This is a genomic window from Actinoplanes nipponensis (assembly GCF_016862275.1).
GTDB lineage: Bacteria > Actinomycetota > Actinomycetes > Mycobacteriales > Micromonosporaceae > Actinoplanes > Actinoplanes nipponensis.
The window spans coordinates 228,763-285,065 of the sequence record NZ_BOMQ01000063.1 but is presented as its reverse complement, the minus strand read 5'-3'; the positions used below and the strand labels follow the sequence as shown (position 1 = coordinate 285,065).

Genomic DNA, 56,303 nt, shown 5'->3' with positions numbered 1-56,303 from the left:
GGGTGCTGTTCCAGTTCGGCCAGCTCGTGCCGGAGCTGACGGCCGCCGAGAACGTCGCTCTTCCGTTGCTTCTCGCCGGTTCGGGGCGGCGAGAAGCGCGGAAGAGCGCAACGCTGTGGCTCGGCCGGTTCGGCGTCGGGGACCTGGCCGACCAGCTGCCCGGCGCGATGTCCGGCGGCCAGCAGCAGCGCTGCGCGGTGGCCCGGGCGCTGGTCACCGAGCCCCGGGTGCTGTTCGCCGACGAGCCGACCGGCGCGCTGGACGTGCTGACCGGCGAGCAGGTGCTGACCGAGATCGTGCACGTGGCCCGGGAGCAGGGCACCTCGGTCGTGCTGGTCACCCACGAGCCGCGGATCGCCGCGTACGCCGACCGCGAGGTCGCGCTCCGCGACGGCGTGCTCGACCCGACCGGTCTCGGCCTGGGCCTGGGCGCATGAAACCGGCCACGCTGGTGCGGCTGGCGGCCGGCGGCGGCCGGACCGACGCGCTGCGCATGGCGTTCACCGCGGCGAGTGCGGTGCTGGCCGCGGTCGTGCTGCTCGCCGCGGCGACGGTGGGGGCGGTGCCGGAACTCGGTGACCCCGGGGACGGCTCGGCGGCCTGGAACACCCGGTACAGCAGCCCGCTCATCGCCGAGCCCGGGCTGCGCCCCGGCGTGGTGATGACGCTGCTGCTGCTCGCCGTACCGGTGCTGTTCCTGGCCGGGCAGAGCATCCGCTTCGGCAGCCCAGCCCGGGACCGCCGCCTGGCCGCCCTGCGCCTGGCCGGCGCGACACCCGGGCAGGCGGTCCTGCTGGCCGCCGCCGAGACGGCGACCGCGGCCCTGCTCGGCTCGCTGCTCGGCACCGGTGTCTTCCTGGCCCTGCGCGTGCTGCTCGACCACCCGGAGGCGGACGGCCGGCGGCCGCTGCCCACCGACGTGCTGCCCGGTATCGCGGCCTTCGTCCTGGTCCTGCTGCTGGTGCCGGTGCTCGCCGGGCTGATTGGCGCCTTCCTGCTCCGCCGGGTGATCATCACGCCGCTCGGCGTGGTGCGGCGCACCCGGTCCCGCAAACCCCGGCTCTGGCCCGGGGTGCTGATCCTCGCCGGGGTGTTCGTGCCGTTCGTCATCCGGCCGTTGGGGGAGTTCCTGGCCCACGCGGGCGGATCGACCGGCCGGGACCTGTCGATCGCCGGGGCGTTCGTCGTGGTGCTGCTCGCGGTCGTCGGAGTGGTGGTCGGCACCGGCTGGATCAGCTACACCGGCGGCCGGCTGCTGCACCGCTTCGGCCGCCGCCCGGCCGTCCTGCTCGCGGGCCGGCACCTGATGGCCGACCCGTGGAACGGCAGCCGCACGCTCTCCGCCCTGCTGGCCGCGCTGGTGATCGGGGCCGGGGTGCTCGGCTACCGCGCCTACATGGTCACCCAGTTCGCCGCCTCCGACGCCGCGGACAGGCTGAGCGCCGACGGCGGCGAAGGCTACGGCGCCGAGAACAGCTTCTACCTCAACTCCGTCGACCTGGTCCGCGTCGCCGTGGCCGTCGGCGTGGTGGTGGCCGCCGCCGGCATCATGGTGGCCCTCGCCGAGGGCATCGTGACCCGCCGCCGCACCTACGCCGCGCTGGTGGCGGCCGGGGTGCCGCGCCGCGTGCTGGGCGAATCGCTGGCCTGGCAGACGCTGACCCCGCTGGTGCCGGCCGTCCTGGTGGCGCTCACCGTGGGGCTGAGCCTGGTCCGCGGGGTCGCCCAGGAGGCGACCGCCGGGGGCGGCGGGACCTGCGACGGCACCGAGGCGCAGTGCGCTGACCTCACCTCGCCGTACTGGCACCTCAGTCCCGAGGTCACCCTGGCCGTGCCGGTGCCGCTGGGCCAGCTGGCCGTGCTCGGCGGCGCCGCCCTGCTCGTCATGCTGCTGGTGGTCGGCGTGGGCCTGATCTTCCTGCGCCGCAGCACCGACCTCGACGAGCTGCGGATCGCCTGAGGCCCGGGGCCCGGCCGCAGCGGCCGGGCCCCCGGAGCCTAGCGAGCCTCGGCGAGGCCCGCCGTGTCCAGGATCCAGGCGGTCACGAAGGCCTCCTCCTTCCAGGCGTCGTAACGGCCGCTGGGGCCGCCGTGCCCGGCGCCCATCTCGGTCTTCAACAGGTACGCGCCCTCGGGCGCCACCGAGCGCAGCCGGGCGATCCACTTGGCCGGCTCGTGATACAGCACCCGGGTGTCGTTCAGGCTGGTCACGGCGAGGATCTTCGGGTACGCCAGCTTCCCGACGTTCTCGTACGGGCTGTACGACTTCATGTACGCGTACACGTCGGCGTCCTCCAGCGGGTTGCCCCACTCCTCCCACTCCGTCACGGTCAACGGCAGCGACGGGTCCAGGATGGAGGTCAGCGGGTCCACGAACGGCACCTGGGCGACGATGCCCGCGAAGGCCTCCGGCGCCAGGTTGGCCACCGCGCCCATCAGCAGGCCGCCCGCCGAGCCGCCGCGCGCCACCAGCCGCTCCGGCGTGGTCCACGACGCCGCCACGAGCGCCCGGGCGCACGCCACGAAGTCGGTGAAGGTGTTCTTCTTGGTCAGCATCTTGCCGTCCTCGTACCAGCGCCGGCCCATCTCGCCGCCGCCGCGGACGTGCGCGATGGCGTAGACGACGCCGCGGTCCAGCAGCGAGAGGCGGGCGATGGAGAAGTACGGGTCCATGCTGATCTCGTACGAGCCGTAGCCGTAGAGCAGCAGCGGCGCGGTGCCGTTGCGCGGCGTGCCCTTGCGGGCCACCAGCGAGATCGGCACCCGGGTGCCGTCGTCGGCGACCGCCCACTCGCGGAACTGCTCGTAGTCGGCCGGGTCGTACCCGCCGAGCACCGGCTTCTGCTTACGCAGCACCATCGAGCGGGTGATCAGGTCGACGTCGTAGACCGAGTCCGGCGTGACCATCGAGGTGTAGCTGATCCGCACGATGTTCGTGTCGTACTCGGGGTTGCCGGCCAGCCCGACGCTGTACAGCGGCTCGGGGAACTCCATGTCGTAGCTGTCCGTGCTGCCGTCGGCGATCACCCGCAGCCCGGTCAGCCCGTCGCGGCGCAGCGAGACGACCAGGTGCCGCTGGAACGCGTCGACCGACTCCAGCCGGGTGCCGCTCTGGTGCGGGATCAGCTCCACCCAGTCGCCCGGGTTGTCCACCGAGGTGTACGCCAGCGCGAAGTCCTCGGCGTTCTCGTTGTGCAGGATCAGGAACCGGTGACCGTGGTGCTCGACGGAGTACTCCAGGCCCTGGACCCGTTCCCGGATCACTGCGGGCTCGGCCGTCGGCGCCGCCGCGTCGATGACCCGGACCTCGCTGGTCACCTTGCTGTTGGCGTCGATGACGATGAACTTCTCGCTGCGGGTCAGCTCCACGCCGACCCAGAAGCGCTCGTCCGCCTCCTCGTAGACGACGACGTCGTCCGTGGCGGGCTGCCCGACGATGTGCCGCCAGACCTTGTTGGGCCGCCAGGCGTCGTCGACGGTGATGTAGAACAGGGTGGAGCCGTCGGCCGACCACGCGCTGCCGTAGAACGTGTCCGGGACCTCGTCGCTGAGCACCTCGCCGATGCGCAGATCCTTGACCTTCAGCACGAAACGCTCGTCGCCGTCGAAGTCGACGGAGTAGGCCAGCCGGTCGCCGGCCGGGCTCACGTCGAAGGTGCCGAGCGCGAAGAACTCCTTGCCCTCGGCGAGCTGGTTGCCGTCGAGCAGCACCTCCTCGCCCGGCAGCGGGGCGCCGTCACCGGTGGCGGGCGGGTCGACCTCGCCGGGCGCGGCGGCGACGCGGCACTGGATGCCGTACTGCTTGCCCTCGACCGTGCGGGTGTAGTACCAGAAGCCGCCCTTGCGGCTGGGCACCGACAGGTCCGTCTCCTGGGTGCGGCCCTTGATCTCCTGGAAGACCGTGTCCTGCAGGTCGGTGAGGTGCGCCGTCGCCGCCTTGGTCCAGGCGTTCTCCGCCTCCAGGTAGGCGATCGTGTCCGGGTTCTCCTTCTCGGCGAGCCAGGAGAACTCGTCCGTGACGGTGTCGCCGTGGAAGGTGCGCTCGGCGGGCACCTGGCGGACCGCGGGCGGGGTCGTGGGCATGTCGGTGGTCACGCTGAACCACGTTACCGGCCGGGCGGGCGCGGTCGCGGCCACACGCACCTCTCCCCTCGCCATTCGAACATGTGTACGATAGGCCAGAATGGACGATCTTCGAGCTGTGCGATCTTCGGGGAGGGCTGATGGTGACCGCGCTTCCCGGGCGTGAGCCGCTGCTGCGCGCACTGATCGACATCTGTGGCCCCGACTTCGCCCGCGAGGCGGTCGCGGCGGACATGGTGGCGGGCCACCTGGCCAGCTTCGTGGCGGCGCCGGCGACGACCCGCGCGGTGATGGACACGCTACGCCTGGCGGCGGAGCGCGGCCTGGCGGTGCTGCCGCGCGGCGCCGGTTCCAAAATCGACTGGGGCAGCCCGCCGCCGGGCATCGACCTTCTGCTCGACACGGCCCGCCTGGACGGCATCTGGGACCACGACCCGCAGCAGCGCACGGCCCAGATCGGCACGGGCACGCCGGTGCGGGCGGTGCAGGCGGCCCTGGCGCTGCGCGGCCAGCGCCTGGCGGTCGACCCGCCGTCGCCGGCGGCGACGATCGGCGGCATGCTCGCGGTCAACGAGTCGGGCCCGCTGCGCCACCGGTACGGCAGCCCCGCCGCGCAGGTCGAGCGGATCAGTTACGTGGGCGTCGACGGCGTGCCGGCCGAGTCCAACGGCGAGAACGGCAACCCCGGCATCGCCGAGGTGACCGGCGTGATCGTGTCGGCCGGCTTCCGCCTCCAGCCGTTGCCGGCGGCGCGCCGCTGGGTGCTGGCGCCGGCCACGACCCCGCTCCAGGTGCGCGACCTGGTCGAGGCGACGCTGGCCCAACGGGTGACGCCGAGCGCGATCGAGGTCGACCTGCCGGCTCCGTCCGGGCCCGCGGCGGGCGGGGCGCTGGCCGTGCTGCTGGAGGGCGACACGGCGGACGCGATAGGGCAGGCGGCGCAGGTGGCGACCGCCCTGGGCGACGAAGCGACGGTGACGCCGACGGCCCCCCGATGGTGGGGAAGGTACCCCTTCGACCGCGACGACGTGGCGCTGCGCATAGCGGTCCCGATCGCCGACCTGCACGCAGCGGTGTACGCACTGCAGGACGCGGCCGGGATGGCAGTCCCGGTGCGCGGATCGGCGGGGCTGGGCACGGTGCACGCGGTGCTGCCGGGCACGCTGCCACCGGCCCGGGTCGAAGGAATCCTGGACGCGGTGCGAGGGGTGCTGCTGGCCCGGGGCGGCCGATGCGTGGTGATCGCCGCCCCGCCGCCGATCAGCACGACGGTGGACATGGCGGGGCGGCGCGATCTGTTCTGAAATGTGCCTCGTTCTGGTTGTTCTCGGCCAGGCCCGGCTTCGGGCCTGGCCGAGTCGCTGCGGGACTGGCGTGGATGGGAGACCTCTTCCTTTCTTTTGTGGTGGCGGGCGGCGTTGCCGCATGCTTTCGGCGCTCGCCGGTAAATTGCGGGCCGTGGTCTCCTGAAAGCATTCTTCGTGGAGTGGCGTGTTTCGGCGGATGGCTTTCGCCGAGCTTTTCGTCCAGCGGGCGGTTTTGCTCTGCGGGCGACCTTTTGCCGGGTCTTCGCCGGCCGGCCGTGGCTCGGTGGTCCCTCGGCGGCGGTGGCTTGCGGTGGCACTTCGGCAACTGAGGCTTACGGTGGCACTTTGGTGGCCTTGGCTTGCGGTGGCACTTCGGTGGCCTTGGCTCGGTGGAGGCACTTCGGTGGCCTTGGCTCGGTGGAGGGGAGATGCGGCTTTCGGCGTGCCGGGGCGATGCTTCGCCGACCGTGATGGGTGGGATGCCGCGTTGCCCGTGACCCTGTGCGGGTAGGGGCGAAGCGCAGTTTCGCCCAGCCTTCGGCCCGAGCCGTCGCCGCGCCTGGCCTCGACCTGAGTGGCCTGTTCGCGAGCACCCTCGCCTTGCCGGCTGCCGGCTGCCGGCTGCCGGCTGTGGAGGACTGCTTCCCGTGCTCGCTTCGGTAGCGGTTCGCGTGTCCCTTGCGCGGTGTCTCGCGTGCGGCTCGTTAGTGACTTGCTTGTCCTGGACGGTGGTGGCCTGCTGCGGTCGGGCCGATAGTGGCTCGCGTGTTTTATGCGGTGGTGATTCTTGCGCCTGCGCCGGCACTGCCTCTGGAGTCCGGAGCGGAAGTGGTCGGTGCGGTCGGCAGACTCCCATGGCGGCGGCTGGTCGTGGGCCATGCAGGCGGCGGAGACGCCGGGCGTGCCGCTGTTGTAGGCCCCAAGCGCGATGGCGCTCATGCTCGCGACGGAATTCCTCACGCTCGGGAGAATGGCCACGGGACGCGCTGCGATCGCGCATCTGCGCCAGTTCGGACGTCGTGAACAATTGGAGCTGCCGCACCGGTAAATTATCTCGCATCCGGTCCGGGAAATGCCATCCCCAAGAGCAATTGATCATGCCAACCATGGAGGTGCTTCGAACCGCCGAAAGGCCGCACCCACCCGGTCGGCACACCGGGCGCATAATGCTCGTTGTGGACGATCTCACGGACTTTCTGGGGCAGATGGAAATCCTGGTACGGGAAGAGGCGCCCCTGCACGAGATCCCGCACGGCTCCCGTGACGGCCTGGGACCACTCGCAGTGGAGCACGGCCCCTGGCCCGCCTCGACGTGCGCGGCGGTTCTGAAGCGCTGGTACGAGGCCGGATGGATCGGTCTCTACTTCCGTGACCCGCCGCCCGGGTGGAACGTCGCCGCGGCGGAATGGCAGGGTCGCCTGGTAGACGGCGAGGATCTGGCCGACCGAGACGCCCGTTGCCTTCTCGAGGAGCCGGAACGCTGGGTCCTTGCACACGCGGACGGCCACGTCCAGCCCTACAGAACCGTGCAGGGTGAGATCGCGCCGGTTGAACAGTGGTTCGAGCATGTCATGGCGCTGGCCCGGGGCCTGCCGCTCAAGCCGCCGGGCGCCGGCTCACCGTCGCCTCAGCGGTAAGCCGGCTGCCGCGACAACGCGTCCGCGGCCAGGTGCCGGCCCAGCTTCGCCAGCGACCCCACCGCATAAGTGAGATAGGCGAACTGCCCCATCTGTGCGACATGCGTCAGCGCGAGTTGCTGCGACGTCAGCCGGCGCGGCAGCAGCGGTGTGCCCGCGCCGAGCATGACCGGAGCCATCGCCAGAATGATCTCGTCGAGCAGCCCCGCGTCCGCGAACTCGCTGACCAGATCGCCCCCGCCGGCGAGCCAGACGTTGCGGCCCTGGGCGGCCACCAGCATCGCCTCGTGGACGCGCTGCACGTCGCCGCTGACCATGAAGACGTTGGCGTCCGGCACCGGCGGGAGCTCGCGGTGGGTGAAGACCCAGCACGGGACGTCGCCGTACATTTCGTGCCAGTTCTCCGGCTCTTCGAGGACGTTGTCGTTCTTCAATACCCATTCGTAGGTGGACGCGCCCATCGCGAAGGCGCCCACACCGGAGAAGAATGCGCCGAACGGGTTGTCCGTGCCCTCATCGACCTCGAACAGCCATTCGAGGGAATTGTCCAGATCGGCCGTGTAGCCGTCAATGCTGGTCGCGGTGTAGTACTGCGTCTTTGCCACGAACAACACGATGCCACGGCTGGGGTGGCAAAAAGTCGGATTTAGCCCACGTGGGCGGGCGTTGGCCGCCAGGCCATGGACATGCCGGCCAGTATGTTGCGGGGTCGGTAGGGCTGTGTGTGGTCGGTAGGGCTGCTGGGTCGGCAAAGCTGCCGAGCCGCCAAGGCTGTGGGGCGGCCGAACCGCCGGGCGACCGGACCGCTCGCTGCCACGCTCGCCACCGGCGACCTGGCCACTCCGGCCGCCGCCGCTCGGCTGGACCGCCGGGGCCGGAGAGACACGGGACTGCGAGGGCGCTCGGACTGCCGGCTCGGGCTCCGGTCTGGCAGTCCGGATCCGGGGGCGGCTGCCGGATCGCCGGGCTGCCGCGCCGCTGGAGGGACACCGGGCTGCGGGGCTGCCGGGCCCGCGGGCAGCTGCCGGATCGCAGGCTGCCGAGCCGCCGTGGCCGGAGGACCACCGGGCTGCCGGGCCCGGGGGCGGCTGCCGGATCGCCGGGCTGCCGAGCCGCCGGGGCCGGAGGAACACCGGGCTGCCGGGCCCGGGGGCGGCTGCCGGGGCCGGAGGAACACCGGGCTGCCGGGCCCGGGGGCGGCTGCCGGATCGCCGGGCTGCCGAGCCGTCGGGGCCGGAGGACACCGGACGACTGCCACGGACTGCCGCGGGCTGCCGCGCCGTCGAGGCCGGAGGGACGCCGGATTCCGGGCTGCCGCGGCCGGAGGGACGCCGGATTCCGGGCTGCCGCGCCGCCGAGGCCGGAGGGACGCCGGATTCCGGGCTGCCACGCCGCCGAGGCCGGAGCGGCACCAGACTGCCGGGCTGCCGCGCCACCGGGACCGGACCGACACCAGACTTACCGGACCAGGACCAGGACCGAGCCCTGACCGGGCCCGGCTGCCGGGCACGCAACGCTGCCGGGCTGTCGGGTAGTCGGGTAGTCGGCTCGCCAAGGCTTCCGGGCAGGCAAGGCCGCCGGACTGCTGGGTCGCCAAGGCCAACAAGGCCGCCAGGCCGTGAGGCCGCTGAGGGACGCGGCGGCGCGAAGGCACGGAGGTGCGGAGGCGCACGGCCCAGCATCCCCGCCGGAACCCGCTGCCTTTCAGGCATGGGCACTCTGCTGCCGCCCACCTGCCAGACCCCCGCCCACCTGCGTCGAGGCTGCCGCGCGTCTCGACCGCCGGACGGCAAGGACTGTCGTGGCCTCGACCCGCCGGTCTCAACCCGCCGGGCATCCGATTTGCCGGGCCTCGACCCGCCAGCCTCGGGCTGCCGGCCGTCAAGCTCGCACCCGTCCAGCCCACCAACCCATCACCCCACCGGCGCCCCCACCCGATAACTCAGATAAGCGAACTGCCCCCGCTGCTCCACCCCCACCAACCGCACCCGAGAAGACGTCATCCGCCGCGGCAGCAACGGCGCACCGCCCCCCAACGTCACCGGCGCCACGCCCACGATCAGCTCGTCCAGCAGTCCGGCATCCGCGAACGCCCCGGCCAGCTCGCCCCCGCCGACGATCCAGATGTTCTTCTCCCCGGCCGCTTCGGCCATCGCCGCGTGGACCGGGCGCACGTCGCCCTGCACGAAGGTCAGGTTCGCCCCCGGGATCGGCGGCAGTGACCGGTGGCTGAACACCCAGGCCGGGGTGTCGCCGTAGTAGTCGGCCCATTTGATGGGGTTCTCCAGGAGCGCGTCGTGCTCCAGCACCCACTCGTAGGTGGTGGCGCCCATCGCGAAGGCGCCCACGCCGGCGAAGAACGTCCCGAACGGGTTGTCTCCGCCCTCGTCGACCTCGAACAGCCAGTCGAGGGAATTGTCGGCATCGGCGATGAAGCCGTCGATGCTGGTCGCGGTGTAGAACTGTGTCTTCGGCACGGCGTTCAGCTTGCCGCAGCGGTACGACAGAAATCAGGCGTCGTTGCGGAGCACCAGGATGGCGATGTCGTCGCGGGGTTCCTCGACCGAGAAGTTGATCGTGGTCGAGCGCAGCCGGGCCGCCATCACGTCCGCCGGGTAGCCGGCCAGCGGGGTTGCCGCGTCGGACAGGCGGGCCGTGCCGAACAGTTCGCGGCCGCGGCGCCGTTCCGTCACGCCGTCGGTGTAGAAGATCAGCGAGTCGCCCGGCTGCAGCATGACGGTCACGTCCGGCGAGGTGATGGTTTCCAGCAGGCCGAGGGCCGTGCCGCCCTCGCCCACGAACGAGGTCTTGCCGTCCGCGCGGACCAGCACCGACCGGTCGTGCCCGGCCAGGTGCAGGCAGACCCGCAGGTCCTGGCCGGCCCGGGTGACCGAGGCCATCGCCAGCGTGCAGTAGCGGCCGCCGCCGCGCTGGACCAGCGTGCGGTTCACCCGGCAGAGGATCTCGGTCATCGGCTTGCCGTCGTCCACCAGGATCCGGATCACGTCGCGGACCAGGCCGGTGACCGTGGCCGCCTGGACGCCCTTGCCGGACACGTCGCCGACCACGACCAGCCAGCTGTCGTCGCCGGCCGGGACCACGTCGTAGAAGTCGCCGCCGACCTCCGAGCCGGTCGGCACGTACTCGGCGGCGAAGCCGACGCCCGGCACGTGCGGCAGCGCCGGTGGCAGCAGCGAGGCCTGCAGCGTGCGGGCCACCTGGCGGCGTTCGTCGTGGATCCGGGCGTTGTCGATGGCCAGCGCCGCCCGGCGGGCCACGTCCTCCAGGACGGCGACCTCTTCGCCGTCGTGCCGGTGGCGCTGGTGCCGGCCCACCGCCAGGGTGCCGAGCCGCTGGCCGCGGGCCACCAGCGGCACCGCGAAGCCCTCCGGCGGGGTGCCGAACATGACCTGCTGGCCCAGCCGGGACGCTTCCTCCAGGCGGGCCAGGACGGAATCCGGCCCGGTCTCGGCCAGCGTGGCGTGCAGCATCGGTACGGCCGCCTCGTCGGCGTGGGTGGCCGCGGCGAGCTGCAGCCGGCCCCAGGCGTCCGTGGTGTGCACCGCGCACCACTGGCCGAGCCGGGGCACCACCAGCTGCGGGATCAGCGCCATCGTCAGGTTGACGTCGAGGGACTGGGCCAGCAGCTCGCTGGCCTCGGCCAGGAACGTCAGCCAGGTCTGCCGGCGCAGGTCGGTACGGCGCAGCCGGTCGTTCTCCAGGTGCAGCGAGAAGCGCTCGGCGACGATCGTGGCCAGCGGCTGGGCGTACCCGGCCGGGGACGCGTCCAGCTCCAGCTCGCCCGAGTACGGCCGTTGCACCGACAGGGGCACCCGGATCGTCTCGGCGTCGTCGCGCGGGGCCCGCCCGTGTCGGGCCAGCAGCTGGCGGCCGCCGCCGTCACCGCGGTCCAGCCGGACCACGCCGCCGGTCGCGCCGGTCAGCCGGGCCAGCCGGGACAGCAGCTCGGTGGCGAAGTCGGCCAGGGTGTCGTCGGTGTGCCGTTCGGGGCCGATCTGCAGCAGCGTGGTCAGTTCGCCGACGGTCGGGGCAGCCTCACCGTCCGTGACCGCCGCGGCGTCCGCGCCGGCCGTCTCCTTGCTCTCCAGCCGGAACCAGACGCCCTTGCCGACGCCCTCGTGCACGGTGCCCCAGCGGCTGGCGAAGTGGTCGACCAGCAGCAGCCCACGGCCGCGTTCGGCCACCTCGCCGATGTCCGACTGCTCGTTGCGGGGCCCGACGGCCAGCTGCTCGACCGGTCCCGGGGCGAAGTCGGTCACGGTGACGGTCAGGCCGGCCGGGTCGGCGTCGACCTCGATGTCCACTTCCGTGCCGGCGTGCACGACCGCGTTCGTCGACAGTTCCGTGGTCAGCAGCAGGGCCTCGTTGACGAGCGTGTCCAGCCCGGCCTGTTCGAGCACCGAGCGGACCAGGGCCCGGGCCGCGGCGGGCGTGCGCCGGTCGTTGGGCAGCCGGACCCGGCGTACGAGAGCTGCCGCGACACGTCCTGCCTCCACCGACACGACAGCATCCTCTCCCGCCGACCGGCGATGCACAAAGCCGGACCTCGCGCCGGGCCGTCCCGGCGGGGGATGATGGAGCGCCCCAACCGTTGGACAGCGAGTGAGGACAGCATGACTGCGACCCAACAGGTCAATGTCGGCGTGCCCGACGAGACCGCCGTGCTCGTCGAGCTCGCGGAGGCTCTGCGCCGGGTCAGCCGCGGCGACTTCAAGGTGCGGCTGACCCGGCGCAGCGGCGTCGCGGGCGAGGCCGCGGACGCGTTCAACGAGGTGGTGGCGCTCCAGGAGCGGCAGAACAGGGAGGTCCGGCGGATCAGCCGGATCGTCGGCCGCGACGGCCGCCTGACCGAGCGCCTGGACGAGGAGGGGCTCGACGGCGCCTGGGCGGACAGCGCCCGTTCGGTCAACTCGCTGATCGACGATCTGGGCCGGCCCACGACGGAGATCTCCCGGGTCATCGTCGCCGTCGCGGACGGTGACCTTTCGCAGCACATGGCGCTCGAGATGGACGGGCGACCCCTGCGGGGTGAATTCCTGCGCATCGGCCGGGTCGTCAACACGATGGTGGACCAGCTGTCGTCGTTCGCCGACGAGGTGACCCGGGTGGCCCGCGAGGTCGGCACCCAGGGCGAGCTGGGCGGCCAGGCCGACGTGCGCGGCGTGGCCGGCACCTGGAAGGACCTGACCGACTCGGTCAACACGATGGCGTCGAACCTGACCCACCAGGTGCGCTCGATCTCCCAGGTGGCGACCGCGATGGCCCGCGGCGACCTGTCGCAGAAGATCACTGTGTCGGCCCGCGGCGAGGTGGCCGAGCTGGCCGACACCATGAACGGCGTGACCGACACCCTGCGGCTCTTCGCCGAGCAGGTGACGCGGGTGGCCCGCGAGGTGGGCACCGAGGGCAAGCTGGGCGGCCAGGCCGACGTACCGAATGTCGCCGGCACCTGGAAGGACCTCACCGACTCGGTGAACTCGATGGCCTCCAACCTGACCAGCCAGGTCCGCAACATCGCCCAGGTCTCCACCGCGGTCGCCAAGGGCGACCTGTCGCAGAAGATCACGGTGGCCGCGCAGGGCGAGATCCTCGAGCTCAAGGACACCGTCAACACGATGGTGGACCAGCTGTCGTCGTTCGCCGACGAGGTCACGCGCGTGGCCCGCGAGGTCGGCACGGAGGGCCGGCTGGGCGGTCAGGCCCAGGTCCGCGGCGTCTCCGGTACGTGGCGGGACCTCACCGAGAACGTCAACCAGCTCGCCGCCAACCTCACCGACCAGGTCCGCAACATCTCCCAGGTGTCCACCGCGGTCGCCAAGGGCGACCTGTCGCAGAAGATCACGGTCGACGCCCGCGGCGAGATCGCCGAGCTGAAGAACACCATGAACACGATGGTGGACCAGCTGTCGTCGTTCGCCGACGAGGTCACGCGCGTGGCCCGCGAGGTGGGCTCGGAGGGCAAGCTCGGCGGTCAGGCCGAGGTCAAGGGCGTCAGCGGTACGTGGCGAGACCTCACCGACAACGTGAACTACATGGCCTCGAACCTGACCAGCCAGGTCCGCAACATCGCCTCGGTCACCACGGCCGTGGCCAAGGGCGACCTGTCGCAGAAGATCACCGTTGACGCCCGCGGCGAGATCCTGGAGCTGAAGTCGACCGTCAACACGATGGTGGACCAGCTGTCCTCGTTCGCCGATGAGGTGACCCGAGTCGCCCGTGAGGTGGGCTCGGAGGGCAAGCTCGGCGGTCAGGCCCAGGTGCGGGGCGTCGCCGGCACGTGGCGCGACCTGACCGACAACGTGAACTCGATGGCCTCGAACCTGACGGCCCAGGTCCGCAACATCGCCCAGGTCTCCACCGCGGTCGCCCGCGGCGACCTGTCGCAGAAGATCACCGTCGACGCCCAGGGCGAGATCCTGGAGCTGAAGTCGACCGTCAACACCATGGTCGACCAGCTGTCCTCGTTCGCCGACGAGGTCACCCGAGTCGCCCGCGAGGTGGGCTCGGAGGGCAAGCTCGGCGGTCAGGCCCAGGTGCGGGGCGTGGCCGGTACGTGGCGCGACCTGACCGACAACGTGAACTACATGGCCTCGAACCTGACCGCCCAGGTCCGCAACATCGCCTCGGTCACCACGGCTGTGGCCAAGGGCGACCTGTCGCAGAAGATCACGGTCGACGCCCGCGGCGAGATCCTCGAGCTCAAGGACACCGTCAACACGATGGTCGACCAGCTCTCCTCGTTCGCCAACGAGGTCACCCGGGTCGGCCGCGAGGTCGGCATCGAGGGCAAGCTGGGCGGTCAGGCCGAGGTCAAGGGCGTCTCCGGTACGTGGCGGGACCTCACCGACAACGTCAACCAGCTCGCCTCCACGCTGACCACCCAGCTGCGCGCCATCGCCGAGGTGTCCACGTCGGTGACCCGCGGTGACCTGACCCAGAGCGTGGCCGTCGAGGCCCAGGGCGAGGTCGCCGAGCTCAAGGACAACATCAACCAGATGATCGTGACGCTGCGGGAGACCACCAAGGCGAACGCTGAGCAGGGCTGGCTGGACTCCAACCTGGCCCGCATCGGCGGGCTCCTGCAGGGTCAGCGGGACCTGGGCGAGGTCTGCCGCATGATCATGACCGAGGTGACGCCGCTGGTGGACGCCCAGCTCGGCGCGTTCTTCATGGTCGACCACGAGGAGGCCGTGATGCGGCTGCGGCTGGCCGCCTCGTACGGCTACGTCGCCCGCAACAACGAGGTGACCTTCGGGCCCGGTGAGGGACTCGTGGGCCAGGCGGCCGTCTCCCGCCGTACGATCCGGGTCCGGGCGACCCACGACGGCGTCCTGACGATGCGCTCGGGTCTCATGTCGATGCCGCCGAACGACCTGGTCGTGCTGCCGGTGCTGTTCGAGGGCGAGATGCTCGGCGTGATCGAGTTCGCCTCGGTGGCCGCGTTCTCCGGGCTGCACCTGACCTTCCTCGAGCGCCTGGTGGCGGCCATCGGCGTCGCGCTCAACACCATCCAGGCCAACCGCCGGACGGAGGAACTGCTCGCCCAGTCGCAGCGGCTGGCCCGGGAGATGCAGGACCAGTCGGCCGAGCTGCAGCGCACCAACGCCGAGCTGGAGGACAAGGCCCAGCTGCTCAGCGAGCAGAAGGGCAACATCGAGACGAAGAACCGGGAGATCGAGCTGGCCCGCCTCGGCCTGGAGGAGAAGGCGCAGCAGCTGTCCCGGGCGTCGGCGTACAAGACCGAGTTCCTGGCCAACATGAGCCACGAGCTGCGTACCCCGCTGAACTCGCTGCTGCTGCTGGCCCGGCTGCTGGCCGACAACCCGGAGCACAACCTCACCGAGAAGCAGATCGAGTTCGCCCGCACGATCCACAGCGCCGGCTCCGACCTGCTGTCGCTGATCGACGACATCCTCGACCTCAGCAAGATCGAGGCGGGCCGGATGGACGTCGAGCCGGACCAGGTCGACTTCGACGGGGTCCGCAGCTACGTCGAGCAGGCGTTCATCCCGCAGGCCGAGGACAAGGGCCTGGAGCTGCGGGTGGAGATCTCACCCGACCTGCCCGACTCGATCGTCACCGACGCCCAGCGGCTCCAGCAGATCCTGCGCAACCTGCTCTCCAACGCGGTCAAGTTCACCGACACCGGTTCGGTGACGCTGAGCATCTTCCCGGCGCCGGCCGACCTCGAGTTCGACATCCCCGGGCTGGCCACGGCCCGGCAGGTGGTCGCGTTCGCGGTGCGGGACACCGGGATCGGCATCTCCGACGAGAAGCTCAGCCTCATCTTCGAGGCGTTCCAGCAGGCCGACGGCACGACCAGCCGCAAGTACGGCGGCACCGGCCTGGGCCTGTCGATCAGCCGCGAGTTCGCGGCGCTGCTCGGCGGCACCATCGTGGTGGCCTCGTCGCCCGGCGAGGGCTCGACCTTCACGCTCTACATGCCGGACGCGCTGGTCGGCGACGCCATCCCGGCGCCGGCCCTGCCGCTCCTGCCGTCCTCGGCCGGGGCCGGCGAGCCCCGCCGGTCGCTGTCGTCGCTGGACCTGCCGCTGATCACACCCCGCCCGGAGCTGGAGACGCACACGGTCAGCCCGGCCAGCCGCCAGCTCGACGGCGCCACGGTGCTGATCGTCGACGACGACGTGCGCAACGTCTTCGCGCTGACCAGCGCCCTGGAGATGCACGGCCTGAACGTGCTCTACTCCGACAACGGCGTCGACGGGGTCCGGCTGCTGGCCGAGCATCCCGAGGTCGACATCGTGCTGATGGACGCGATGATGCCGGAGCAGGACGGCTACGAGACCACCCGCGGAATCCGCCGCAACCAGCGCTTCGCGGACCTACCGGTAGTCTTCCTGACAGCGAAGGCGATGCCCGGCGACCGGGAATCGGCGCTGGCGGCGGGGGCGAGCGACTACATCACCAAGCCGGTCGACCTGGACGAGCTCATCGAGCTGATGGCCCGCTGGGTGAACGCGTCCGACAATGCCGGGATGGAGAACGAAGATGGCCTTTAGTCCGGTCAAGGGTGGCGGCGGGGTGGTTGGACGGGTGGCCTGTAGTCCGGTCAAGGGCGGCGGGAAGGTTGGACGGGATGGCTGAGCGGGCCAAGGCCCTGCTGGTCGACGACCGGCGCGACAACCTGCTGGCCCTGGAGGCGATCCTGCAGGGCCTGCCGGTGCAGGCGGTCGCGGTGGAGAGCGGCGAGGCGGCCCTCAAGCAGCTGCTCACCGACGACTTCGCGGTGATCCTGCTGGACGCGCAGATGCCCAACATGGACGGCTTCGAGACGGCCGGCCACATCAAGCGCCGGGAACGCACCCGGCATGTGCCCATCCTGTTCCTGACCGCGGCCGACCGCGACGCCCAGCTGGCCCTGCGCGGCTACGCGGTCGGCGCGGTGGACTACCTGACGAAGCCGTTCGACCCGTGGGTGCTGCGGGCCAAGGTCTCCATCTTCGTCGAGCTGTGGACCAAGACCCAGCAGCTCAAGGCCCAGGCCGAGGCCGGCCGGGAGCGCGACGCGCAGTGGCAGCGCCTGACCGAGCTGGTCGACGAGGCGGCCCGGGCGCTGCGTACGGGCGGCGAGGAGGCCGCCGGCGAGGCGCTGGAACTGCTGGAGAAGGCCCGCTGGGGCAACTAGGGCGTGTATCGAAGTCGGTGGCGCCGGTTTGGGTTCACGGCGTGGCGTTGCCGGTAGAGCTGGGGGCTGAAGGCGGGTGGGCGTCCTGGTCGGTCTTGCTCGGGATGCAGGCTCTGATCCCACGCCGGCGTAGGTAGCTGCGGTTCGGTCCAGCCACCGCGCGAGCGTCCCAGTGCATGATCGGCCGGCTCGGGTCGGACACCGCCGGCGGGCTCACGCCGCACACCGCGACGGGCGCCGGCTGCGTGCTGGTGAGCTCTGGCGATGGTCGAGTCCACGCTGACATCCCAGGTGATCACCCCGGCAGCATTCGCGCGAGCCGGCAATCCGATCACGATCTGCGCCCAGATCCCGGCACGCTGCCAGCGCCGAAACAGCGCTTCGCGACGGCCGTCCTGACCGTATCGGCGCCGGCAGCAACGCCGCCAGCAGCGCCCACTCTTCGTCTATCGATGACCGACACACCTAATTCGAGACGCGCCCCTGGGTCACATCTGCCATGTGTCGTGCGGCAGTGATGCGTTCGTTGAGCTCGAGGCCGACCCGCCGGAATTTGCGTTGCACCCGGACGCCGAACTTCCGGGGTTTACCGCACATCTGGGCCGCGTCGGGCCAGTCGACGGCGAAGCCCGCGTAGGCCAGTGCAACCTGACGTTCCGCAGGTTTCAGCCAGTCCAAGACCCGCCGAACCAGTGGAACAAAGTCGGCATGAGCTCCGCTGTCGAGCGGGGGCCTGCTGGACACCAAGTCACGCAGCGTCATCTCGCGCCCACCTGCGCCGACGTTGACGGGTTGGTCCAGAGAGGCGACGAGGGCGCCCCGCAGCTGCGTCTCCGTCAGCGGACGAAGGCAGCGTCGCTGCCGGGCGGTGGCCTGCCGTAGCTGTCGGACCGCGTCGACGTCGCTGTTCGGCAGGTCGTCCAGCTTGGCATGCAGCAGCGCAGCCTGGGCGGCGTCGATGAGGTCGGCGGTGACCCGACGGAACCCGAGCACGTCACGGACAAACCCGTCAGTCATGGCATAGCTGATTCGCGGCTCGTCGTTGACCAGGGATCGCCGCACCTCATGCGCGGCGTGCGTGACGCGCTCCGCGGCCGCTGCGGCGCTGCGGCGGGTTGATTCGTTGAAGCCTTGCCGCGACGCCGCGCCGGCCGGCATCAGGGTCGGATCAGCGAGTTCGGACCAGTGGTCCAGCGATGCCAGGAGCGCTTCGGAGAAGACGCCCGCGAGGCCGTGCCGCTGGTCCTTCCGCCAACTCGCCCGGGCGATGTCGACGGTGTCGGCGCGGACCAGCAGGTCGAGAACGTCTCCTTGGTCGGTCAGGACCGATCGGGCACCAGCGTCGAGGAGCGCCTTGGACAGGCCGGTCGCCTCTGGACAGGGGTGCGTACCGTCGGCCATCGACGTGGCGCATGCCGACAGAACGACCAGGGAGGCGCCGTGAATGGCGTTGGTGAGGTAGTCGGGCGACAGGGGCTCACCCGCCGTCAACAGCAATTCCGAGGCGTTCGTGAGGTGGCTGCTCCCGTGGCAGGAAATATGGAGCAGCAACGGCTCGTCTTCTTCGTCCGCAGCGTCCAGCGTCATTTGCCGATCACCTTGTCGAACAGCAGCACCGCGGCGCCGGCCGCGCTGGTACCCATGATGACAGCCGCAGCGGCGCCCTGACCCGCCAGGTGGGCCAAGCCGCCCGCCGCCACACCGGTGGTCGTGGTCAAAGTGAGCACCAAGGCGTCGCGAACGGAAAGCGCCAGATGCGGCCGCAGGTTGTCAGGGTTACCGTCTGGCGGTGGTGCCGTGTTACGGCGGTCGAACTCTGTCATGATCCGGCTCCTGACGGCGTGGGAAACAGTCCTCTACTGTTCAGCCGCCTCGACATGGGCACGCTGCAAAAAATCTTGATCGGTATGACGGTCCCACCGGGCGAGCTGTTGGGGAGTGCCGTCCAGGATGGATCCGTGTTGCCACGATCACGATGGGTCACCGTGGCGCAGTTCGGCGATCACCGGGGCGAACTGGCGCATGAACATGGCGTTGACTCCTATGTAGCCGATGCCCAGCTCGTCCCGGCGGCGGCGCAGCGTGCCGGCCATCGCGGCGGCGTCGCCCAGCAGGAACGCGACCCCGCCGGCCGCCGCCATCTTCCGCGCGTCGCCACCGACCATCCGGTCCAGCCACTCCGGCACCGCGTCGGCGGTCTCCGCCACCGCCGACACGTTCAGGTGCACCTCGGACGGGTCGCCGAAGCTGCGCAGCTCGGCGACCATGGCCGCCAGCTCGTGCTCCGTCGACTGCGGCGGCAGGCCGAGCGCCACGATGTCCGCCTGCTCGGCGGCCAGCCGCAGCATCCGGGGCCGGCTCGCCGCCACCAGGATCGGCGGGCTGTCCGGCAGCTCCCGGACGGCCCGGATCGTCTCCGCCACCCGGCGCAGCCGCTCGCCCGGCGTCCCGAACCGGGCGCCCAGCTTCTCCGCGTCCCGCTCCGCGCCCGGCCGTCCGCCCCCGATGCCCACCTCCAGGCGGCCGGAACTGAGCAGTTGCAGGGTGCGCGCCTCCCAGGCGACCACGCCCGGTGCGCGGTTGGGTGCGCTGAGCACATAGGTGCCGACCCGCAGCCGGTCGGTGGCGGCCGCCGCAGCGGCCAGCGCCGGGAACGGCGACAGGGTCTGCACCGTGTCGGGCACGAGCAGGGTGTCGAAGCCGAGCTCTTCCGCTTGTCGCGCGGTGGCGAGCCACTCGGCCCCGGTCCGCGCCGTCGCCGCCACCACGCCGAATCGAAAGGTCATGCCCTCAGCCTGGCCTCGCCCCGGGGCGGTGTCGTCATCCCTGGGGCGGCCCCGGTCGTACCGCGGTGGGCGTATCCCGGGGCTCGACAGGAAGCTGTCAGGTGGAGCTGGAGATCATCAGGGCGCTGCGGAGCCCGGTGATGTCCAGCACGCGCAGCAGGAAGTCGCCGACGTTGGCCAGGGCCAGCACCGCGCGGGCATGCTGGGCCTTACGGCTGAGCACCACCAGGGTGCCCAGGCCCTGCGAATCGCAGAAGGTCACGCCGGACATGTCGAGCACGATCCGGGAGGGTGGTTCCAGGAGAGTCTCGTTCACCATGGCCGACAATTCGGCGACCGTGAGCACGTCGATCTCCCCGGCGAGGTGGAAGACAACCTCGTCGGGGGCTCGCTCAACCGCGATGGACAGCTCCGGGCGCTCCACCCGGTCAGCCTATCGCGGGTGGCGGAATCCAGCCTGTTGGGCATGGTTCATCCGCCCGCTCCACCCACCGATCGTGACCTGTACAACCCGCCCCCGGGGCTGCTACGCGGCCGCGGCCCGGCGCTGACAGAATGGGATTCACCGTGACCACCGCAAACCGTGCCGCGGGCAGTCCGTACCCGGACGAGGCCCCGGTCTCCCAGGCCCTGTTCGACCGCGCCCAGGCCATCGTGCCGGGCGGGGTCAATTCACCCGTGCGTGCGTTCAAGTCCGTGGGCGGTACGCCCCGGTTCATGGCGCGCGGCGAGGGCCCGTGGATGGTCGACGCCGACGGCCGCCGCTACGTGGACCTGGTCTGCTCGTGGGGCCCGCTGATCCACGGGCACGCGCACCCGGCGATCGTGGCCGCCGTGCAGGCCGCCGCCGCGCTCGGCACCAGCTTCGGCACGCCGACCGAGGGCGAGGTGGAGCTGGCCGAGGAGATCGTCCGGCGCACCCCGGTCGAGCAGGTACGCCTGGTCAGCTCCGGCACCGAGGCGACGATGACCGCGATCCGGCTGGCCCGCGGCTTCACCGGGCGCAGCAAGATCGTCAAGTTCGCCGGCTGCTACCACGGCCACGTCGACGCGCTGCTGGCCGCGGCCGGCTCGGGCGTCGCCACGCTGGGCCTGCCCGATTCGCCCGGGGTGACCGGTGCGGCGGCCAGCGAGACCATCGTGCTGCCGTACAACGACGTCGCCGCGGTCGAGGCCGTGTTCCGGGACAACGACGACATCGCCGCGATCATCACCGAGGCCGCGGCCGGCAACATGGGCGTGATCGCGCCGCGCGCGGGCTTCAACCGCCGGCTGGCCGAGCTGGCCCACGCCGCCGGCGCGCTGCTGATCGTCGACGAGGTGATGACCGGTTTCCGGGTGTCCCCGGGCGGCTGGGCCGGGCTGGAGCCGGTCGACGCCGACCTGTTCACGTACGGCAAGGTCATGGGCGGCGGCCTGCCCGCCGCGGCCTTCGGCGGGCGCACCGAGATCATGAGCCGGCTGGCCCCGGCCGGGCCGGTCTACCAGGCCGGCACGCTCTCCGGCAACCCGCTGGCCTGCGCGGCCGGGCTGACCAGCCTGCGGCTGGCCGACGACGCCGTCTACAAGCGCCTCGACGAGCTGTCCGCCACCGTGGGCGCGCTCGCCTCGGAGGCCCTGACCACCGCGGGCGTCCCGCACCGGCTGTCCTACGCGGGCAACATGTTCTCCGTCTTCTTCACCGAGGCCGAGGTCGTCGACTACGACTCGGCGAAGACCCAGGACGCGGCCGCGTTCAAGGCGTTCTTCCACGCGATGCTCTCCCGCGGGGTCTACCTGCCGCCGAGCGCGTTCGAGTCGTGGTTCGTGTCGGCGGCGCTCGACGACGCCGCGTTGGAGCAGATCGGCGCGGCGCTGCCGGCGGCAGCGCGCGCGGCGGCGGCAGCGGGGGGAGCACGTTGAGCGAGCCGACCAGGACCACGGTGCACGTGCTGCGGCACGGCGAGGTCCACAACCCGGGCAAGATCCTGTACGGCCGCCTGCCCGACTTCCACCTCTCGGAGCTGGGCCGGCAGATGGCCAAGGCGGCCACCGAGGCGCTCGCCGACCGCGACGTGACGCACGTGGTGGCCAGCCCGCTGGAACGCGCCCAGGAGACGGCCGAGCCGTTCGCGGCCCACTTCAAGCTGGAGACCGCCACCGACACCCGGCTGATCGAGAGCGCGAACTTCTTCGAGGGCAAGAAGGTGTCGGTCGGCGACGGCGCGTTCAGCAACCCACGCAACTGGTGGGTGCTGCGCGACCCGATCACCCCGTCCTGGGGCGAGGCGTACCTGCAGATCGCGCAGCGGATGTTCGCCGCGGTCCAGGCCGCCCGGGTCGCCGCCGAGGGCCACGAGGCGGTCTGCGTCTCGCACCAGCTGCCGATCTGGACCCTGCGCCGGTACGTCGAGCGCAAGCGCCTCTGGCACGACCCGCGCCGCCGCCAGTGCGGCCTGGCCAGCCTGACCTCGTTCGTCTTCTCCGACGCGAAGGTGGTCGGCATCGAGTACGCCGAGCCGGCCGCCGCCCTGGTGGCCATGTCGCCCGGCGCCCGGACCGCCAAGGGGGCCTGACGTGCGCCGGCTCGCCGCAGTGGTGCTCACCGCCGCCGTCGCGGCCGGTGCCCTGGCCGGCTGCGGCAGCGAGAGCTGGGAGAAGAAGTGCTCGACCAACGCCGACCGGGTCATCGAGTGCTCCCCGGACCAGCGCCCGGAGGCCCGGGCGGTCACCGGTGAGCTGCTCGACGGCGGACCGTACGACGTCGCGCGGGACCGGGGCAAGGTCGTCGTGGTCAACTTCTGGGGTTCCTGGTGCAACCCGTGCCGCGCGGAGGCCGACGACCTGGAGACCGTCTACCAGGCCACCAAGGCGAGGAACGTGACTTTCGTGGGGGTCAACTCGCTGGACGACCGGGACGCGGCCAAGGCGTTCGAGCGCAGCTTCGGGGTGACCTATCCGAGCGTCTACGACCGGAGCGGCAGCGTGGCCCTGAAGTTCGACGTCACCCAGGTCAGCACGCCGCAGACGCTGATCCTGGACCGCCAGGGCCGGATCGCCGCCGCCGTCCGGGGCGCCACCACGGCCGGCGTGCTGCAGCCGGTGGTGGAGCGGATCGCCGCCGAGGAGCCGGGCTGATGGGTGACACCTTCGCCGACATCGCGACCAGTGGTCCTCTGCTGCTGGCCATCGGCGCGGCCGCGCTCGCCGGGCTGGTCAGCTTCCTGTCGCCCTGCGTGCTGCCGCTCATGCCCGGCTACCTGTCGTACGTGACCGGGCTGGCCGGCGCCGACCTCGACGCCGCGCTGGGCGTGCGGCCGCCGGAGGAGCCCGCGGGCGGATCCGTGGCGGTGCGGACCCGGCCGCCGGAGACCCGGGCCCCCGGCCGGGGCCGGGTGCTGGCCGGGACGGTGCTGTTCGTGGTCGGCTTCTCCGTGGTCTTCATGCTGCTGGCCACGCTGGTGGCCAACATCGGGCTGGCCCTCAAGACCCACGAGCGCACCCTCAACATCGTGCTCGGCGTGCTGATCATCGTGCTCGGCCTGCTGTTCCTGGGCGTGGTCCCGGGCCTGCAGGGTCAGGCCCGAATCCGCTGGCTGCCCAACGCCGGGCTGGCCGGGGCGCCGGTCTTCGGGGCGCTGTTCGGCCTGTCCTGGCTGCCCTGCACCGGGCCCACCCTCGGCGCGGTGCTCGGCCTGGCCACCACCAGCGGGCAGACCGACCGGGCGGTGGTGCTGGCGCTGGCCTACAGCCTCGGGCTGGGCGTGCCGTTCGTGCTGTTCGGGCTCTTCTTCCGCCGGCTGCTCGGCGTCTTCAAGGCGGTGCGCCGCAACAGCCGGTGGGTGACCCGGGTCGGCGGCGTGCTGCTCATCGCGGTCGGGGTCGCCCTGGTCACCGGCGGCTGGAACAGCTTCCTGATCTGGTTGCTGACCACCTTCAACTTCGACGCCGGGACGCTGCTGTGACCGCCGTCGACCAGCGCCCGGCGCCCGCGGCCGAGCCGCCGCCGCGCCGGCCGAACCGGGCCTGGGCGCTGCTGCGCAACTCCTGGCGCCAGCTCACCAGCATGCGGACCGCCCTGGTGCTGCTGTTCCTGCTCGCGGTGGCGGCGATCCCCGGCTCGGTGCTGCCGCAGCGCGCGGTCAACGCCGAGAACGTGGCCGGCTACTTCCGCGACCATCCCGACCTGGCCCCGGTGCTGGACCGGCTGGGCGGCTTCGACGTCTACGCGTCGCCCTGGTTCGCGTCGATCTACCTGCTGCTGTTCACCTCGCTGGTCGGCTGCGTGGTGCCGCGGCTGCTCGACCACGCGCGGGCGCTGCGCACCGTACCCCCGGATGCCCCTCGCCGGCTGGAGCGGCTGCCGCAGCACGCGGCGGCAGAACCGCGACCCGGCGATCCGGCCGCCGTGGCCGCCGCCATCAAGGCGGCGCTGCGCGGCCGGCGCTTCCGCACCGTCGTGCGGGAGCGGCCGGACGGCACGTGGACGGTGTCGGCCGAGAAGGGTTTCCTCAAGGAGACCGGCAACCTGCTGTTCCACTTCGCGCTGCTCGCGGTGCTGATCGGGGTCGGCTTCGGGCACTGGTACGGCTGGCACGGCAACCGCCTCCTGCTCGAGGGCACTGATGTGGGCTTCTGCAACTCCCTGGCCCAGTACGACGAGTCCTCGCTCGGCCCCCGCCTGGGCCCGGCCGACCTGCCGTTCTTCTGCCTGCGGCTGACCGACTTCCACGCGACCTACCAGAGCAACGGCCAGCCGAAGACGTTCGGCGCGGACGCCGACGTGCAGACCGAGCAGGACGGCCCGTGGCGGCCGGTCGCGTTCACGGTCAACCACCCGCTGCGCCTGTCGCAGGCCAACGTGCACCTGCTCGGCCACGGCTACGCGCCGATCCTGCGGTTCACCGACCGCTTCGGCCAGCAGCAGACCAGGACCGTGCCGTTCCTGCCGCGCGACCAGATGCTGACCAGCGAGGGCGTCGTGCAGTTCCCCGACGTCAACATCGACCCGAAGACCGGCAAGCGCGACGAGGACCTCCAGGTCGCCTTCGAGGGCGTGTACCTGCCGACGGTGGACCCGGCCGGCGGCGCGACCTCGATCTTCCCGGCCGAACGGGAGCCGGCGCTGTTCCTGACGGCGTACCGGGGCAACCTCGGGGTCGACGCCGGGCTGCCCGGCTCGGTCTACGCGCTGGACCGCGGCCAGCTGGCCAACGGCGAGCTGAAGCAGGTCAGCGGCCAGCGGCCGCAGCGCCTGACGGTGGGCCAGAGCTGGACCCTGGACGACGGCACCAAGCTGGAGTTCCTCGGCACCCGGCAGTTCGCCACCCTGGCGGTGCGGTACGACCCGACCCAGCCGCTGGTGCTGGGCGGCGCGGTGCTGGGCCTGCTCGGGCTGATGCTGTCGCTGTCCGGGCACCGGCGCCGGGTGTGGTTCCGGGTTACGCCCCCGGCCGGGCCGGAAGCCGGCGGCGGCGGTAGTTTGGTGGAGGCCGGTGGCCTGCCGCGTACCGACTATCCGGGCTTCCGCGAGGAGTTCGAGCAGGTCGTGGCCGCGGCCCGGGATGAGAGGACGCCGTGATGGCGGAGTTGTCGGACCAGTTGATGGCGTTCACCGTGCTGGCGTACCTGGCCGCGATGGTCTGCTACGCCGCCGAGTACGCGTTCGGCAACCGCAGCCACATCGGCCGCGCAGCCACCCGGCAGCTCGTTGGCGCCGGCGCGCCCGCGGAGGCCGTCGAGCCGGAACCCGAGCCCGCCCCGCCGCGTGACCGCGGCGCGCTGCTCGGCAAGATCGGCGTCGGCCTGACCTGGCTCGCCTTCGCGCTGCACCTGGGCACGGTGGTCACCCGCGGCATCGCGGCGCACCGCATGCCGTGGGGCAACATGTACGAGTTCATCCTGGCGGTCACGCTCGTCGGCTCGGCGGTCTGGCTGGGCGTGCTCACCCGCAAGCCGGCCGTCCGCCACCTCGGCCTGTTCGCCGCGCTGGCGCTGGTCGTGCTGCTCGGGGCGGCCGGGCTGATCGCGTACACGCCGGTGAGCCCGCTGGTCCCGGCGCTGAACTCCTACTGGTACGTCATCCACGTCTCGACGATCATCCTGGCCTCGGGCATCCTGCTGATCGGAGCGGTGCCGGCGGCGATGTTCCTGGTCCGCACCGGCTACGACGCCGGCAAGCGCAGCTTCCCGTACACGCTGGGCGCGAAGGTGCCGCCGGCCGAGATGCTGGAGCGGCTGACCTTCCGGCTGCACGCGTTCGCGTTCCCGCTGTTCACCTTCGGCGCGCTGATCGCCGGACCGCTGTGGGCCGAGGCGAGCTGGGGCCGGTACTGGGGGTGGGACCCCAAGGAGGTGTGGGCGTTCATCTCCTGGGTGGTGTACGCGGCTTACCTGCACGCCCGGGCCACTCCGAGCGTGAAGCGGACGACGGCTACGTGGATCGCGCTGGTCGGGTTCGTGACCATGCTGATGAATCTGTTCGGGGTGAATTTGTTCTTCGAGGGGTTGCATTCCTATGCCAACGCCGGGGGGATGTAGCTCGGGGATCTTCGCCGGGTTAGATCAAGATCAAATTATTGTCGTGCCTGGTTGCAGATAACTGACCGTCGCTCCCGCCGGTTGCCGGGTGCGTGCTTGGGGCTGTCTGGCTGACCTTTGCGGGGGGCCGGGGCTTTGCGGGCGGTGTCGCTTTGCGGCGGCTTGGCGCTTGGCGCTTGGGTGAAGCTTGGCGCCTGCGGCCTGCCGCCTGCGTGGCTCTTGCGGGCTGCGTGGCGCCTTGGGGTTGCCTGGCCGTGCTGAGTTGCATGCCTTTCCGCTTTTGGTGGGCTTCCCGGTCGCGCAACGGCTTCTGTTGTTGCTGGTCAGCACCCTTGTCGACGACCCACTCTCGCCGGATCTTGTGGCGCCACGGCCCGAAAATATGACTCCCGCTCTTCAAGATCCGCACGCACACACGGGTGGGGCAGGCGCCGCACGGCGGCTTCTGCGCGGCGGCTTCTGCGCGGCGGCTTCTGCACGGCGACTTCCGCACGGCGGCTTCCACTCAATGCCCTCGCTCAATGTCCACGCCAGCCCCACCCACTTGGCGGCAAGCCCACTGCGGCATGCATCCTGCATCCAGAGCGCCTCCAGCACCATCGAGCGTCAGCTCCAGCAACAACTGCTAATCGGCCTCAGCAGCCGGTTGAGGCACGGCGTGGGTGCCGAAACCAGGCAAGGCAACCGGCCCCAGTCTCGCGGGCGGCCGCGCCCTGTGTCGACACGACGCTGAATGGGCGAGCATCCGACCTATGGTGCCACCCTCAAGGCTCGAGGCCGCCAGCACAGCGCGGCCGCGCAGGCAGCGCCGGTTGCTGCACCCGGTCGCCACCCGAGCCGAGGTGGTGGGCCCGATCGGCCCCGGCCGGGCCGGGCCACCAGCGGCGCGGTCCGTGCTCGTCGTCCGCCGGCACCCCGTTTCGGGCCCCAGCTCCGCCGGCGCCACAGCGAGGCGGCGGCGGCCGGCCAGCCTGATCGCCGGTGCCCGGGAACCGGGCGACAGGTCGGCTGTTACTGGTGGCCACGCGGGATGGGGCTGCTTATGACGGAAACAGTCGGCGCGGGCGGCATTCGGCACAGGCGGGACCGATTGACCACGCCGGGGCCGACAAGCATGCCAGCCGGATCGCCGCGGTAACACCCAGCTGGGCGCGGCCTTCGGCACGGTGGAACCGTCGCTCGGCCAAAGGCAGCGGCCGGCGCGAGGGAAGCGGGCGCTGCCGGACCAGCCCACTCCGCGCCCGGCGACCTGGTCACGAAGCTCGGCACCCGCGCCGAGCCGCACGCCCGGCACGAGCGGGGCTTACCGGTGATGGGTCCCCCGTGGCGGCGGGGGACTTGCTCACCGGCCGAGCACCTGCCGGTTCAGGCCGGCGGCCGGCGCCTGGACGGACCAGCCGCCCACGGACCCCGGCGCGGTCCCGCCGGACTGCCCTCCCTGGCGGTGCCACCCGCTGTGCAACGCGGGGTCGACGACCCAGCTGCCGCACTCCGGGCATGTGTACCCGGCCCCCGCGGCCGTCGATTTGGCGCTCGCGTCGGTGCCCGGGGCCGGCGGCGCGGCGGCGCGTTCCCGGAGCGCTCCCGGTCTGCGGCGGAGCGTGTTGGCCGCCGTCCAGAGGTGGAACCACTCCTGGACCACGGTCTGGGTCGGCACGCCCAGCTCGACGGCGAGGTCTTCGACCAGCGGCCAGGACGGCAGCATCTTGCCGGCGAACACTTTGGACAGCGTGCCCTTGCTGTAGTGGACGGCCTCGCTGAGCACGCCCAGCGCCGGCTTGCCCGCGTTCACGTGGGCGAAGGTGAGGCGCTCGGCCAGTTCCCGGACGGCGGTCTCCGGGTCCATCAGCTTGGCCCTCATCCGGGCCACCTCGTGTTCGCGCGCGAGGGCCTGGCTGGTCGGCCGGCCGGTGCCACCGGGCACCTTGGGGCTGCGGGCCGGGGCGGGACCGGCGCGGTGCCGGCCGTGGTCGGGCTCTTCGAAGCCCCGCGACGGACCGATCATCACACCCGTCCGGGAGATCGGCGCATGTCACTATCAGTCACTGCTATTGCTCCTTGTGTGATGGTGCGGAAAGGGTCTGGTCTCGGGCCGGAGCTCAAGGGAAAGCGATGCGGTCCGTTCGTGGGCGGGCCGCGGTTCCGGGTCGATTGTGCACCAGGCAACCGGCGTATTCCACCACGCAGCGTCGTGGTTGCGCGGTCCCGGAAAGTCTGATCTAGGTGCAACTTGCACGGCCGGGGGCGGCTCGGTGGTTTGTCGACCGCCGGTCGGGAATGGCGTACCCGCGGGTAGGGTGGCCGGGGCCGAGGAAAAGGGGCCGGACCGGCGTCCGGTGGACACCGGGCCGACCCCCCGATCACTTCCGGAAGAGTGCCACGACAGCTGCTTTCCGGGTCCTGCTCATTCGACGCCGGCCCGAGACCAGTCAGACGCGCCATCGAGCGGAAATTCGCCGACTTCCGCGCGCCCACCATACCGGCGGCGCGGCTCGATCTCCACCAAGCCGGCCGAAGGCGCAGGCGAGGGCCTTGATGATCGTCCTCAGGGCGCGGCGGCGGCGCGGCCCCGGGCCGGGCCGCTCCGCCTGATTCCGCTCTCACCAGGCCATTTCACAAATATGATGATCGTCCGGTTGGCGCTGCCCGCCGCGGGCCGCGGAAAACTGATCATCGTGCTCGCCGCGCCGTCCAGGTGGAGACGAATACCCTTTCGAGGGATCGTGCCGCCGAGCGGCCGACCGTCGGGCGCCTTTCGTGAATCAGCGTCGGTTGGTTGATGGCCGCCGTCGTCGTGTTATCGCGATGGGAGATCGATGCTCGGGAATAGCGGATCTGCTCGGAGTTGCGTCGACCTTTTCCGGCGGCTGGTGGGAATGCCATTTCCCGGCTTGGAGTCGAGCTTTCGAAACCCGATGAAGGCGCGAGCGCCGGGTCCGCAATTTACCTTAAGTTATATAAGTGGCATAAGCCAGGTATGGCGGTTCATGGTTACGAAGCGTGACGTCGCCAGCTCGCGGTGAGACCGTTGCGAATATTTTCCTGACGTCAACTACCGCGTGTCGGGTCGCCGACTCATCGGCCCTGAGACGCGCCGGCGACGCCCAGGGCTTACCGCCTACGGCGAGGCGACCGCCGGCTCGCGCAGTCACCGGCTGTCCAGGTGTCGTAGCGGGTCACCCAGTTCAGGCAGAAGCCGCCCGCCCGCTGCTGGGCCAGGTCCCCGACCTGGGTGTCGACGTCGTCGCGCCAGTAGCGGGCCGCGCCACCCTCGGCCGGACGGAGCTGCACGTTGTCCACGGTCACCGGCGGTACCACCACCCGGGCCGGGCGGCTCGGGTCGACGTGGACCTCGACGTACTGCTCGACGTACGCGCGGGAGCCGACCGGCAGCCGCTGGGCGGTCAGCAGGTTCCACCGGTTGTTCCACCAGAGCCACGCCTGCCACACGTTGTCCCCGTCGGTGTGCAGGTCCAGCCACACCTTGTCGCCCGGCTTCAGCGCGTACTGGTCGTAGAACTGCCAGGTGTGGGAGTTGGTGTCGAACGTGTAGATGCGCTGGCGGCCCGCGTTCGCCCAGCCGGTCTCCGCCCAACCGGCCTCCAGCCAGGCGATCGAGCCGCCGCCCACGTCGCGCTTGACCATGAAGCGCCCGGCCACGAAGTCGTACGTGTTGCGCCGGACCGCGCCGTCCACGATGCCGATCCGGCCGGTGACGCCGCGCCACTCGTCGCCGGTGCCCGCGCCCAGGTGGTGGTAGCCGCTCGGGGTGGCCCGGTCGCGCATCCGGTCCAGCCGGACGCCCGACTCCAGGATCCGCCCGGCGGCCCGGCACGCCTTGCGGGCGTACCGTCCGGCCGGCTCGGTCGGCGCTGTGACAGACGCCTCACCCCGCGGGCAGGTGGGCAGCCGGTCGCGGTGGCGCGAGGCGGCCGGATCGGTCGGCGCCAGGCCCGTGACCAGCGCTGTTACCAGCCCTGTCAGGGCGCACCAGCGCACCACGGACCGGAACATCACGCCACCCACCTCGCCCCTGACCAGCCCGGAAACTCCGTCTCTGTGCCAACGCCGGACGAGATCCCGCGGTGACGGTTCCCGCCGGCTGATCAATTGCCGTCCCGTGGTGCGAGACTGGGAACATGGCTGCCAAGGGCTTCCCGTACCACGATCTGCAGAGCTTCATCGCGGCGCTGGAGGCCGCCGGTGAGCTGCGCCGGGTTCGCGTGCCGGTCGATCCGACGCTGGAGATCAGCGAGATCGTCACCCGGACCGTGCGGGCCGGCGGCCCGGCCCTGCTCTTCGAGCGCCCGACCCGCGGTGACATGCCGATCGTCGTCAACCTCTTCGGTACGGAGAAGCGGATGGCGATGGCGCTCGGGGTGGACAGCCTCGACGACGTCGGCAACCGGATCGGCTCGCTGATCCAGCCCGAGCTGCCGGTCGGCTGGTCCGGCATCCGCGAGGGCATCGGCAAGGTGCTCCAGCTCAAGTCGGTCCCGCCCAAGAAGGTCAAGAGCGCCCCCTGCCAGGAGGTCGTGCTGAAGGGCGACGAGGTAGACCTGGGCAAGCTGCCCGGCCTGCAGGTCTGGCCGGGCGACGGCGGCATCTTCCACAACTACGGGCTGACCCACACCAAGCACCCGGAGACCGGCAAGCGCAACCTGGGCCTGTACCGCCTCCAGCAGCACTCGCGGAACACGCTCGGCATGCACTGGCAGATCCACAAGGACAGCACCGCGCACCACGCGGTCGCCGAGCGCCGCGGCGAGCGGCTGCCGGTGGCGGTCGCGATCGGCTGCGACCCGGTGGTCAGCTACGCGGCCAGCGCGCCGCTGCCCGGCGACATCGACGAATACCTGTTCGCCGGGTTTCTGCGCGGGGAGCGGGTCGAGATGGTCGACTGCGTGACCGTGCCGCTGCAGGTGCCGGCCCAGGCCCAGATCGTCCTGGAGGGCTATCTGGAGCCGGGGGAGCGGGCGCCCGAGGGGCCGTTCGGCGACCACACCGGCTTCTACACGCCCGTCGAGCCGTTCCCGGTGCTGCACATCGAGTGCATGACCATGCGCCGGCAGCCGGTCTACCAGTCCATCGTCACGTCGAAGCCGCCGCAGGAGGACCACGGCCTCGGCAAGGCCACCGAGCGGATCTTCCTGCCGCTGCTCAAGATGCTGATCCCGGACATCGTCGACTACGACATGCCGGCCGCCGGGGTGTTCCACAACTGCGTGATCGTGTCGATCCGCAAGCGCTACCCGAAGCACGCGCAGAAGATCATGAACGCGGTCTGGGGCGCCCACCTGATGTCGCTGTCCAAGCTCATCGTGGTCGTCGACGAGGACTGCGACGTGCACGACTACAACGAGGTGGCGTTCCGGGCCTTCGGCAACGTCGACTACGACCACGACCTGCTCGTCACCCAGGGGCCGGTGGACCACCTCGATCACGCCTCCTACCAGCAGTTCTGGGGTGGCAAGGCGGGGCTCGACGCGACCCGTAAGCTGCCCGGCGAGGGCTACACCCGTGGCTGGCCGGAGGAGATGACCATGGCGGACGAGGTGGTCGCGCTGGTCGACAAGCGGTGGAAGGAATACGGGCTGTGACAGTGGCCGCCCCGGGTCGCGTGCGCTCGTTCCTGCGCCTGGTCGCGATCGAGCACTCGGTCTTCGCGCTGCCGTTCGCGTACCTGTCGGCTTTCGTCGCGATGGACGGCGACTACCGCTGGCTGGATCTGCTGCTGATCACCATCGCCATGGTGGCGGGGCGGACCTTCGCCATGGCGGCCAACCGGATCCTCGACCGCAAGATCGACGCGCAGAATCCCCGTACCCGCAACCGCGAGCTGGTCACCGGGGCGGTGAGCGTGCGCACGGCCTGGACCGGCGCCGCGGTGTCCCTGGTCCTGCTCTTCGTGGCCGCGGGCCTGCTCAACCCGCTCTGCCTGCTGCTGTCGCCGCTCGCGGTGATCCCGCTGGTGATCTACCCGTACGCGAAGCGGTTCACCGACTTCCCGCACTACGTGCTGGCGCTGGCCCAGGCGGTCGCGCCGGTCGGCGCCTGGCTGGCCATCACCGGTACGTTCGACGGCTCCCGCCCGGCGTGGGTGCTGGGCGCCGCGGTCGGGCTGTGGATCGGCGGCTTCGACATCATCTACGCCTGCCAGGACGTCGAGGTGGACCGGCGGATCGGGGTGCACTCCACGCCGGCCCGCTTCGGGGTGCGCACCGCGCTGCACATCTCCACGGTCACTCACGTGCTGACGTTCGCCCTGTTCGTGTGGTTCGGCCAGCTCGCCGGCCTGGGCTGGCTGTGGTGGGTGGGCCTGGCGCTGACCGCGGTGGCCTTCGCGTACCAGCACATCGTGGTCACCGAGCGCGATCTCTCCAAGGTCAACCGGGCCTTCTTCACGGCGAACGGCTTCGTGGGCATCGCCCTGTTCGTCTTCGCCCTGCTCGATCTGATTCTGCTGTAACTTTCCGGCGGCCGCCGTCCGTCTATCTGCTGTGAGTGACAGAGACCGGGAGTTCAGCGACTTCGTAGCCGCGCAGATGGAGCCGCTGCGCGGGCTCGCCTACCTCACCTGCGGCGACTGGCAGGCGGCCGAGGACGCGGTCCTCGTCGCGCTGGCCAAGCTGTACGTGAAGTGGCGGCGCATCGACAACCCGGCCGCGTACGCGCGGACCGCCGTGGTCCGCGCGGCGATCGACGAGACCCGGCGACCGTGGTGGCGGCGTGAGCGCGCGCAGAGCAACGCCATGCCCGACCGGCCCGACGCGCGGGACGACACCAACGCGGTCGACGAACGGCTGCGCATCCGCGAGGCCCTGCAGAAGATCCCCGCGCGGCTGCGTGCCGTGCTGACCCTGCGCTACCTGGAGGGGCTGAGCATCCAGGAGACCGCCGAGGCCCTGGGGTGCCCGGAAGGAACCGTCAAGAGCTACACCTCGCGGGGCCTGGAGGCGCTGCGTGCCGCCATGGGCGCCGAGGTGTTCGTCAGTAGGGAGAATTACCGTGCCGCACGAGCTGTCTGAGATGTTGAGGGACGCCCAGGCGGATGCGCCGCCCCCGCGCTACGGCGTGCAGGACGCGCTGCGGGCCGGGCGCAAGCGCCAGCAGCGGCGCCGGGCGCTGTGGGCCGGCACCGGATCGGCCGCCGCGGTGCTGGCCGTCGCCGCGGCTGTCGCCGTGCCGCAGCTGTTGCCTGCCGGCTCCGGCAGGTCCACGACGGTGAACGCCGGATCGACCACCGCCTCGAAGGCTCCGGCGAAGGCGCCGTTCGCGTATCCGTCCACCGCCTTCTCCGGCACGTTCGCGAAGTACACGGTGGGAGACCTGACCGTCGACGGCACCGTGCTGGTGACCCCGGGCTACCAGGTCGCCTCGATCACGGCGCCGGGCCGGGGCCAGGCGTACGAGGACGAGAACGGTGACCGCTACTACGCCCCGAACGTCATCGGGCACGTGGTGACGTACGCGAAGGGCGTCTTCGACCCGTCCCGGGCCCGCAAGGACCCCAAGGCGGGCGCCGGCTACTTCCACGCGGGCGAGAAGAAGCAGGCGATCAAGCCCGGCCTCCCGGCGCCGTACGCCGAGTCCACCTACACCTGGAAGTACGCCGACGACGCCTGGGCGCAGGTCATCGTCGGGGGCGGGCTCAAGTACCCCGCGACCAAGCTGGCGTCGATCGCCCAGGGCCTCACCGGGGGCGCCGAGCAGCCGGTGAAGGTCGGCCTCAGGCTGGGCTACGTGCCCGCGGGCTTCGCGCTCGGAGCCGCCGGGACGACGTCGGACTACCTCGGGGCCACCTTCGACGGCACGTCCTACCTGCGCCTGATCAAGGGCGAGTTCCCGTACGAGAAGCTCACCGGCACCGTCGGCGATCCGTTCATCGTGCGGGACAAGCAGCTCCCGATCCTGTCGTTGCAGATCTACCCGGCGCGGGAGCAGAAGTACGACGCGCCCGGTACCGCCGCCTACTGCCCGCAGGAAGGACTCTGCTACCGCTACACGGCCGACAAGAAGTTCTTCGTCGAGCTCAACGGCGGCGGCTTCATCGGCAACACCGAGATGCTCAAGATGCTCAACAGTGTGACGTTCGCCAATCCCGCCGACCGGTCGACCTGGTTCGCGGCCACGGAGGCCGTCGGCTGATCATCTCCTGGGGCATGCTGGGAGGATGCGCACCCCGTGGATCGTCGGTGTCTCCGGAGCTTCCGGCACGCCGTACGCGAAGGCCGTCCTGAGCGGGCTCCTCGATGCCGGCGAAGCCGTCGACCTGGTCGTCTCCAAGGCGGCCAGGTTGACGCTGCTCGACGAGACCGGCGCCACCGTACGGGACGCGCACTGGAAGGACGACGTGGCGGCCTGGCTCGGCCGCGACCTGGGCGACCTGGCCTACTGGCCGGCGGGGGACCTGGCGGCCGGCCCGAGCAGCGGCTCGTACCCGGCCAAGGGCATGGCGGTCGTGCCCGCGAGCACGGCCGCCTGCGCGGGCATCGCGATCGGCTTGTCCAAGGATCTGCTGCAGCGCGCCGCCGAGGTGAACCTCAAGGAGCGGCGCCGGACCGTGGTGGTGCCCCGGGAGACCCCGGTGACCCGCAGTCATCTGGAGCACCTGATCGCCCTGCACGACGCCGGCGCGGTGGTGCTGCCCGCCAGCCCCGGCTTCTACGGTTCCGGGGCGCAGGCGACCGCGGCCCAGCTGGTCGACTTCGTGGCGGGCAAGGTGCTGGACGCTCTCGGCGTACCCCACCGGCTCTTCAAGCGATGGGCCGGGGAGCTGAATCAGCGCAGTCCGTTGGGCGGTCCGTAGCTCTGGCCCGGATTGGCCGGCCCGCCGTTGCGCGGGCGGTTGGCCGCGTCGTCCTCGCGCATCTCCTCGACCACGCCGTCGCCCTCGAGCAGCGCCCGCACCTCGGACTCGCGGAACCGGCGGTGGCCACCCGGAGTACGGATGCTGCCGATACGTCCGGCGGCCGCCCAGCGCGTGACCGTCTTCGGGTCCACCCGGAACAGCGCGGCCACCTCCCCGGGCGTCAGCAGTCGATCTCCTGTGTCCACGGCCCTCTCCTCGCGTCGTGTTGGAGCGCCGGTGGTCACAGTGCGTGTCGGCGTGCTCGATCGGGACGTAGTGCCATTAGAGCATCGCCAAAAACAGCAAGTCGCTGAAATGCGGAAAAAGCCCCGATTGCGACGTTGACCATTATCCTTGCCGCGTCCGGCGCTCCGAGCCCGCTACCGGGCGTGAGGTAGCAGGACGTGTCGCACTAACCTCTGATGCCATGGACGCCATCGACCTGCGCCTGATCGACCTGCTGCGGGAGAACGCCCGCTCCTCGTACGCGGAGCTCGCCCGGCAGGTGGGGCTCTCCGCGCCCGCTGTGCACGAGCGGGTGGGCAAGCTGGAAGCCGCCGGCACGATCCGGGCGTACCGCGCCGAGGTCGAGCACGAGGCCATCGGGCTGGGCGTCACCGCGCTCATCGGCATCGTCGAGGACTCCGGCGCGGACACCGACGACGTGCTGTCCGCGCTGCGCGTGATGCCGGAGATCGAGTCCTGCTACTTCATGGCCGGCGTGGAGTCGTACCAGCTCACCGTCCGGGTCGGCACGATCGCCGAGCTGGAACAGCTGATCGTGCGGATCAACCGGACCCGGGGCGTGGCGTCGACCCGGACGGCCATCGCCCTGTCGACCAAGTGGGAGAACCGGCCGCAACCCGGCCTCGACCCGGCGCTAGGTTGAGCCATGGACCTGCACGAACGATGTGACGACACCGCCCGCGAATGGGCCCGCGAGGCGATCGGGCTGGTCGAGGCCGACGCCAACCGCTCGGCCGACACCCACCTGCTGCCGTTCCCGCTGCCCCGCTCCTGGGGCATCGACCTGTATCTCAAGGACGAGTCGTCGCACCCCACCGGCTCGCTCAAGCACCGGCTGGCGCGCTCGCTCTTCCTGTACGCCCTCTGCAACGGCTGGATCGGCCCGCACACCCCGGTGGTCGAGGCGTCCTCCGGCTCCACCGCGGTCAGCGAGGCGTACTTCGCCCGGATGCTGGGGCTGGAGTTCATCGCCGTGATGCCGGCGAGCACGTCGCCCGAGAAGATCTCGCTGATCGAGTTCCAGGGCGGCAAGTGCCACCTCGTCACCGACCCGACGGCCGTGGTGGCGGCGGCCCGTACCCTCGCGGCCGACCTCGGCGGCCACTTCATGGACCAGTTCACCCACGCCGAGCGGGCCACCGACTGGCGGGGCAACAACAACATCGCCGAGTCGATCTATCTGCAGCTGGCGCTCGAGCGGCACCCCGTACCGGCGTGGATCGTGGTCGGCGCCGGCACCGGCGGCACCAGCGCGACCATCGGCCGGTACGCCCGCTACCGGCGGCTGGACACCAAGCTGTGCGTGGTCGACCCGGAGGGCTCGGCGTTCTGGCCCGCGTACCGCTCCGGCGACTGGACCGTCTCCACCGGCCGCGGCTCGCGGATCGAGGGCATCGGCCGGCCCCGCGTCGAGGCCTCCTTCCAGCCGGCCGTGGTCGACCGGATGGTGCACGTGCCGGACGCGGCGTCGCTGGCGGCGATGCGGGCCGGCTCGGCGGTGCTCGGACGCCGCGTCGGCGGCTCCACGGGCACGAACCTGTGCGGCGCGTTCGCCCTGATCGCCGAGATGCTGGCGGCCGGGCGCAAGGGCTCGGTGGTCACGCTGATCTGCGACGGCGGCGAACGGTACGCGGACACCTACTACTCGGACGCCTGGGTCGCGGCCCAGGGCATCAGCCTGGAGCCCCACCTCGCGGCGATCGACACGTTCCTGGCCACGGGGGTCTGGCAAGCTGCCTGAATTGGGGGCAGCGGCGCGGCGGCGTACCTGGGAGGATCTGAGTCCTGTGACGGGTTTCGGGTTCGAGGAGCGCAGTGCACGACGCTGAGGAAGTCCCCGCCGCACCAGCATTTCCGGTCGCGCCGCCCGCCCAGCCGCTGCCCGGCCCGTGGGGCTCACCGCCCGGATCGCCGCTGCCCGGCGCGTGGGGCCCGCCGCCGGGCCCGTCCATCCCCGGCCAGCGCACGCCGCCGCCGAGCGAATACTTCCCATCGACGCATCCACTCGGCCCGGCGCCGGTCGAGACCGGTGATCTCCCGCCGCTCGTGCTGGTGCCCGGCGCCGTGCCGCTGCCGCTGCCCGCGCCCCGGCGGCGCGGCCGGGTCCTGCTGATCGGCGCCGCCCTGAGCCTGGCCGCCGCCCTCGCCGCCGGCGCCGGCATCGTGTACGTCAACCGCTCCCCGCTGTCACTCGACGAGCGGGCCGCAGCGGCCGGCCCGGCGCCCACTGCCGCCGCGACCCCGCCGACCCCGGCCGAGGCCGCCAACGCGGCGTTGAAGGCGCAGGCGGCGGCCCTGCTCGGCAACGACGAGCGGGCCTGGCTGGCCGCGGTCGACCCGGCCCGCGGGAAGCTCCGCGGGCAGTACCGCTCGATGTTCCGCTCGCTGCGCGGCCTGGGCGTCAGCCACTTCGACTACCGCACCTCCTCCCCCCGGCTGGACGCCAAGCGCGGCATGCTGAGCGTGTTCGCCGAGGTCGCGTACTGCTTCAGCACCGACAAGTGCCCGCGGGCCAAGGGCAACGAGTCCGACGGGCCGCCGACGATCACCCAGAAGCTGACCTTCAAGAAGGTCGGCACGGCGTACCTGATCTGGGATCTCACCACCAAGAAGAGCCGCGACCAGCAGCAACCCACCCCCTGGGAGTCCGGCGACCTGGTCTTCCGGAGCGGCCAGCGGGTCACCGTCGCCGCCGGCCGCGGCGAGCGGAAGTACCTCAAGCAGGTGCTGGCCGCGGCCGAGAAGGCCGCGCGCGTCAACGACCGCTTCGCGGTCATGGTCGGCAACCCGCAGCGCCGGTACCGCGTCTACGTCGCCGGACCCGAGCAGTGGAAGACCTGGTACGGCGGCATCACCGACAAGTGGGTGATCGGGTACGCGATCCCGCTGAGCGACTCCGGCAGCGACGTCGTGCTCAACATCTCCGCCGTCCGCTCCGACAGCGAGGTGCTGGCCACCACCATGCAGCACGAGCTGGGCCACGTCGTGACCCTCGGCGGCGCCCACCGCACGAGCACCGGCACCGGCGACATGTGGCTCGAGGAAGGCATCGCCGAGTACATCGGCTGGTACCCGAGATCCGCCACGGAGAGCTGGCGCCGCTCGGCCGTCCGTTCCTGGCTCGACAGCGGCAAGCGCCCGACCACGATCGCCCCGCGGGCCCCGGGCGACAAGGCCGGCCCCGACGCCAGCGACGCCTTCTACGGGCTCGGCCACTTCACCGCCGACTGCCTGGCCCGCAAGTACGGCCAGGGCGCGCTGTTCACGTTCGTCCGGCTCTACCTGCGGGAGAGCCGCGACCTCGACCCGGCGTCGCAGGAGGCGTTCGGTGTGCCGTTCGCGACGATCGACAAGACCTGCATGGCCTGGATCCGCGACAAGGTCTAGCGGGCCCGCCGGGCCAGGCCCGGATATTCGACCACGAAGCCCTCGTCGTCCACGACCAGGTCCGCGCTGAACGTCTCGTTGGCGAAGCGCACCCGCCCGTCACCCAGCGCGGTGTAGATCTGATCCACCTGCACGATCTCCAGGCTGGGCAGCAGCACCCAGGCGACGCTGACCCGGTGCGCCACCCCCGGCTCCGACTTGAGCAGCCCCAGCCGGCGGATCGGCAGCGTGTTGGTCAGCGGCGAACCGGTCAGGTCGACATCGAACGCCCCGAACAGCAGGTCCGGATCCTCGGTGCCGGGCAGCCCGGCCCCGGCGTGCCCGGCCGCGGTCAGCGCCGCGTCGAGATCACCGCGCTCGGCGGTCGACGTCCGCCAGCGGCCGTCCTCCGACTCCAGGCGCAGGGTACGGCTCCAGCCCGCGCCCTCGGTGCTCACCTCGAGCGCGGTGGTGACCCAGTCCGGGTCGGTCCGCAGCTCGTAGCGGGCGTTGTAGGGAATCGGGTCGACGGCCAGCGCGGTGCCCCGCGCGTGCAGCCCGGCCTGCGTGTCCACCAGCGCATGCTCGGCGCCGGAGGTGTCGCGACGATCCCAGAACAGTGAACCCGGCAGAACGGCCATGCCGGGAAACTACCCGCTCCGGCGGCCCGGCGCACAAACCACTCCGGCGCCCGCACGGCGAAGGCCCCGACGCTGAGCGCCGGGGCCTTCGGGACGTGCGGTGGATCAGTGGGTGTGCGCCGGGCGGCCGGGCGAGAAGCGGCCGTTGCCGGTCTCGCGCCGGTCGTTGCGGGCCGGCTCGCGCCGGAAGCCGCCGGGGCGCTCACTCAGGTTGCGGGCCGTGCGGTCGCCGAAGCCCCGCTGACGCTCGGCGAACGAACGGTCGCCGGACGGGCGGTCGACGGCGCCGGTGGCCGGACGGTCGGCGTACGAACGGTCGCCGGCCGGACGGTCGGCGTACGTGCGCTGCTCGCTCCGGGGCCGGTCACCGAACGAACGGTCCCGGTCGCCGAACGAGCCGCCGCGCGGGCGGTCGCCGTAGCTGCGGTCGCCGCCGCCGGTGCCGCCGCTGAAGCTGCCCCGGGGCCGGTCGCCGAACGAACGGTCGCCGCCGGTGCGCGGACGGTCGCCGTAGCTGCCGCCGGTGCGCGGGCGGTCGCCGTAGCCACCGCGCTGCGGACGGTCGCCGAAACGACGCGGACGGTCTCCCCGCTCGCGCGGCTCCGGCTCGAGCTTCACCGGCACACCGCTGGGCTCACGGGCCCCGGTGACGCCGGCCAGCTGGTCGTCGCCGAGCCGGACGCGCAGCTCGGACGGCGAGACACCGGCCTTGAGCATCATCGACGCCGTGGTGCGGCGCTGCTTGGGCAGCACCAGCGTCACGACCGCGCCGGACTCACCGGCGCGCGCCGTACGGCCCGCGCGGTGCAGGTAGTCCTTCGGGTCCTTCGGCGGGTCGACGTGCATGACCAGCGAGATGCCGTCGACGTGGATGCCGCGGGCCGCGACGTCCGTGGCGACCAGCACGTTCGTCCGGCCTTCCTTGAACTCGGCCAGCGTGCGGGTGCGTACCCGCTGGGTCTTGCCGCCGTGCAGCGCGCCGGCGCGCACGCCGACCGCCGCGAGCTGGTCGACCAGCCGGTCGACGCCCATCTGGGTGCGGGCGAAGACGATGGTCTTGCCCTCCCGGTTGGCGATCGACGCGGTGATCGGGAACTTGTCGTGCGGCGGGATCAGGAGCATGTGGTGCTCCATCGTGGAGACGCTGGCCTCCGCCGGGTTCGTGGAGTGCGTCACCGGGTCGTTCATGAACCGCTTGACCAGCGCGTCGACGTCGCCGTCGAGCGTGGCCGAGAAGAGCAGGCGCTGCGCGTCGGCCGGCGTCTTGCTCAGCAGCTCGGTGACCTCGGGCAGGAAGCCCATGTCGGCCATCTGGTCGGCCTCGTCCAGGACGGTGACCTCGACGGCGTCGAGGCGGCAGGCGCCCCGCTCGATGAGGTCGCCGAGGCGGCCCGGGGTGGCGACGATGACCTCGACGCCGCGCCGCAGCGCGTCCATCTGCCGGTCGTACGGCACGCCGCCGACGGCGGTCTTCAGGAAGACCCCGACGGAGCGGCCGAGCGGGGTCAGCGCGTCGGCCACCTGCATGGCCAGCTCGCGGGTCGGCACCAGGATCAGGGCCTTGGGCTGGTGCGGCAGGGCCCGGCCGCTCTTGGCCACGCGGGCCAGCAGCGGCAGGCCGAACGCCAGCGTCTTGCCGGAGCCGGTCTGCCCCCGGCCGAGCACGTCCCGGCCGGCGAGGGCGTCGGGCATGGTGGCGGCCTGGATCTCGAACGGGGCGGTGATGCCCTCGCGGCTCAGCACCCGGACGAGCTCGGCGGGCACACCCAGCTCGGCGAAGGTGGGGGTCTGCTCAACCGGGGCCGGCTCGACGAGGGCCTCGGGGGCTTCGGTGCTGAGGGTGTCGCCGGACTCGGCGAGAACTTCTTCAACGGACGGGAACGTGCTGGGATCAGCGAAAGTGGTCAAGAGAACCTCTCTACGGGGGCGCATGCTCGCGAATGGCCCGCCGCGGCTACCAACAGCCGGCCGCTGAAATGACCGCAAGAACGCCCGTGGCGTGCTCGTTGAGGGCACGCCAGGTTAATTACTTCCATCAGTGTACGGGTCAACGTGTGGGACACTGCCCGCATTCCGCGCCGGTAGTGGGCAGACTCACCCTGCGGCGCAACCTCGCCAGCTTAGGCGCTGGCGCCGCCGGCGACAAATCAACTCTGGAAGACGCCGCCCACCATGTCGCTGAACGCGTCGCCCACGGTGAAGAGGAAAAGCACGCTCACGCCGACCAGGACGAGCAGCACGACCAGCATGGCCACGACCACCTTGACGTTGCTGCGGCGCTGGGTGTCGGGCCCGTCGCGCCAGCCCTGGGCCAGGATGTGGCCGGTGAGCGAACCGGAGTTCTCCACCGGATTGATGGTCACGGGCATGGTCATGTCGGCCGGCGCGTAGTCGGCGAGGCCGCCGTAGACGGTGCCCTCGAGGCGCTGCGGCACCCCGGCCGGCTGTCCGGATCCCGACGCGGCGGCACCCGAACCGTAGGTCGCCGGCCGAGCGGGCGGGGTGCTCACCTGGGCCGCCGGTCCGCCGAACGGCTGCCGGGCGCCGCCCGACGCGCCTACCCCGTAAGGAGTCGAGCCGCTGCCGCGGGAAGCCGGGGCGCCGTACTGACCGGCAGGCGGCAGGGTGTAGGCGCCCGGCGCCGGGGCGCCACCCGACCCGGAGATCATCGGCGGGGGCGGGAAGGGCGCCGGCGCCGGGCCGGGCACCGGCGACGGACCGGGGCCGGGCGGCACGGGCGACGGTCCGGGACCCGGAGGTACGGGGTCGGGGCCCGGGCCGGGCGGGATCGGGCTCGGGCCGGGTCCGGGCGGGATCGGGCTGGGCCCGGGGCCGGGGGGCACGGGGCCCGGCGGGGCGGGGCTGGGGTCGGGTCCCGGGGGTCCCGGGCGGGGCGGTGCCGGGGCCGGCGGCGCGGGGATCGGCGGCGCCGGGCTGGGTGCGGGGCCCGGAGCGGGTGTGGGGCCTGGAGCGGGTGCCGGGGTCGGGTTCGGGGTGGGCAGGGGCGCCGGCTCCGGGCGGGTGGGCTCGGGCTTTGGCGGGGCCGGCTTGACCGGCTCGGGGGTCGAGGGCTCCGGCAGGGCCGGGTCGGGCTCTTCCCGATCCGCGGCGGTGCTGCGCTGGGGGCGGCCGGCCGGCTCGTCGCGGTGCGCGGGACGGTCGGCGTCGCCGGCGGGGGCAGGCTGGTGCGGGCGCTCGCGGAGGCTCATCCAGCTCACGGCGGCGGGCTTGTCGGCACCCGTTGCGGGAGCGCCGGATTTGTCGGTGATGGACGCGTCGGTGCCGGTTTTGCCCTGGCCGTCCGTGTCGATTGCGGCGATGTTTGGGGCCGCCTTGTCGGTGCCGGTGTTGTCCGTGGCGGGCCGGTCTGACCCGGCGTTGTCCGGGGTGGCCTTATCCGTGGTGGCCTTGTCCGTGGTGGCCTTGTCGGGGCCGGCCTCGGGAGTGGTGGTCCTGGCGCTGGCGGCCGTGTAGGTGCTCGACCGGGCGGGTGGGGTCGCGGTCGCCGGGGCCGGGGCCTCGCTGGCCGGGGCCGCGCTGGCCGGGGCCGCGCTGGCCGGGGCGGAGGCGGGGGCCGCGCTGGCCGGGGCTGAGGCGGGGGCCGCGCTGGCCGGGGCTGAGGCGGGGGCCGCGCTGGCCGGGGCGGAGGCGGGGGCCTCGCTGGCCGGGGCGGAGGCGGGGGCCGCGCTGGCCGGGGCTGAGGCGGGGGCACCCGATTTGTCCGTGCTGATGCGGCCGGCCGGGCCGGCATCGCGCCCGGCCTGCCTCTCCGGCGTGCCCGGTCCGTCGACGGTGTGGTCGGTGTCCGGCTTGGTGGCGGCCCGGCCGTAGACCTTGGCCTGGCCGCTCGGCCAGGTCGCGGCGCGCGCGCCGGCCGGGTCGATGGAGCCGGGCACGCTCGCGCGAGCCGCGTTGGCGCTCGGGGCCACCGACACCGGGCGGGTCGCCCCGCCGAGACCACTGGCCGAGCTCGAGGGCGCGGGCACGACGCCGGAGACCGAGGCCCGCCCACTGGGCATGCCACTGCTCAGGGCGGCGCTGCTCGAGGCCGCGCTGCTCGGGGCGGCGCTGGCCGGGGCGGCGCTGGCCGGGGCGGCGCTGGCCGGGGCGGCGCTGGCCGGCGCGGCGCTGCTCGAGGCGGCGCTGGCCGGGGCGGCGCTGGCCGGGGCGGCACTGCTCGGCGCGGTGCTGACGGGCGCGGAGGCTGACGCGCGGGCGGTCGGTGCGGCGGCCGGGGCTGCCGGCTTGCTCGCTTCGGCGCCGGGCGACGGGGCCCACAGCGCGCCGGGTGCGGGCGGTGGGGGCAGCTCGTACCCCTGATCGTTCTTCGGCCCGGCGCCGCTCGCGGGCGGCCGTGCAGCGGGCGGCCGGCTGCCGTCGCTGTCCGGTTTCGCCAGCTGCTCGTCCATGGGTCCTCCCGATCGCCGTCACCGCGTGCCGACGCCATGTGCCGGACGCCGGGCAGACCGATTGCCGGGCGTTTGGTAACTACCGTGCCACATCAGCGCTCATGAGCGCACCCGGCGTCGTGCGCTTCCGCGTGAAGATCATGACTGGCGAGGGGCGCGGGCGCTAGGACCCCGCCGACTTCGAGACGGCCGCCGCCTCGGCCGAGGGCGACACCGACTTCGTCGCCGCGCTGCTGGATTCGGTGGACTTCGTGGCCGAGCCGGTCGACGACGGGGAGTCGGCCTTGGTGGGGGAGGTATCCGCCTTGGTGGGGGAGGTCTCGGCCTTGGTGGGCGAGCTCTCCGCCGATTCCTCCGGCGACGGCTTTGCCGAGGTCGCCGAGGTGGCCGGCGCGGCAGTCGTGGGTGGCGTCGTCGGCTGCGACGTGCTCGGGCTGGTCGCCGGCTTGCTGGTCGTCGTCGAGGGGCTCGGGCTGGTCGTCGGCTTGCTGGTCGACGGCGACGTGCTCGGGCTGGTCGGCGGCTTGCTGGTGGACTTCGACGGGCTCGGCTTGCTGGTCTTCGTCGGGCTGTGGTCGCTCGGCTTCTCCGGATCGGGCGCGCCCAGGTTCGGGCCCTCGACGGTGCCCTCGATCGAGCCCCAGATGCGGGTCGCGCCGAACAGCCTGGTCCAGCGGACCGGGACGAGGCGCACGTTGAGGCCCGTTCGCGGCGCCTCGACCATCATGCCGTTGCCCGCGTACATCGCGACGTGGTGGATCTGCTGCCAGCTGCTCGACGAACTGAAGAACAGCAGGTCGCCCGGGAGCAGCGAGTAGCGGTCGACGACCCGCTCGCGGGTCTGGAAGTACTGGTCGCGCGACACCCGGGTGAGCTTGAAATCGCCCGCGCCGGGCGACCGGTACGCCGCCCACATCAGCCCGGAGCAGTCGTAGGCGTCCGGGCCCTCCTCGGACCACACGTACGGGTCGCCGCGCTGCGCCAGTGCGAACCGCAGCGCCGCGAGGGCGCGGGGGTCGGCGCCCCGGCCGGCGTTGGCCCCGGCCAGGTAGTCGGCGCCGGCCCGGGCGTCCTGGGCGGCCTGGGCGGAGTCGGACGCGGCGATCGCGGCGGCGTTCTGCTGCTCGAGCTTCTGCTGGGCGGCCGACTTCTTGTCGACCTGCTGCTGCAGCTTGTCGCGCGCGGCGATGAGAGTGGTGTGCCGGGCCTGGGCGGCCTGCTGCTCGGCGAGGGCGCTCGTGTACGTGTTCTGGGCGAGGTCGAACTGGCGGCTGGCGGCCTGCTGGGTCGCGGAGTCGCCGCGGTTGATCCGGGCCAGGGAGTCGAGGTCCGACAGGCCGGAGCCGAGCGAGCCGGGCGGCATGGCGGCGGCGTCCCGGACGGCGACCGCCGCGGCCCGCGCCATCTCCTCCTTGGCCTGGGCGACGGCGGTGGCGGACTGGGTCACCTTCTGGTCCGCCACGGCGACCTGCTGGGTGCTGAGCTCGACCTCGTCCTTGGCCTTGGTGAGCCGCTCACCCAGGCCGGCCAGCTCGGTGCGGCCCTTCTCGATCTTCGCCATGACCGGCGTCAGGGCCACGCCGGGGGTGGTGATCGGGGTGCTGGTGGTCGGCAGCGTGCCGGCCGGCTGGCCGGGCAGCACGAGCGCGCCCTGGGCGAGCGGGCGGGAGCCGGTGTCGGGAACCGCGGGCGCCGGCGGCGCGGCCGGCGGTGCGGCGGCGGCCGGCAGGGGGCTGAAGAGAGCGGCGATGGCTGTGGCAGACGCAGCGGAGTACGCCAACGGGCGCCACCACGGGCGTGTCCGTCGCGTTCGTCCGCTTCGTTCCTGCCGGTTCATCGACATGCGCTCCCCGTCCGCGGTCGTCGCCCACGACCGCTTGCCGTCCCATTAATGGTCTACCTCAACCGGTGCACCGATGTCGATTGATTGGACATGACAGGACGCTGTGAATCGTAGGTTCATGACGTGATCCCCGCCGCCCCGTGCCCGCCGGCCCGTCGATCTGTCGGAGGCAGGACGTACGCTCGACCACGAGTGAGGGTGAAAGGGGCGCACCATGGCGCAGATGGACGTCGGACTGAAGCGTGAGCTGGAGGCCAAGGTCTACGCGGGCGAGCGGCTGACCCGCGAGGACGGCGTCGCGCTCTACGAGTCCGACGATCTCGCCTGGCTCGGCCGGCTGGCCCACCACAAGCGCACCGAGCTCAACGGCGACCGGGTGATGTTCAACGTCAACCGGCACCTCAACCTCACCAACGTCTGCTCGGCCAGCTGTGCGTACTGCTCCTTCCAGCGCAAGCCGGGTGAGAAGGACGCGTACACGATGCGCATCGACGAGGCCGTGCGCAAGGCCAAGGAGATGGAGAACGAGCAGCTGACCGAGCTGCACATCGTCAACGGCCTGCACCCCACGCTGCCCTGGCGGTACTACCCCAAGGTGCTGCGCGAGCTGAAGGCGGCGCTGCCCAACGTCAAGCTCAAGTGCTTCACCGCCACCGAGGTGCAGTGGTTCGAGAAGATCAGCGGCCTGCCGGCCAGCGAGATCCTCGACGAGCTGATGGACGCCGGGCTCGAGTCGCTCACCGGCGGCGGCGCGGAGATCTTCGACTGGGAGGTCCGCCAGCACATCGTCGACCACAACTGCCACTGGGAGGACTGGTCGCGGATCCACCGGCTGGCCCACGAGAAGGGCATGAAGACCCCGGCGACGATGCTGTACGGCCACATCGAGGAGCCGCGGCACCGGGTCGACCACGTCATGCGCCTGCGCGAGCTGCAGGACGAGACGGGGGGCTTCGCGGTCTTCATCCCGCTGCGCTACCAGCACGACTTCGTCGACTCGGCGGACGGCAAGATCCGTAACCGGATCCAGGCGCGCACCACGATGGCCGCCCCGGCGGAGTCGCTGCGCACCTTCGCGGTGTCCCGGCTGATGTTCGACAACGTGCCGCACCTGAAGAACTTCTGGGTCATGCACGGCCTGTCGGTGGCTCAGCTGTCGCTGAACTTCGGCGCCGACGACCTGGACGGCTCGGTGGTCGAATACAAGATCACCCACGACGCCGACTCGTACGGCACGCCGACCACGATGCACCGAGACGACCTGCTGAACATCATCTGGGACGCGGGCTTCCAGCCGGTCGAGCGCAACACCCGTTACGAGATCGTCCGGGAGTACGACAAGCCGACGTCGCTCGCCGAGCGTCGCAGCGAGCCCCAGCAGGTCTGGGCGTAGCGGCGGGACGCTCCGGGCGTACCCTCGTTGTTGTCATGACCGAGACCAAGAGCGAGCGCCGCCCCCGCCGCGACGCCGACGGCCGCCTGGTGACCGTCGGTGATCTGCTGGGTGTCGCGCTCGCCGGCCTGGTCACCGGCGTGGTGGTGCTGCTCGTCTTCGAGGGCATCATGTCGCTGGCCCGCGCGTTCGACTTCGGCTCGTCCAGCGGCTGGCTCGCGCTGATCCTGCCGGTCTGGCTGTTCACCGAGGAGTTCCGCGCGGCCGGCTACGGCGCGTACCGGATCGTCGTGGCGGCGCTCGCCGCCGGCTTCGGCATCGCGGTCGGCATGACCCTGGCCGGGCTGGCCGCCGCCACGTTCCCGCCGCTGGTCAGTGGCGCGGTCGGCGCGCTCGGCCTGACGGTCGTCTACTGCCTGGTCTGGTTCTACGGCCTGCGGTGGCTCAGCCACCGTGCCGGCTGACAGGAGTTCGTCATGAGTCCCGCCGTCAAGTACACGCTCGGCCGCTTCGGCCTGTTCGTGGTCGTCTTCGTGCTGCTGCTGCCGGTCCCGCTGGCCTTCCTGGTCAAGGCGATGATCGCGCTGCTGGCGTCGGCGGGTTTCTCGTACTTCCTGCTGGCGAAGTGGCGCAACGAGATGGCCGAGCAGCTCGGCACGGTGGCGGAGCGCCGCAAGGCGGAGAAGGAACGGCTGCGGGCGGCGCTGGCCGGCGACGAGGCGGCGGCCGCGGCCGGTGACCGTGCGGCGGTCACCCCGCCGGCCGCTTCCGCCGGGGGGCGCACGCTGTCCACACCGGAGCCCGGCGGCACGCCGGCCGAGGCGCCCGGCGGCACGCCGGCTGCGGGGGACGGGCGCGCTCCGGCCCGCGCCGACAAGGGCGACAACGCCGCTTCCTGACCGGCGCTCCCGGCCGGCCGGCGGTCCTCGGCGGAGCCGTCCGGCACGACCTCCGTGGTCTCGACGCGGCGCCGGCCGGTCCCCCGGCTGCGGCGCAATCGGCCGAGACGGCGGCTGAGCTGCCGTTGGGCGGTCATCATGTCGACGTAGGGGGCACATTGGCATGACCGTGCCCGCCCGGGTTGCATTGCCAAATGTCGATGACGGGTGGTGCAGTGACGGGGTTCGAACCCCCTCTGACACCCCCCGGAGGTCGTTCATGAGACGACGACGCGTCACCGCTCTGGCCGCCGCTGCCACCGTCGGCCTGGCCATGCTCGCCGCATCCGCGGTCACCGCCCCGGCCGCCACCGCGGTGCCACGGGCGGCCGACGCCGCGGCCCCGTACGAGGTCTACGACGTGCGCACGCTGGCCCAGCGCAACGTCATCGCGGGCACCGGCGCCGCGATCGACGGCATGGAGCACTCGGTCGTGGAGATCACCGCGACCGGCCGCGAGGTCAAGACCCTGCGCGCGCTCGGCTTCACCGTCAAGCCCGCCGCCGTCGCCACGCCCAGCGGTGAGGTGTCCACCTTCGACTTCCCGTCGCGGGACGCCGCTTACCACAACTACAGCGAGATGGTCGCCGAGGTGAACGCCATCGTGGCGCGGTACCCGGCGATCGCCAGCAAGCGGGTGCTCGGCCAGACGTACCAGGGCCGCGACATCGTCGCCGTCAAGATCTCCGACAACGTCGGCACCGACGAGGCCGAGCCCGAGGTGCTCTACGACGCCAACCACCACGCCCGCGAGCACCTCACCGTGGAGATGGCGGTCTACCTGCTGCACCTGTACGCGGACAACTACGCCACCGACACCCGGATCCGCAACGTGGTCAACAGCCGCGAGATCTGGATCATCCCGTCGGTGAACCCGGACGGCTCCGAGTACGACGTGGCCACCGGCAGCTACCGCTCGTGGCGCAAGAACCGCCAGCCCAACTCCGGTTCGTCGTACATCGGCACGGACCTGAACCGCAACTACGGCTACAAGTGGGGCTGCTGCGGCGGCTCGTCCGGCAGCACCTCGTCGGACACGTACCGGGGCCCGTCGGCGTTCTCGGCGCCTGAGACCCGGGCGGTCCGCGACTTCGTCAACAGCCGGGTCGTCGGCGGGGTACAGCAGATCAAGGCCGCCATGGACTTCCACACCTACTCCGAGCTGGTGCTCTGGCCGTTCGGGCACACCACGGCGAACACCACCACCGGGATGACGGCGGACCAGAACAACACGTTCGCGACGCTGGGCCGGCAGATGGCGGCCACCAACGGGTACACCCCGGAGCAGTCGAGCGATCTCTACATCACCGACGGCGATTCCCTCGACTGGCTGTGGGGCACGCACAAGATCTTCGCGTACACCTTCGAGATGTACCCGACCAGCTCGTCGGCCGGCGGCTTCTACCCGCCCGCCAGCGTGATCACCCGGGAGACCAGCCGCAACAAGGAGGCCGCGCTGCTGCTGGCCGAGGCGGCGGACTGCCCGTACAAGGTGATCGGCAAGCAGTCCACGTACTGCTGATCCGGTTGCGCGCAGTGGCTACCTGTCATAGCCTGATAGCTATGACAGGTAGTCTGCATGCCTAGGGCCGGTCTGTCGCCGGACGCGGTCGTCGAGATCGCGCTGACGCTGGTGGACGAGAAGGGTCCGGAGGCGCTGAGCCTGGCGGCGGTCGCCGACCGGGCCGGCGTGGCGGCGCCCTCGCTCTACAAGCACATCGGCAGCCTCGCCGAGCTGCGCGAGCTCATGGCCCTGCGGGTGCTCCGCGAGACGACCGCCGTCTTCTCCGCCGTCGTGATGGGCCGCAGCCGGGACGATGCCGTCGCGGCGCTGATGCGCGCCTACCGCGGCTACGTGGTGGACCACCCCGGCCGCTACGCGCTGGTCCCCCTCGACCCCATGCACCGCGACGACCTGGCCGGCGCGGCCCGCGAGCTGCTCGACGTCTTCTTCGCCGTGCTGCGCGGCTACGGCCTGGACGAGGTGGCGGCCGTGCACGCCACCCGCCGGATGCGGGTCGCCGCACACGGCTTCGCCACCCTCGAGGCGGGCGGCGGATTCGGCCTCGCGGAGGATGTCGACACGACGTACGAGCAGGTCATCGCCATGGTGCTGGCCAGCCTGAGTCAGGGGTCGACGCAGTAAGTCGAGTTATGTAGAGTTTCGGTCATGCCGAGACCCACCCACGCCTCGCCGCAGACGTTGCGGCTCTTCGAGGCGCTGCTGACCGAGCCCGACCGCTGGCGCTACGGCTACGACCTGAGCCGGGAGACCGGCCTCGCATCGGGCACCCTCTACCCGATCCTCATGCGGCTGGCGGCGCAGCAACTGCTCGACACCGACTGGGAGGCCTCCGACGAGCCGGGCCGGCCGCCGCGGCACACGTACCGGCTGACCGCCGACGGGCTGGCCCTGGCGCGCGAGCGCCTCACGGCCGCGGCGCGCAAGCAGCGCGGCCCGGCGGCCGCGTTCGTGCCGAGGAAAGCCTGATGCGCCGGGTGGCGCGGACGGTGCTGGTCGCGGCGGTACGGGGGCGCCGCGACCGGGGTGGTCCGTGGGGCGAGGCGGCGCTCGCCGAGTTCGACCAGACGACCGGCCGCTGGGAAGCCCTGCGCTGGGCCGCGGGCGGCCTGCGCGCGGTGTGGCACGAACGCCGGGCGCGGATCAAAACCCTGCCCAGAGGGGTACGCCTCCAGCGCGCGCTGGTCGGCGCGGCGCTGCTGTCCGTGCCCGCGGCGGTCGTCGTCAACCAGTTCCTGCTCACCCCCCGTTACGTCCCGAGCGGCTCGATGGAGCCGACGGTGCAGGTGCAGGACCGGATCCTGGTCGACCGGGTGAGCTTCCGGCTGACCGGCGTCCGGTACGGCGACATCGTGGAGTTCACGACCCCGCGGGTGCCGGGATACCCGGTGCTCAAGCGCGTCATCGGGCTGCCGGGCGACACCATCGAATGCCGTGGGGGCCAGGTCTACCGCGACGGAACGGCCCTGAACGAGCCGTACCTGGACACGCCGGCGGCGACCGAGAACTGCGGCGCGGCGGTGACCGTACCGGCCGGGGAGCTGTTCGTCCTGGGGGATCACCGCGTGGTGTCGCAGGACTCCCGCCAATGGGGAACCATCCCCGTCGACGCGGTGGACGGCCGGCTGCTGACCAAGTTCTGGCCCTTGCCGTAGCGACCTCCAACCACGCACCTGGCTGCCCGGGCGGGGTGGCCCTATGGTCGGCCGGTCACCTCGCCCGGGTTGCCGCGGTATCCGATGGCGGCGTGTGGTGGTGGGTGGACGCTGGGTGGTTCAGCAAGCGGATGCCGGTTCTGCGGACGGGCGCTGCTGAGCGGGTGGCTGCCGGCCGAGTGGTTGGGATCGGCGGAGAGCCGGGCGCCGCTTGAGCAGGTGGGCAGGCTCGGCGGGCGGACGCTGGTAGGTGCCGGTTGGATGGCTGGGAACCGACGAGGACTTCACGCCGGCCGGCGTCGCGCAGACCCGATCGGAGATGCGGGGCTCAGCGAAGGGGCGCCGGTTCAGTTCGTGTGCCGCGTCAGGGTGACGGTCGCAGCGTAGTGGGCGGGGACGCCGCGGTGCGGACGTGGCGAGATAGCCTCACCGCGTTCTGCCCGCTGCCCGCGCGGATCTTGTAGAGCGGGGGCCATTTTCGGCGATTCGGTGCATCAAGATCTGGCCGGAGAAGCACGTCGTCGGCGGCAGGCCCGGCGAGCAGGGCGGCGAACAAGCATGGCGGCGAACAAGCATGGCGGCGAAGCTCTGCCCGATGCCGGAAGTTGCGACATGGCGGGCAGCCTCTGGGTAGTGCCGCCAGACCGGGCAGCGCCAGACGGCTGGGGCCTGCCTGGAGTTGGGTTCTGCCAGCGGCGGGCCGGGCGGGCGGCGGGCCGTGCCGGGTGGCGGGCCGTGCGGGGCGGCGGGCCGCACGGGGACGCGGGCCGTGCGAGGCGGCGGGCCGTGCGAGGCGGCGGGCCGTGCGAGGCGGCGGGCCGTGCGGGGACGCGGGCCGTGCGAGGGGTGCTGCAAAAGGCGGAGCCGGCAAGGGGGCAGAGGCGAAGCGCATGATCGTCAAGCACGGCAAGGCGGCATGCAGGCCAGACCAGCAAAGGCTGAGCGGTTGCCGCACCCAGGCCCCAAGACGGCAGCACGTGAAGCCCCACCCTGCACCCGGCCCGAACCGACTGGAACAAAGCACGAACCCCGCGTTCGGCGGGAGCGACGGTCAGCACCATGCACCCACGCACGACATGGCCTTGAAGAATTTGATCTTGACAACGACCACCGCTCACCGATACCGGCGGTCGCTGCCGGACCCCCACCCACCCTGGGCTACGTTCACAAGGACCGCGTCGCAGCGAAGCCGGTGGGATTCCGGCGCTGTCCCGCAACTGTGAACCCCCGGGGACGGGGGTCAAGCCAGGTCGCCTGGACGCCGGTCGCGATTCAGCGCTCTCGGGGAGGGGCGCCTCGCGGGCCGGGCTCCTGCTCCGGTCGGCGAAGCACCGCAGCCTCGGCCGACAGGAGGACCAGGATGAGACGTGTATTGACGGCCGTGATCGCGGCCGGCGGATTGTTGCTTGCCGGATGCGGCGGCGGTTCCGGCGGCGGGACGGGCGATGACAAGCCGGTGGCCGGGGCGAGCAGTGCCGCCTTCCCGGCCACGGCCGGTTCGGTGACGTTGGCCGAGCGGCCGGACCGGATCGTGTCGCTGGCGCCGACCGCGACCGAGATGCTCTTCGCCATCGGGGCCGGGCCGCAGGTGGTGGCCGTGGACGACCAGTCGACCTATCCGGCGGAGGCGCCGCGCACCGAGTTGTCCGGGTTCAAGCCTAATGCGGAGGCCATCGCCGCGCAGAACCCTGACCTGGTGGTCGTCTCGGACGACCTCGACAAGATCATCGACCAGTTGGGCAAGCTGCGCATCCCGGTGCTGTTCGCGCCGGCCGCCAAGGTGCTCGACGACTCCTACCGGCAGATCGGCGAGCTCGGCACGTTGACCGGGCATCGGGACGAGGCGAGCGCGCTGGTCGAGCGGATGCGGACGCAGATCGACAAGATCGTCAAGGGGGTGCCGGCGCGGAGCGGGTCGCTCAGTTACTACTACGAGATCGACCAGACCCTCTACTCGGCGACCTCGCGTACGTTCATCGGGTCGATCCTCGGGATGTTCGCGCTGACCAACGTCGCGGACGCCGCCGACCCGGACGGCGCCAAGAACGGCTATCCGCAGCTGTCCGCGGAGGCGCTGATCGCCGCCGACCCCGACCTGATCTTCCTGGCCGACAGCAAGTGCTGCGGGCAGTCGCCGGCCACGGTCAAGGCGCGCAAGGGCTGGTCGGCGATCACCGCCGTGCGGGAGGACCGGATCGTGGCCCTGGACGACGACATCGCCTCGCGGTGGGGGCCACGGGTGGTCGACCTCGTCCAGGCCGTCGCGGACGCGGTGGCCAAGGTCCCGGCGTGACCGACCGCCCCCGGCCGGCCGGTTCGACGCCCGCCGGGCTGCGGGCCGGCTGGCTGGCCGGGGGCGTGCTGGCCGTGCTGGTCGCGCTGGTCGCCGGGATCGCCCTCGGGCCGGTCTCGCTGCCGCCGGCCGGCGTCGCCGCCGAGCTGCTCGATCTGCTGCCCGGGGTACGCCTGCACAGCGGCCTGAGCGAGCGGGAGAGCGCGATCATCACCCAGCTCCGCCTGCCCCGGGTCGTGCTGGGCCTGCTGGTCGGCGCGCTGCTGGCCCTCGCCGGGGCCGCCTACCAGGGCGTCTTCCGCAACCCCCTGGCCGACCCGCACCTGCTCGGGGTGGCGGCCGGGGCCGGGCTGGGCGTGACCGCCGTGATCGCGTTCCGGTCGGCGGGCGGCGGCACCACCGCCGAGCTGCCCCTCGGCGTGCCGCTGGCCGCCTTCGTCGGGGCCGTCGTCGCTGTCGCCCTCACCTGGCTGCTCGGCGGCGCCGGCGGCCGGGCCCGGACCCCGGCCACGCTGATCCTGTCCGGGGTGGCCGTGTCCGCCTTCCTGGCCGCCGCCCAGACGTTCCTGCTGCAACGGCACATCGAGACGCTGCGCGAGGTGTACTCGTGGCTGCTCGGCCGGCTCGCCACCGCCGGCTGGCACGACGTGCTGCTGGTGCTGCCCTACGCGGCGGTGACCGCGGCGATCGTGCTGTCCCAGCGCCGCGAGCTGGACGTGCTGACCGTCGGCGACGAGGAGGCGACCAGCCTGGGCCTGCACCCGCAGCGCAGCCGCTACCTGCTGATCGCCGCGGCCTCGCTGGGCACGGCGGCCGCGGTGTCGGTCTCCGGCCTGATCGGGTTCGTCGGCATCATCGTGCCGCACACGCTGCGGCTGCTGGCCGGACCGAGCTACCGGTCCATCCTGCCGCTGTCGGTGCTGTTCGGCGGGGCGTTCCTGGCCCTGACCGACCTGCTGGCCCGCACCCTGGCGAGCCCGGCGGAGATCCCGATCGGCGTGGTCACCGCGTTCCTGGGCGCGCCCTTCTTCGCCGTGGTCCTGCGCCGGAGCCGGGTCTCGTGATCAGCGTCCGGGGGCTGCGGGTCCGGCTCGGCGGCGCGGTCATCGTCGACGGCGTCGACCTGGACGTCGCGGCGGGGGAGTGGGTCACGATCATCGGCCCCAACGGCGCCGGCAAGTCGACGGTGCTGCGGGCCGTCGGCGGGCTGCTGCCCAGCCAGGGCGCGGTGAGTCTGGGCGGGGTACCGCTCGACCGGCTGCCCCGCCGGGAACGCGCCCGGACCGTCGCCACGGTCGCGCAGTCGCCCGTGGTGCCGCCCGGGATGCTGGTGCTCGACTACGTGCTGCTCGGCCGTACCCCCTACATCCCGGCGCTCGGCCGGGAATCGGCGTCCGACCTGGCCGCCGTCGACGAGGTGCTGTCCGCCCTGGACCTGCTCGACCTGCGGGGGCGGCGGCTCGACACGCTCTCCGGCGGGGAGCGGCAGCGGGCCTTCCTGGCCCGGGCGCTGGCCCAGGGCGCCCGCATCCTGCTGCTGGACGAGCCGACCAGCGCGCTGGACATCGGTCACCAGCAGGAGGTGCTGGAGCTGGTCGACCGGCTGCGCGGCGAGCGCGGCCTCACGGTGCTGGCCACCATGCACGACCTGTCCATCGCCGGCGAGTACGCCGACCGGATGGTGCTGCTGGCCGGCGGCCGGGTGGTGGCGGCGGGCACCGCGTGGGAGGTGCTGACCGAGGAGCTGCTGGCGCGGCACTACCGGGTACGGGTCCGGGTGATCGACGGCGGTCAGGGGCCGCTGGTCGTGCCCGTCCGCACGCCCTGACGGGGGCCGGTCCTAGCCGGTCGCCGTCTGAAGGATGGAGAACGTGCCACCCTGCGGGTCGTCCAGGACGGCGTACCGGCCGATCGGCAGGGTGGTCGGCGGCTGCACGATCCGCCCGCCCAGCGACTGGGCGTACGCGGCCGAGTCGTCGCAGTCGGCCACCGCGAAGTAGATCATCCAATGTGGTGGCAGGTCGTCCGGCCAGGAGTCGCCGTCCATCGGCTGCAGGCCCGCGATCGGCCGGCCCTCGTGCTCCCAGACGATGTAGTCCATGCCGCTCATCGAGCTCTCCCGGGCCACCCAGCCGAAGACCGAGCCGTAGAACGCCGCCGAGCCCTCCACGTCCCGGGTGGTCAGCTCGTTCCAGGTGAGCGCCCCCGGCACGTCGAAGACGTCGGCGCCGCGCATGGTGCCCGCCTGCCACACGCTGAACGGCGCGCCCGCCTGGTCCAGGAACGCGGCCATCCGGCCCTGGTACATGACGTCGAAGGGGGCCACCAGCACCTTGCCGCCGGCCGCCTCGACCCGGGCCGCCGTCTCGTCGGCGTCGTCGGTGGCGACGTACGTGCTCCAGGCGGTCGGCTGGCCCTCGCCGTACAGCGGGCCGGCGCCGGCGGTGGCCCGGCCGTCGAGGCGGAACGTGGTGTAGCCGCCGTACTCCTCGCCCGACACCTCGGCCTCCCAGCCGAACAGCGAGGTGTAGAAGCGGATGGCGTCCGCGAGGTCGGCGGTTCCCAGGTCCACCCAGTTCGGTACCCCGGGGGTCGGTGGGTTCATGCCTGCTCCTCGTGGTTACGGCGGACGACGGATTGATCGTTACACCGCGATGCGAGGTACGGGGCGGCTCAGTCGGAAGTTCAACTGAACCGCCGACCTTCGTCGCGTCGATAGGCCCATACGGCCACCCCAGCCAGGGCGGCCGTCCAGAGGACCAAGGCGGCTATCGATGCCGGCTGGATCGGGAAGTCGCCGACCGCGGCCCACATGAGCCGCACCGCGGCCCCGGTCGGCAGGTACGGCGCGATGGTCTCGACGAAGCCCGGCGCGCTGCCGGGCGCGGTCATCAGTCCACCGCCGAACGCCAGCGGGAAGAACAGCACCTGGGCCAGCACGATCGCCGCCTTGGCCGGCAGCGAGTAGCCGATCGCCAGCCCCATGAGCGTGAACGGCACCGCGATCAGCGCCACCACGAGGATCGCGGCCAGCAGCCCGGGCACGGTGATGGTGGCCTCGGTCGCGACCGCGGCGATCACCACGACCGGCACCAGCGAGACGCCCATCAGCACCAGCCCGGCCAGGATGCGGCCGGCGAAGCGGGG

At 72.0% G+C, this 56,303-nt stretch carries 48 protein-coding genes, 2 pseudogenes and 1 riboswitch (2 of these 51 only partly in view); of the genes and pseudogenes, 32 read left to right on the top strand and 18 right to left on the bottom strand.

Annotated elements, in window-relative coordinates; translation table 11 throughout:
* Together Ani05nite_RS27820 and Ani05nite_RS27815 are read left to right on the top strand one after the other, a co-directional pair.
* Positions 1-437: the 3' portion of an ABC transporter ATP-binding protein gene (locus Ani05nite_RS27820; protein WP_203773122.1), read on the top strand. It extends 253 nt beyond the left edge of the window; 437 of the gene's 690 nt are visible here — the last part of the coding sequence; its start codon lies off the left edge, out of view; it ends in the stop codon at positions 435-437.
* Positions 434-1,960, top strand: a complete 1,527-nt coding sequence (locus Ani05nite_RS27815) for an FtsX-like permease family protein (RefSeq protein WP_203773120.1) — start codon at positions 434-436, stop codon at positions 1,958-1,960. The genes Ani05nite_RS27820 and Ani05nite_RS27815 overlap by 4 nt, the downstream gene beginning before the upstream one ends.
* A 38-nt stretch (positions 1,961-1,998) precedes the next feature.
* Here the strand turns inward: Ani05nite_RS27815 and Ani05nite_RS27810 are convergent, their stop codons facing one another.
* Positions 1,999-4,095, bottom strand: coding sequence for a S9 family peptidase (locus Ani05nite_RS27810; RefSeq protein WP_203773118.1), 2,097 nt, complete (start codon positions 4,093-4,095; stop codon positions 1,999-2,001).
* Between the two features lie 128 nt (positions 4,096-4,223).
* Here Ani05nite_RS27810 and Ani05nite_RS27805 point away from each other — a divergent pair, with 128 nt between their 5' ends.
* On the top strand, positions 4,224-5,387 hold the full coding sequence (locus Ani05nite_RS27805; protein ID WP_203773116.1) for an FAD-binding oxidoreductase: 1,164 nt from the start codon (positions 4,224-4,226) through the stop codon (positions 5,385-5,387).
* Positions 5,388-6,565: 1,178 nt separating this feature from the next.
* On the top strand, positions 6,566-7,027 hold the full coding sequence (locus Ani05nite_RS27800; RefSeq protein WP_203773114.1) for a hypothetical protein: 462 nt from the start codon (positions 6,566-6,568) through the stop codon (positions 7,025-7,027).
* On the opposite strand, the gene Ani05nite_RS27795 is transcribed toward Ani05nite_RS27800, so the two are convergent.
* The 3 genes from Ani05nite_RS27795 to Ani05nite_RS27785 form a co-directional block, all read right to left on the bottom strand.
* Positions 7,018-7,632 (bottom strand): dihydrofolate reductase family protein, encoded by a 615-nt coding sequence (locus tag Ani05nite_RS27795; RefSeq protein WP_203773112.1) that lies wholly within the window; start codon positions 7,630-7,632, stop codon positions 7,018-7,020. The genes Ani05nite_RS27800 and Ani05nite_RS27795 overlap by 10 nt on opposite strands.
* A gap of 1,308 nt (positions 7,633-8,940) precedes the next feature.
* Positions 8,941-9,504, bottom strand: coding sequence for a dihydrofolate reductase family protein (locus Ani05nite_RS27790; protein WP_203773110.1), 564 nt, complete (start codon positions 9,502-9,504; stop codon positions 8,941-8,943).
* A gap of 33 nt (positions 9,505-9,537) precedes the next feature.
* On the bottom strand, positions 9,538-11,550 hold the full coding sequence (locus Ani05nite_RS27785) for a SpoIIE family protein phosphatase (protein ID WP_203773108.1): 2,013 nt from the start codon (positions 11,548-11,550) through the stop codon (positions 9,538-9,540).
* 111 nt (positions 11,551-11,661) lie between these two features.
* On the opposite strand from Ani05nite_RS27785, the gene Ani05nite_RS27780 reads away from it, so the two are divergent.
* Positions 11,662-16,068 (top strand): hybrid sensor histidine kinase/response regulator, encoded by a 4,407-nt coding sequence (locus Ani05nite_RS27780; protein WP_203773106.1) that lies wholly within the window; start codon positions 11,662-11,664, stop codon positions 16,066-16,068.
* Positions 16,069-16,145: 77 nt separating this feature from the next.
* On the top strand, positions 16,146-16,694 hold the full coding sequence (locus Ani05nite_RS27775; protein ID WP_203773104.1) for a response regulator: 549 nt from the start codon (positions 16,146-16,148) through the stop codon (positions 16,692-16,694).
* 14 nt (positions 16,695-16,708) lie between these two features.
* Here the strand turns inward: Ani05nite_RS27775 and Ani05nite_RS42435 are convergent.
* From Ani05nite_RS42435 to Ani05nite_RS27755, 5 genes and pseudogenes are all read right to left on the bottom strand, one after another.
* Positions 16,709-17,071 (bottom strand): annotated as a pseudogene (locus Ani05nite_RS42435) (transposase family protein); the annotation flags it as partial.
* Positions 17,072-17,159: 88 nt separating this feature from the next.
* On the bottom strand, positions 17,160-18,281 hold the full coding sequence (locus Ani05nite_RS27770; RefSeq protein ID WP_203773102.1) for a CHAT domain-containing protein: 1,122 nt from the start codon (positions 18,279-18,281) through the stop codon (positions 17,160-17,162).
* Positions 18,278-18,517, bottom strand: a complete 240-nt coding sequence (locus Ani05nite_RS27765) for a hypothetical protein (protein WP_203773100.1) — start codon at positions 18,515-18,517, stop codon at positions 18,278-18,280. Before Ani05nite_RS27765 ends, Ani05nite_RS27770 begins: the two co-directional genes overlap by 4 nt.
* A gap of 147 nt (positions 18,518-18,664) precedes the next feature.
* Entirely contained in the window at positions 18,665-19,480 is an 816-nt protein-coding gene (locus tag Ani05nite_RS27760; protein ID WP_203773098.1) for an LLM class flavin-dependent oxidoreductase, read from the bottom strand.
* A gap of 97 nt (positions 19,481-19,577) precedes the next feature.
* Positions 19,578-19,904: an STAS domain-containing protein gene (locus Ani05nite_RS27755; RefSeq protein ID WP_203773096.1), complete on the bottom strand. Its 327-nt coding sequence runs from the start codon at positions 19,902-19,904 to the stop codon at positions 19,578-19,580.
* Positions 19,905-20,035: 131 nt separating this feature from the next.
* Here Ani05nite_RS27755 and hemL point away from each other — a divergent pair, with 131 nt between their 5' ends.
* Genes hemL through ccsB form a run of 6 tightly spaced genes read left to right on the top strand, consistent with a single transcriptional unit; the run spans position 20,036 to position 25,999 of the window.
* Entirely contained in the window at positions 20,036-21,382 is a 1,347-nt protein-coding gene (gene hemL / locus Ani05nite_RS27750; protein ID WP_203773094.1) for a glutamate-1-semialdehyde 2,1-aminomutase, read from the top strand.
* Positions 21,379-22,035, top strand: a complete 657-nt coding sequence (locus Ani05nite_RS27745) for a histidine phosphatase family protein (RefSeq protein ID WP_203773092.1) — start codon at positions 21,379-21,381, stop codon at positions 22,033-22,035. The genes hemL and Ani05nite_RS27745 overlap by 4 nt, the downstream gene beginning before the upstream one ends.
* A 1-nt stretch (position 22,036) precedes the next feature.
* Positions 22,037-22,597, top strand: coding sequence for a TlpA family protein disulfide reductase (locus Ani05nite_RS27740; protein ID WP_203773090.1), 561 nt, complete (start codon positions 22,037-22,039; stop codon positions 22,595-22,597).
* Positions 22,597-23,424, top strand: coding sequence for a cytochrome c biogenesis CcdA family protein (locus Ani05nite_RS27735; RefSeq protein WP_203773088.1), 828 nt, complete (start codon positions 22,597-22,599; stop codon positions 23,422-23,424). Before Ani05nite_RS27740 ends, Ani05nite_RS27735 begins: the two co-directional genes overlap by 1 nt.
* Entirely contained in the window at positions 23,421-25,040 is a 1,620-nt protein-coding gene (resB, locus tag Ani05nite_RS27730) for a cytochrome c biogenesis protein ResB (protein WP_203773087.1), read from the top strand. Before Ani05nite_RS27735 ends, resB begins: the two co-directional genes overlap by 4 nt.
* On the top strand, positions 25,040-25,999 hold the full coding sequence (gene ccsB, locus Ani05nite_RS27725; protein WP_203773085.1) for a c-type cytochrome biogenesis protein CcsB: 960 nt from the start codon (positions 25,040-25,042) through the stop codon (positions 25,997-25,999). Before resB ends, ccsB begins: the two co-directional genes overlap by 1 nt.
* 1,342 nt (positions 26,000-27,341) lie before the next feature.
* Here the strand turns inward: ccsB and Ani05nite_RS27720 are convergent.
* Positions 27,342-28,004, bottom strand: coding sequence for a helix-turn-helix domain-containing protein (locus Ani05nite_RS27720; protein WP_203773083.1), 663 nt, complete (start codon positions 28,002-28,004; stop codon positions 27,342-27,344).
* A 1,106-nt stretch (positions 28,005-29,110) separates the two neighbouring features.
* Positions 29,111-30,013, bottom strand: a complete 903-nt coding sequence (locus Ani05nite_RS27715; protein WP_239130690.1) for a hypothetical protein — start codon at positions 30,011-30,013, stop codon at positions 29,111-29,113.
* Positions 30,014-30,138: 125 nt separating this feature from the next.
* Between Ani05nite_RS27715 and Ani05nite_RS27710 the strand changes: the two genes are divergently transcribed.
* Genes Ani05nite_RS27710 through Ani05nite_RS27690 form a run of 5 tightly spaced genes read left to right on the top strand, consistent with a single transcriptional unit; the run spans position 30,139 to position 34,808 of the window.
* Positions 30,139-31,599 carry a menaquinone biosynthesis decarboxylase gene (locus tag Ani05nite_RS27710; protein ID WP_203773081.1) on the top strand — a complete coding sequence of 487 codons (1,461 nt, stop codon included), beginning with the start codon at positions 30,139-30,141 and terminating at the stop codon, positions 31,597-31,599.
* Complete coding sequence (mqnP, locus tag Ani05nite_RS27705) at positions 31,587-32,468, top strand: menaquinone biosynthesis prenyltransferase MqnP (protein WP_203773205.1); 882 nt, start codon at positions 31,587-31,589, stop codon at positions 32,466-32,468. Before Ani05nite_RS27710 ends, mqnP begins: the two co-directional genes overlap by 13 nt.
* 31 nt (positions 32,469-32,499) lie before the next feature.
* The gene (locus Ani05nite_RS27700) at positions 32,500-33,027 is read left to right on the top strand and encodes a SigE family RNA polymerase sigma factor (protein WP_203773079.1); all 528 of its coding nucleotides are present in this window, start codon (positions 32,500-32,502) and stop codon (positions 33,025-33,027) included.
* A 1-nt stretch (position 33,028) separates the two neighbouring features.
* Positions 33,029-34,147, top strand: a complete 1,119-nt coding sequence (locus Ani05nite_RS27695) for a hypothetical protein (protein WP_203773077.1) — start codon at positions 33,029-33,031, stop codon at positions 34,145-34,147.
* A 25-nt stretch (positions 34,148-34,172) separates the two neighbouring features.
* Positions 34,173-34,808: a UbiX family flavin prenyltransferase gene (locus Ani05nite_RS27690; protein WP_203773075.1), complete on the top strand. Its 636-nt coding sequence runs from the start codon at positions 34,173-34,175 to the stop codon at positions 34,806-34,808.
* Here Ani05nite_RS27690 and Ani05nite_RS27685 read toward each other — a convergent pair.
* Positions 34,781-35,056: a BldC family transcriptional regulator gene (locus Ani05nite_RS27685; RefSeq protein WP_203773073.1), complete on the bottom strand. Its 276-nt coding sequence runs from the start codon at positions 35,054-35,056 to the stop codon at positions 34,781-34,783. The two genes, Ani05nite_RS27690 and Ani05nite_RS27685, sit on opposite strands and share 28 nt — an antisense overlap.
* Positions 35,057-35,277: 221 nt before the next feature.
* On the opposite strand from Ani05nite_RS27685, the gene Ani05nite_RS27680 reads away from it, so the two are divergent.
* The 3 genes from Ani05nite_RS27680 to Ani05nite_RS27670 all read left to right on the top strand — a co-directional run bounded on the left by Ani05nite_RS27680 (position 35,278) and on the right by Ani05nite_RS27670 (position 38,483).
* The gene (locus Ani05nite_RS27680) at positions 35,278-35,739 is read left to right on the top strand and encodes an Lrp/AsnC family transcriptional regulator (RefSeq protein WP_203773071.1); all 462 of its coding nucleotides are present in this window, start codon (positions 35,278-35,280) and stop codon (positions 35,737-35,739) included.
* Positions 35,740-35,742: 3 nt separating this feature from the next.
* A complete protein-coding gene (cds1, locus tag Ani05nite_RS27675) occupies positions 35,743-36,837 on the top strand; it encodes an L-cysteine desulfhydrase Cds1 (protein WP_203773069.1) in 1,095 nt (364 codons plus the stop codon).
* Positions 36,838-36,911: 74 nt separating this feature from the next.
* Positions 36,912-38,483, top strand: a complete 1,572-nt coding sequence (locus Ani05nite_RS27670; RefSeq protein WP_203773066.1) for a hypothetical protein — start codon at positions 36,912-36,914, stop codon at positions 38,481-38,483.
* On the opposite strand, the gene Ani05nite_RS27665 is transcribed toward Ani05nite_RS27670, so the two are convergent.
* The 3 genes from Ani05nite_RS27665 to Ani05nite_RS27655 form a co-directional block, all read right to left on the bottom strand.
* The gene (locus tag Ani05nite_RS27665) at positions 38,480-39,103 is read right to left on the bottom strand and encodes a putative glycolipid-binding domain-containing protein (RefSeq protein ID WP_203773064.1); all 624 of its coding nucleotides are present in this window, start codon (positions 39,101-39,103) and stop codon (positions 38,480-38,482) included. The genes Ani05nite_RS27670 and Ani05nite_RS27665 overlap by 4 nt on opposite strands.
* Before the next feature lie 105 nt (positions 39,104-39,208).
* Positions 39,209-41,011 carry a DEAD/DEAH box helicase gene (locus Ani05nite_RS27660; protein WP_203773062.1) on the bottom strand — a complete coding sequence of 601 codons (1,803 nt, stop codon included), beginning with the start codon at positions 41,009-41,011 and terminating at the stop codon, positions 39,209-39,211.
* Between the two features lie 239 nt (positions 41,012-41,250).
* Positions 41,251-41,538, bottom strand: a complete 288-nt coding sequence (locus Ani05nite_RS27655) for a hypothetical protein (RefSeq protein WP_203773060.1) — start codon at positions 41,536-41,538, stop codon at positions 41,251-41,253.
* A gap of 1,039 nt (positions 41,539-42,577) precedes the next feature.
* On the opposite strand from Ani05nite_RS27655, the gene Ani05nite_RS41960 reads away from it, so the two are divergent.
* Positions 42,578-42,934 carry a hypothetical protein gene (locus Ani05nite_RS41960; RefSeq protein ID WP_203773058.1) on the top strand — a complete coding sequence of 119 codons (357 nt, stop codon included), beginning with the start codon at positions 42,578-42,580 and terminating at the stop codon, positions 42,932-42,934.
* A 3-nt stretch (positions 42,935-42,937) separates the two neighbouring features.
* On the top strand, positions 42,938-43,423 hold the full coding sequence (locus Ani05nite_RS27645; protein ID WP_203773056.1) for a hypothetical protein: 486 nt from the start codon (positions 42,938-42,940) through the stop codon (positions 43,421-43,423).
* 252 nt (positions 43,424-43,675) lie between these two features.
* Here the strand turns inward: Ani05nite_RS27645 and Ani05nite_RS27640 are convergent, their stop codons facing one another.
* Entirely contained in the window at positions 43,676-45,292 is a 1,617-nt protein-coding gene (locus tag Ani05nite_RS27640) for a C40 family peptidase (RefSeq protein WP_239130678.1), read from the bottom strand.
* A 286-nt stretch (positions 45,293-45,578) separates the two neighbouring features.
* Between Ani05nite_RS27640 and mqnE the strand changes: the two genes are divergently transcribed.
* The 10 genes and pseudogenes from mqnE (at position 45,579) to Ani05nite_RS27590 (ending at position 54,984) form a co-directional block, all read left to right on the top strand.
* Positions 45,579-46,748: an aminofutalosine synthase MqnE gene (gene mqnE, locus Ani05nite_RS27635; protein ID WP_203773054.1), complete on the top strand. Its 1,170-nt coding sequence runs from the start codon at positions 45,579-45,581 to the stop codon at positions 46,746-46,748.
* 35 nt (positions 46,749-46,783) lie between these two features.
* Positions 46,784-47,212: a hypothetical protein gene (locus Ani05nite_RS27630; RefSeq protein ID WP_203773052.1), complete on the top strand. Its 429-nt coding sequence runs from the start codon at positions 46,784-46,786 to the stop codon at positions 47,210-47,212.
* 12 nt (positions 47,213-47,224) lie between these two features.
* Entirely contained in the window at positions 47,225-47,647 is a 423-nt protein-coding gene (locus tag Ani05nite_RS41425) for a DUF4229 domain-containing protein (RefSeq protein ID WP_239130677.1), read from the top strand.
* A gap of 259 nt (positions 47,648-47,906) precedes the next feature.
* Positions 47,907-49,205: pseudogene (locus tag Ani05nite_RS27620) on the top strand (M14 family metallopeptidase); the annotation flags it as partial.
* A gap of 60 nt (positions 49,206-49,265) precedes the next feature.
* On the top strand, positions 49,266-49,832 hold the full coding sequence (locus tag Ani05nite_RS27615) for a TetR/AcrR family transcriptional regulator (RefSeq protein WP_203773048.1): 567 nt from the start codon (positions 49,266-49,268) through the stop codon (positions 49,830-49,832).
* 24 nt (positions 49,833-49,856) lie between these two features.
* Positions 49,857-50,177 carry a PadR family transcriptional regulator gene (locus tag Ani05nite_RS27610; protein WP_203773046.1) on the top strand — a complete coding sequence of 107 codons (321 nt, stop codon included), beginning with the start codon at positions 49,857-49,859 and terminating at the stop codon, positions 50,175-50,177.
* The gene (gene lepB, locus Ani05nite_RS27605; protein ID WP_203773044.1) at positions 50,177-50,863 is read left to right on the top strand and encodes a signal peptidase I; all 687 of its coding nucleotides are present in this window, start codon (positions 50,177-50,179) and stop codon (positions 50,861-50,863) included. The genes Ani05nite_RS27610 and lepB overlap by 1 nt, the downstream gene beginning before the upstream one ends.
* Before the next feature lie 1,188 nt (positions 50,864-52,051).
* Positions 52,052-52,113, top strand: a riboswitch (cobalamin riboswitch).
* A gap of 110 nt (positions 52,114-52,223) precedes the next feature.
* Positions 52,224-53,156 carry an ABC transporter substrate-binding protein gene (locus Ani05nite_RS27600; RefSeq protein WP_203773042.1) on the top strand — a complete coding sequence of 311 codons (933 nt, stop codon included), beginning with the start codon at positions 52,224-52,226 and terminating at the stop codon, positions 53,154-53,156.
* The gene (locus Ani05nite_RS27595; RefSeq protein ID WP_203773040.1) at positions 53,153-54,220 is read left to right on the top strand and encodes a FecCD family ABC transporter permease; all 1,068 of its coding nucleotides are present in this window, start codon (positions 53,153-53,155) and stop codon (positions 54,218-54,220) included. The genes Ani05nite_RS27600 and Ani05nite_RS27595 overlap by 4 nt, the downstream gene beginning before the upstream one ends.
* Entirely contained in the window at positions 54,220-54,984 is a 765-nt protein-coding gene (locus tag Ani05nite_RS27590; protein WP_203773201.1) for an ABC transporter ATP-binding protein, read from the top strand. Before Ani05nite_RS27595 ends, Ani05nite_RS27590 begins: the two co-directional genes overlap by 1 nt.
* Positions 54,985-54,996: 12 nt before the next feature.
* On the opposite strand, the gene Ani05nite_RS27585 is transcribed toward Ani05nite_RS27590, so the two are convergent.
* Both Ani05nite_RS27585 and Ani05nite_RS27580 read right to left on the bottom strand, forming a co-directional pair.
* Positions 54,997-55,761 carry a VOC family protein gene (locus Ani05nite_RS27585; protein WP_203773038.1) on the bottom strand — a complete coding sequence of 255 codons (765 nt, stop codon included), beginning with the start codon at positions 55,759-55,761 and terminating at the stop codon, positions 54,997-54,999.
* A gap of 80 nt (positions 55,762-55,841) precedes the next feature.
* On the bottom strand, positions 55,842-56,303 hold the 3' portion of the coding sequence (locus Ani05nite_RS27580) for an ABC transporter permease (RefSeq protein ID WP_203773036.1). It continues 279 nt past the right edge of the window; 462 of the gene's 741 nt are visible here — the last part of the coding sequence; the start codon falls outside the window, past its right edge; it ends in the stop codon at positions 55,842-55,844.

What these genes read in the sequence shown, in the direction of transcription:
- Ani05nite_RS27815 (WP_203773120.1), top strand. Translation starts at nt 434, where the DNA reads ATGAAACCGGCCACGCTGGTGCGGCTGGCGGCCGGCGGCGGCCGGACC.
- Ani05nite_RS27805 (WP_203773116.1), top strand. Translation starts at nt 4,224, where the DNA reads ATGGTGACCGCGCTTCCCGGGCGTGAGCCGCTGCTGCGCGCACTGATC.
- Ani05nite_RS27780 (WP_203773106.1), top strand. Translation starts at nt 11,662, where the DNA reads ATGACTGCGACCCAACAGGTCAATGTCGGCGTGCCCGACGAGACCGCC.
- Ani05nite_RS27775 (WP_203773104.1), top strand. Translation starts at nt 16,146, where the DNA reads ATGGCTGAGCGGGCCAAGGCCCTGCTGGTCGACGACCGGCGCGACAAC.
- Ani05nite_RS27770 (WP_203773102.1), bottom strand. Translation starts at nt 18,281, where the DNA reads ATGACGCTGGACGCTGCGGACGAAGAAGACGAGCCGTTGCTGCTCCAT.
- Ani05nite_RS27765 (WP_203773100.1), bottom strand. Translation starts at nt 18,517, where the DNA reads ATGACAGAGTTCGACCGCCGTAACACGGCACCACCGCCAGACGGTAAC.
- Ani05nite_RS27760 (WP_203773098.1), bottom strand. Translation starts at nt 19,480, where the DNA reads ATGACCTTTCGATTCGGCGTGGTGGCGGCGACGGCGCGGACCGGGGCC.
- hemL (WP_203773094.1), top strand. Translation starts at nt 20,036, where the DNA reads ATGGGATTCACCGTGACCACCGCAAACCGTGCCGCGGGCAGTCCGTAC.
- Ani05nite_RS27735 (WP_203773088.1), top strand. Translation starts at nt 22,597, where the DNA reads ATGGGTGACACCTTCGCCGACATCGCGACCAGTGGTCCTCTGCTGCTG.
- ccsB (WP_203773085.1), top strand. Translation starts at nt 25,040, where the DNA reads ATGGCGGAGTTGTCGGACCAGTTGATGGCGTTCACCGTGCTGGCGTAC.
- Ani05nite_RS27720 (WP_203773083.1), bottom strand. Translation starts at nt 28,004, where the DNA reads ATGATCGGTCCGTCGCGGGGCTTCGAAGAGCCCGACCACGGCCGGCAC.
- Ani05nite_RS27715 (WP_239130690.1), bottom strand. Translation starts at nt 30,013, where the DNA reads ATGTTCCGGTCCGTGGTGCGCTGGTGCGCCCTGACAGGGCTGGTAACA.
- Ani05nite_RS27710 (WP_203773081.1), top strand. Translation starts at nt 30,139, where the DNA reads ATGGCTGCCAAGGGCTTCCCGTACCACGATCTGCAGAGCTTCATCGCG.
- Ani05nite_RS27695 (WP_203773077.1), top strand. Translation starts at nt 33,029, where the DNA reads ATGTTGAGGGACGCCCAGGCGGATGCGCCGCCCCCGCGCTACGGCGTG.
- Ani05nite_RS27690 (WP_203773075.1), top strand. Translation starts at nt 34,173, where the DNA reads ATGCGCACCCCGTGGATCGTCGGTGTCTCCGGAGCTTCCGGCACGCCG.
- Ani05nite_RS27680 (WP_203773071.1), top strand. Translation starts at nt 35,278, where the DNA reads ATGGACGCCATCGACCTGCGCCTGATCGACCTGCTGCGGGAGAACGCC.
- cds1 (WP_203773069.1), top strand. Translation starts at nt 35,743, where the DNA reads ATGGACCTGCACGAACGATGTGACGACACCGCCCGCGAATGGGCCCGC.
- Ani05nite_RS27665 (WP_203773064.1), bottom strand. Translation starts at nt 39,103, where the DNA reads ATGGCCGTTCTGCCGGGTTCACTGTTCTGGGATCGTCGCGACACCTCC.
- mqnE (WP_203773054.1), top strand. Translation starts at nt 45,579, where the DNA reads ATGGACGTCGGACTGAAGCGTGAGCTGGAGGCCAAGGTCTACGCGGGC.
- Ani05nite_RS27630 (WP_203773052.1), top strand. Translation starts at nt 46,784, where the DNA reads ATGACCGAGACCAAGAGCGAGCGCCGCCCCCGCCGCGACGCCGACGGC.
- Ani05nite_RS41425 (WP_239130677.1), top strand. Translation starts at nt 47,225, where the DNA reads ATGAGTCCCGCCGTCAAGTACACGCTCGGCCGCTTCGGCCTGTTCGTG.
- Ani05nite_RS27615 (WP_203773048.1), top strand. Translation starts at nt 49,266, where the DNA reads ATGCCTAGGGCCGGTCTGTCGCCGGACGCGGTCGTCGAGATCGCGCTG.
- Ani05nite_RS27610 (WP_203773046.1), top strand. Translation starts at nt 49,857, where the DNA reads ATGCCGAGACCCACCCACGCCTCGCCGCAGACGTTGCGGCTCTTCGAG.
- lepB (WP_203773044.1), top strand. Translation starts at nt 50,177, where the DNA reads ATGCGCCGGGTGGCGCGGACGGTGCTGGTCGCGGCGGTACGGGGGCGC.
- Ani05nite_RS27600 (WP_203773042.1), top strand. Translation starts at nt 52,224, where the DNA reads ATGAGACGTGTATTGACGGCCGTGATCGCGGCCGGCGGATTGTTGCTT.
- Ani05nite_RS27585 (WP_203773038.1), bottom strand. Translation starts at nt 55,761, where the DNA reads ATGAACCCACCGACCCCCGGGGTACCGAACTGGGTGGACCTGGGAACC.